General features: G+C 36.6%; 45 protein-coding genes, 7 tRNA genes and 3 other annotated features (1 of these 55 cut by a window edge). Of the genes, 11 read left to right on the top strand and 41 right to left on the bottom strand.

Going from position 1 to position 57,671, the window contains the following annotated elements:
- Nucleotides 1-1,418: 1,418 nt before the first annotated feature.
- Nucleotides 1,419-1,636, bottom strand: a binding site (T-box leader).
- 164 nt (nt 1,637-1,800) lie between these two features.
- Nucleotides 1,801-1,977 (top strand): hypothetical protein, encoded by a 177-nt coding sequence (locus AC6I0I_RS03110; protein ID WP_161831579.1) that lies wholly within the window; start codon nt 1,801-1,803, stop codon nt 1,975-1,977.
- A 498-nt stretch (nt 1,978-2,475) separates the two neighbouring features.
- Here the strand turns inward: AC6I0I_RS03110 and AC6I0I_RS03105 are convergent, their stop codons facing one another.
- The 14 genes from AC6I0I_RS03105 to polA all read right to left on the bottom strand — a co-directional run bounded on the left by AC6I0I_RS03105 (nt 2,476) and on the right by polA (nt 19,639).
- Nucleotides 2,476-3,453, bottom strand: coding sequence for a protein kinase family protein (locus AC6I0I_RS03105; RefSeq protein WP_161831578.1), 978 nt, complete (start codon nt 3,451-3,453; stop codon nt 2,476-2,478).
- Nucleotides 3,437-4,681, bottom strand: coding sequence for a hypothetical protein (locus AC6I0I_RS03100; protein WP_262953461.1), 1,245 nt, complete (start codon nt 4,679-4,681; stop codon nt 3,437-3,439). Before AC6I0I_RS03100 ends, AC6I0I_RS03105 begins: the two co-directional genes overlap by 17 nt.
- A gap of 234 nt (nt 4,682-4,915) precedes the next feature.
- Nucleotides 4,916-5,275 carry a 50S ribosomal protein L20 gene (rplT, locus tag AC6I0I_RS03095; RefSeq protein ID WP_055243298.1) on the bottom strand — a complete coding sequence of 120 codons (360 nt, stop codon included), beginning with the start codon at nt 5,273-5,275 and terminating at the stop codon, nt 4,916-4,918.
- A gap of 43 nt (nt 5,276-5,318) precedes the next feature.
- A complete protein-coding gene (gene rpmI, locus AC6I0I_RS03090) occupies nt 5,319-5,516 on the bottom strand; it encodes a 50S ribosomal protein L35 (RefSeq protein WP_161831576.1) in 198 nt (65 codons plus the stop codon).
- Nucleotides 5,517-5,540: 24 nt separating this feature from the next.
- Nucleotides 5,541-6,077 carry a translation initiation factor IF-3 gene (infC, locus tag AC6I0I_RS03085; protein ID WP_262950841.1) on the bottom strand — a complete coding sequence of 179 codons (537 nt, stop codon included), beginning with the start codon at nt 6,075-6,077 and terminating at the stop codon, nt 5,541-5,543.
- Between the two features lie 25 nt (nt 6,078-6,102).
- Nucleotides 6,103-6,243 (bottom strand) — a sequence feature (ribosomal protein L20 leader region).
- Nucleotides 6,244-6,297: 54 nt separating this feature from the next.
- Nucleotides 6,298-7,284 (bottom strand): hypothetical protein, encoded by a 987-nt coding sequence (locus AC6I0I_RS03080; RefSeq protein WP_161831575.1) that lies wholly within the window; start codon nt 7,282-7,284, stop codon nt 6,298-6,300.
- A 339-nt stretch (nt 7,285-7,623) separates the two neighbouring features.
- A complete protein-coding gene (locus AC6I0I_RS03075) occupies nt 7,624-8,811 on the bottom strand; it encodes a hypothetical protein (protein ID WP_161831574.1) in 1,188 nt (395 codons plus the stop codon).
- 18 nt (nt 8,812-8,829) lie between these two features.
- Nucleotides 8,830-9,642 (bottom strand): YiiX/YebB-like N1pC/P60 family cysteine hydrolase, encoded by an 813-nt coding sequence (locus tag AC6I0I_RS03070; RefSeq protein ID WP_262950837.1) that lies wholly within the window; start codon nt 9,640-9,642, stop codon nt 8,830-8,832.
- A 237-nt stretch (nt 9,643-9,879) separates the two neighbouring features.
- Nucleotides 9,880-11,817, bottom strand: a complete 1,938-nt coding sequence (gene thrS, locus AC6I0I_RS03065; protein WP_262950836.1) for a threonine--tRNA ligase — start codon at nt 11,815-11,817, stop codon at nt 9,880-9,882.
- 79 nt (nt 11,818-11,896) lie between these two features.
- Nucleotides 11,897-12,108 (bottom strand) — a binding site (T-box leader).
- 75 nt (nt 12,109-12,183) lie between these two features.
- Nucleotides 12,184-13,092 carry a primosomal protein DnaI gene (dnaI, locus tag AC6I0I_RS03060; RefSeq protein WP_262950835.1) on the bottom strand — a complete coding sequence of 303 codons (909 nt, stop codon included), beginning with the start codon at nt 13,090-13,092 and terminating at the stop codon, nt 12,184-12,186.
- A gap of 5 nt (nt 13,093-13,097) precedes the next feature.
- The gene (locus AC6I0I_RS03055) at nt 13,098-14,468 is read right to left on the bottom strand and encodes a replication initiation and membrane attachment family protein (RefSeq protein WP_262953462.1); all 1,371 of its coding nucleotides are present in this window, start codon (nt 14,466-14,468) and stop codon (nt 13,098-13,100) included.
- 461 nt (nt 14,469-14,929) lie between these two features.
- A complete protein-coding gene (coaE, locus tag AC6I0I_RS03050; protein WP_262950831.1) occupies nt 14,930-15,541 on the bottom strand; it encodes a dephospho-CoA kinase in 612 nt (203 codons plus the stop codon).
- 356 nt (nt 15,542-15,897) lie between these two features.
- Nucleotides 15,898-16,761: a DNA-formamidopyrimidine glycosylase gene (gene mutM, locus AC6I0I_RS03045; RefSeq protein WP_262953463.1), complete on the bottom strand. Its 864-nt coding sequence runs from the start codon at nt 16,759-16,761 to the stop codon at nt 15,898-15,900.
- A gap of 241 nt (nt 16,762-17,002) precedes the next feature.
- Nucleotides 17,003-19,639, bottom strand: coding sequence for a DNA polymerase I (gene polA / locus AC6I0I_RS03040; RefSeq protein WP_262953464.1), 2,637 nt, complete (start codon nt 19,637-19,639; stop codon nt 17,003-17,005).
- A 474-nt stretch (nt 19,640-20,113) separates the two neighbouring features.
- Between polA and AC6I0I_RS03035 the strand changes: the two genes are divergently transcribed.
- Both AC6I0I_RS03035 and AC6I0I_RS03030 read left to right on the top strand, forming a co-directional pair.
- A complete protein-coding gene (locus tag AC6I0I_RS03035) occupies nt 20,114-20,914 on the top strand; it encodes a metallophosphoesterase (protein WP_262953466.1) in 801 nt (266 codons plus the stop codon).
- Nucleotides 20,915-20,985: 71 nt separating this feature from the next.
- Entirely contained in the window at nt 20,986-21,375 is a 390-nt protein-coding gene (locus AC6I0I_RS03030) for a hypothetical protein (protein ID WP_161831564.1), read from the top strand.
- Nucleotides 21,376-21,415: 40 nt separating this feature from the next.
- Here AC6I0I_RS03030 and aspT read toward each other — a convergent pair whose 3' ends face one another.
- The 9 genes from aspT to AC6I0I_RS02985 form a co-directional block, all read right to left on the bottom strand.
- On the bottom strand, nt 21,416-23,098 hold the full coding sequence (gene aspT, locus AC6I0I_RS03025) for an aspartate-alanine antiporter (protein ID WP_161831563.1): 1,683 nt from the start codon (nt 23,096-23,098) through the stop codon (nt 21,416-21,418).
- A 271-nt stretch (nt 23,099-23,369) separates the two neighbouring features.
- Complete coding sequence (locus AC6I0I_RS03020) at nt 23,370-24,053, bottom strand: hypothetical protein (protein ID WP_161831562.1); 684 nt, start codon at nt 24,051-24,053, stop codon at nt 23,370-23,372.
- A 15-nt stretch (nt 24,054-24,068) separates the two neighbouring features.
- Nucleotides 24,069-24,929, bottom strand: coding sequence for a polysaccharide deacetylase family protein (locus AC6I0I_RS03015; RefSeq protein ID WP_262950824.1), 861 nt, complete (start codon nt 24,927-24,929; stop codon nt 24,069-24,071).
- A gap of 140 nt (nt 24,930-25,069) precedes the next feature.
- Complete coding sequence (locus tag AC6I0I_RS03010; protein ID WP_161831560.1) at nt 25,070-25,834, bottom strand: polysaccharide deacetylase family protein; 765 nt, start codon at nt 25,832-25,834, stop codon at nt 25,070-25,072.
- Nucleotides 25,835-25,945: 111 nt separating this feature from the next.
- The gene (gene ptsP, locus AC6I0I_RS03005; protein WP_161831559.1) at nt 25,946-27,655 is read right to left on the bottom strand and encodes a phosphoenolpyruvate--protein phosphotransferase; all 1,710 of its coding nucleotides are present in this window, start codon (nt 27,653-27,655) and stop codon (nt 25,946-25,948) included.
- Nucleotides 27,656-27,833: 178 nt separating this feature from the next.
- A complete protein-coding gene (locus AC6I0I_RS03000) occupies nt 27,834-28,097 on the bottom strand; it encodes a phosphocarrier protein HPr (RefSeq protein ID WP_161831558.1) in 264 nt (87 codons plus the stop codon).
- Nucleotides 28,098-28,184: 87 nt separating this feature from the next.
- Nucleotides 28,185-28,694, bottom strand: coding sequence for a PTS sugar transporter subunit IIA (locus AC6I0I_RS02995; protein ID WP_161831557.1), 510 nt, complete (start codon nt 28,692-28,694; stop codon nt 28,185-28,187).
- Nucleotides 28,695-28,942: 248 nt separating this feature from the next.
- Complete coding sequence (locus tag AC6I0I_RS02990; protein WP_161831556.1) at nt 28,943-29,908, bottom strand: polyprenyl synthetase family protein; 966 nt, start codon at nt 29,906-29,908, stop codon at nt 28,943-28,945.
- A gap of 119 nt (nt 29,909-30,027) precedes the next feature.
- Nucleotides 30,028-32,013 (bottom strand): NAD(P)/FAD-dependent oxidoreductase, encoded by a 1,986-nt coding sequence (locus tag AC6I0I_RS02985; protein ID WP_161831555.1) that lies wholly within the window; start codon nt 32,011-32,013, stop codon nt 30,028-30,030.
- Nucleotides 32,014-32,362: 349 nt separating this feature from the next.
- Between AC6I0I_RS02985 and AC6I0I_RS02980 the strand changes: the two genes are divergently transcribed.
- The 3 genes from AC6I0I_RS02980 (at nt 32,363) to AC6I0I_RS02970 (ending at nt 35,214) form a co-directional block, all read left to right on the top strand.
- On the top strand, nt 32,363-33,208 hold the full coding sequence (locus AC6I0I_RS02980) for an FMN-binding protein (protein ID WP_161831554.1): 846 nt from the start codon (nt 32,363-32,365) through the stop codon (nt 33,206-33,208).
- 369 nt (nt 33,209-33,577) lie between these two features.
- On the top strand, nt 33,578-34,612 hold the full coding sequence (locus AC6I0I_RS02975; protein ID WP_161831553.1) for an FAD:protein FMN transferase: 1,035 nt from the start codon (nt 33,578-33,580) through the stop codon (nt 34,610-34,612).
- A gap of 134 nt (nt 34,613-34,746) precedes the next feature.
- Nucleotides 34,747-35,214: a hypothetical protein gene (locus AC6I0I_RS02970; RefSeq protein WP_161831552.1), complete on the top strand. Its 468-nt coding sequence runs from the start codon at nt 34,747-34,749 to the stop codon at nt 35,212-35,214.
- Nucleotides 35,215-35,321: 107 nt separating this feature from the next.
- On the opposite strand, the gene pyk is transcribed toward AC6I0I_RS02970, so the two are convergent.
- The 9 genes from pyk to asnB all read right to left on the bottom strand — a co-directional run bounded on the left by pyk (nt 35,322) and on the right by asnB (nt 47,872).
- On the bottom strand, nt 35,322-36,755 hold the full coding sequence (gene pyk, locus AC6I0I_RS02965; RefSeq protein WP_161831551.1) for a pyruvate kinase: 1,434 nt from the start codon (nt 36,753-36,755) through the stop codon (nt 35,322-35,324).
- 64 nt (nt 36,756-36,819) lie between these two features.
- Complete coding sequence (pfkA, locus tag AC6I0I_RS02960) at nt 36,820-37,779, bottom strand: 6-phosphofructokinase (RefSeq protein ID WP_161831550.1); 960 nt, start codon at nt 37,777-37,779, stop codon at nt 36,820-36,822.
- 112 nt (nt 37,780-37,891) lie between these two features.
- Nucleotides 37,892-40,933, bottom strand: a complete 3,042-nt coding sequence (gene dnaE / locus AC6I0I_RS02955) for a DNA polymerase III subunit alpha (RefSeq protein ID WP_262953467.1) — start codon at nt 40,931-40,933, stop codon at nt 37,892-37,894.
- Nucleotides 40,934-41,055: 122 nt separating this feature from the next.
- Nucleotides 41,056-42,012, bottom strand: a complete 957-nt coding sequence (locus AC6I0I_RS02950) for a DHH family phosphoesterase (protein ID WP_161831548.1) — start codon at nt 42,010-42,012, stop codon at nt 41,056-41,058.
- A gap of 106 nt (nt 42,013-42,118) precedes the next feature.
- Nucleotides 42,119-43,306: an acetate/propionate family kinase gene (locus tag AC6I0I_RS02945; RefSeq protein ID WP_161831547.1), complete on the bottom strand. Its 1,188-nt coding sequence runs from the start codon at nt 43,304-43,306 to the stop codon at nt 42,119-42,121.
- Between the two features lie 16 nt (nt 43,307-43,322).
- Complete coding sequence (locus AC6I0I_RS02940; RefSeq protein WP_161831546.1) at nt 43,323-44,309, bottom strand: class I SAM-dependent methyltransferase; 987 nt, start codon at nt 44,307-44,309, stop codon at nt 43,323-43,325.
- Between the two features lie 437 nt (nt 44,310-44,746).
- Nucleotides 44,747-45,163, bottom strand: a complete 417-nt coding sequence (ytfJ, locus tag AC6I0I_RS02935; RefSeq protein ID WP_161831545.1) for a GerW family sporulation protein — start codon at nt 45,161-45,163, stop codon at nt 44,747-44,749.
- 4 nt (nt 45,164-45,167) lie between these two features.
- Nucleotides 45,168-45,941 (bottom strand): DUF2953 domain-containing protein, encoded by a 774-nt coding sequence (locus AC6I0I_RS02930; RefSeq protein ID WP_161831544.1) that lies wholly within the window; start codon nt 45,939-45,941, stop codon nt 45,168-45,170.
- Nucleotides 45,942-46,063: 122 nt separating this feature from the next.
- Complete coding sequence (gene asnB, locus AC6I0I_RS02925; protein ID WP_161831543.1) at nt 46,064-47,872, bottom strand: asparagine synthase (glutamine-hydrolyzing); 1,809 nt, start codon at nt 47,870-47,872, stop codon at nt 46,064-46,066.
- Nucleotides 47,873-48,104: 232 nt separating this feature from the next.
- Here asnB and yidD point away from each other — a divergent pair, with 232 nt between their 5' ends.
- The 4 genes from yidD to AC6I0I_RS02905 all read left to right on the top strand — a co-directional run bounded on the left by yidD (nt 48,105) and on the right by AC6I0I_RS02905 (nt 52,937).
- Nucleotides 48,105-48,332, top strand: a complete 228-nt coding sequence (gene yidD / locus AC6I0I_RS02920) for a membrane protein insertion efficiency factor YidD (protein WP_262950819.1) — start codon at nt 48,105-48,107, stop codon at nt 48,330-48,332.
- Between the two features lie 95 nt (nt 48,333-48,427).
- On the top strand, nt 48,428-49,069 hold the full coding sequence (locus tag AC6I0I_RS02915) for a trimeric intracellular cation channel family protein (protein WP_161831541.1): 642 nt from the start codon (nt 48,428-48,430) through the stop codon (nt 49,067-49,069).
- Between the two features lie 87 nt (nt 49,070-49,156).
- Nucleotides 49,157-51,055 (top strand): ABC-F family ATP-binding cassette domain-containing protein, encoded by a 1,899-nt coding sequence (locus AC6I0I_RS02910; RefSeq protein WP_262950840.1) that lies wholly within the window; start codon nt 49,157-49,159, stop codon nt 51,053-51,055.
- A 589-nt stretch (nt 51,056-51,644) separates the two neighbouring features.
- The gene (locus AC6I0I_RS02905; protein WP_338507311.1) at nt 51,645-52,937 is read left to right on the top strand and encodes an ISL3 family transposase; all 1,293 of its coding nucleotides are present in this window, start codon (nt 51,645-51,647) and stop codon (nt 52,935-52,937) included.
- 135 nt (nt 52,938-53,072) lie between these two features.
- On the opposite strand, the gene AC6I0I_RS02900 is transcribed toward AC6I0I_RS02905, so the two are convergent.
- Complete coding sequence (locus AC6I0I_RS02900) at nt 53,073-54,017, bottom strand: IS30 family transposase (protein ID WP_338617385.1); 945 nt, start codon at nt 54,015-54,017, stop codon at nt 53,073-53,075.
- Between the two features lie 156 nt (nt 54,018-54,173).
- Nucleotides 54,174-55,469: a M18 family aminopeptidase gene (locus AC6I0I_RS02895; RefSeq protein ID WP_161832939.1), complete on the bottom strand. Its 1,296-nt coding sequence runs from the start codon at nt 55,467-55,469 to the stop codon at nt 54,174-54,176.
- 208 nt (nt 55,470-55,677) lie between these two features.
- On the opposite strand from AC6I0I_RS02895, the gene AC6I0I_RS02890 reads away from it, so the two are divergent.
- On the top strand, nt 55,678-56,970 hold the full coding sequence (locus AC6I0I_RS02890) for an ISL3 family transposase (RefSeq protein WP_497993655.1): 1,293 nt from the start codon (nt 55,678-55,680) through the stop codon (nt 56,968-56,970).
- A gap of 115 nt (nt 56,971-57,085) precedes the next feature.
- Here the strand turns inward: AC6I0I_RS02890 and AC6I0I_RS02885 are convergent.
- The 7 genes from AC6I0I_RS02885 to AC6I0I_RS02855 all read right to left on the bottom strand — a co-directional run.
- A tRNA-Asp gene (locus AC6I0I_RS02885) sits at nt 57,086-57,161 on the bottom strand.
- 3 nt (nt 57,162-57,164) lie between these two features.
- Nucleotides 57,165-57,240 (bottom strand) — tRNA-Met (locus AC6I0I_RS02880).
- Nucleotides 57,241-57,251: 11 nt separating this feature from the next.
- A tRNA-Phe gene (locus AC6I0I_RS02875) sits at nt 57,252-57,327 on the bottom strand.
- 8 nt (nt 57,328-57,335) lie between these two features.
- Nucleotides 57,336-57,424, bottom strand: a tRNA-Leu gene (locus AC6I0I_RS02870).
- 37 nt (nt 57,425-57,461) lie between these two features.
- Nucleotides 57,462-57,537, bottom strand: a tRNA-Lys gene (locus AC6I0I_RS02865).
- Between the two features lie 5 nt (nt 57,538-57,542).
- Nucleotides 57,543-57,618 (bottom strand) — tRNA-Val (locus AC6I0I_RS02860).
- A gap of 4 nt (nt 57,619-57,622) precedes the next feature.
- Nucleotides 57,623-57,671 (bottom strand) — tRNA-Phe (locus tag AC6I0I_RS02855); it runs 27 nt beyond the window's last position.

Genomic DNA, 57,671 nt, shown 5'->3' with positions numbered 1-57,671 from the left:
CGTAAGATTCTTAAATCTCATGAAAATAAGCCTTTTTGTCTATCTCGTGTTTCTTTCTTGATAGGAATACGCTAGTATCCGTTCAAGAGTTAATCGGTCCTTTAAAAAACAATCATTAAAACCACTATGACGATTACCTAAATGATTTAAAAATATTTCGTCCCTCTTAAATTAATGATTCATTCCACCTGGATTTTGGACTTATCAATTAAAAAATATTCACCTTCACATAAAGGTCAAAACTGATTCAAGCGATTATTCTTTTTAATACGTTTATTTCGATTAACTTTTTTCACTCACCTAATTATTTTTAAAAAGAGACCATCTGCCCACAAGATATTCGATTAAAGTTGGGACATAGAATTAATTAACTAGTCATTATAATCCATTTGATTCAAAAGGAACCGTTTGCTAGGGTTCATCCTGCCATTTTAAAGACATTTTCTCATCAAAATAACGATAATACTCATTTTATAGACAAAAAAGATCTATAGATTTTATTTGAACCACCTGGATTTTGGAAAAATAAAATCTTATTGAAGTAAATCTCTATCGTTTTTCTTCATTTAGCAGGGAAGAATTTACTACTTAAACGTTGATAAGTACCACCTGGATTTTGGACCTCTACATTTTGATAAATAAATCCTGACTCTTTTCTAAATGAACTATCATTCATCATGAATGAATCATTATAAAACCACCTGGATTTTGGATTTATAAACATACGATGAAAAATTAACTTCCAAACTTCTTCGTTAAAAATATTTCTCTTATCGATATGGATTTAAGGTTTAAAGTGAAGAAAACCACCTGGATTTTAGCTTTCATGTTACACTTCATCACCCTAACACCTTTTCCTTTAATCCGTTCGATTATGATGAACCAGACTTAAAATTCTTTAATAGGTTAAATAGGTTCGATTTTATAAATACCACCTGGATTTTGGACTTATACTAGCTCCTATTTAACACGTCTTCATTTAATCCTCTTTTTAAGCAGTTTCTCCTTCAAAAAAAGTGAGAATATAAGCACCACCTGGATTTTGGCTCTCATATTTTATCTTTGTAACTCGTATTTAAAAGGTCTCTCACTGAATGTCAGACTCCTTTATTTATCAGCGCCTTTTTTAAATAAAAGGAAAACGATTGCTCTTTTAAATAATTGGAATCATCACTCTTCGTTTTAAAGAAAGTTTTTTATTTTGTTAAAATCTTAATCGTCATAAGTCATCAATAAATTCTTTAGTACTCTTTCAAAAACCAACCTTAGAACCTTACTCCGTGATTTTTAGAAGAACATGGTGGGAGAATCTATCCTTTTCCTTATTTATGATGAATTAAGCTTTATACCGATATCGTAGCAATTCAAGGACGTTATCTGTTATTATCAAGCCGCAAAAAAAAGCACTCCGCCCTATAACTAAGGACGAAATGCTACTATTCCGCGGTACCACCTTGTTTGCAGGTTCAAAAACCTACCTCTCTAAACTTTAACGCAGTAAACGAAATTTCCTACTTTTATTTCAGAAACTCAACTCACAGGCTACTTCAAAGTGATCACATAAGGTTCTTTCAGCTATGAAACCTCTCTCTAGAATGTGAAGGAAACTTTTACTCCTCCTGATCATCGTTTTTTATATCACATTATATACACTGATATTCTACTATAATCCGCCTCCTTATTCAAGAGTTAGTCAAAAATTTTATAACCTTCTACACGAAAAATATTTATTTTCTTTTGTGAAAACGAATTGATACTCCGTTTCCTGTCCGCATAGACTATAGCATAGGGGGTGAAAATATGGGACGCTATCAGCGGGGTGGAGGGTTTAGAGCTTATTTGCAATCCCTTCGCTCAATTATTTCTGTTTTATTTTTCTATCAACTTTATTTAATCATTTTTTCATTTTCCCAATTTGATTTTGTAATGCTCATGATTCTTGGAGGATTACTCGGACTTTTGTGGTGGATTTGCTAATTCAGCCTAACATAAAAGTAGGCCATGACTCCAGGTCTGTAGCCTTTTTAAAAAGCAATCGTTTCGCCTCATTGAACGATTGCTTTTTGCGTTCTAACTATCGTTTCACTAGAATCAATTGATTCGATAACGTTCTAATTCTCCCTTTCTCCTTCTATCCTTTAAGCAACAGCCCTTCAAACAATGGTAGCTAAACTGTCATCGCTAACTCCATTCGATTAATGACCGTTAAATAAGGATTCCTTATCACGACAACGGAACATTTAAACGATCAAATCCACTGTCATACGAATGAAAAGTCCCCTCCTTTTCATCCATACAAAAAAAGTAATTGGAAGAACATTCAATTCCAATTACTTTTTTCATAGCTAATATACAAACAGAATAACCCTTTGCCTTTGATAAACTTTCCCTCACACGAATCATCAGCGGTTACTCAGCCGAAAATTTTTATAAAGCAACCACCTATCCCCATTTTTCATAACAGAGGAGATTCATTTATGATGACTTCGTTCCGGTTGTTGAACTCGGCGGCGGTGCATTAAATTGGTCATACACCTGCAAAGCCATTAAGTGGGGGGCGATACACTCATTTAATAACGCAATATTAATGAGCGAATGATCCTGTAAATTTTGATTTAATTCCTCTAGGTCAATACAAAGTGATCGAAAAAAGAAATAGTGTCGCAGCGCTTGAACCTTCTCATTTTTTACGTAATCTAAAATAATGGAATGCAACCCTGGAACTTGATGATAATTTTCTAAAAACAAACACATGTCGACAGAGGAAATAGAAAACATACTCTTTTCAAAGTTAATTAAATAGGACGACTTTTCAGTTACTAATAAATTAGCAACATTTACATCCCCATGAATTAAACTAATCGGCATTTTTTTATCTTTCTTGATTAAATCATAAAATTTCTTTAACTCATCATGAGCATGATGCAACATCGTATACAACATGGGATAGACCATCATAAAATACCACTCAAAAGGAGAGCGATCCTGCCTCAACTCAAAAGCCTCCATATTTTTTTGCAACGCATCATAACTATCTTGTAACCTCTTATAATCTTTATTATAAATACGTTGCAGCTCATCATCACGCACATCGACTTCTAACGCTGTTTCAGCGTGTAGTTTCCCAAGTAATTCAATGTAATAGTGAATCTGTTGCTCAAGCGGAAGTGGGATAGTCTGAACATAGTCCGTGAGGTAAAAAAAATGATCGCGCCAAGGGACGCAGTGCTTATTATCCCTTGTGCGATAAATAGGTAATATATTATGTGACAACGATTTATACGCAAAAAGTTGCTTCATAATAAACTCATCATTCCCACTAGCGACTTTTAACAAATACTCGTGATTAGTCGCTCTAATTTTCATAGATTTTTGCGTAATCGGTGTTATCGATTCAATTACTAAATTATAATGGGCCTGAACAAATTCCTTTATCTCATCGTAATTTGCCATAGTTAATCATCACACGATCTCCACAGCGTAATGGTGTAGCCAACTCATCCTTATTATAAATTTCTTTTTCTGACACCCCATACTTTGTGCAAATATTTGTGATCGTTGTTTCCTCTTCTTGAACAAAAATGATTTTTAAAATGCTTTCCCCATCTGAAAATTGATTAGCAATTGAATCTTCATTTGAAACAACTGAAACTGACGTATTAGGGGCTAATTCTTCCATCTTTTCTGCCACTTCAAGCAACTCTGCTTCTTCTACTGGTTGTGTTGCTTCTACAACTGTTTCCACAACGTCTTCTACTGAATCATTTGTAATTGGATGTTCCCCTTCTAATGAGTATAACATATCAAAAATTTCTGATTTCTGTTGAGGTTTCACTGTGACTTCTGCAGCGTTCTCTTTCTTGATTGGAAATGGTAACACTTCATCTGTCTCTTCAACCTCTACCTCTTGGTGAACCACTGGAATTTCTGGAACAGCCTTATGATGCTCTTTTTCTACCTTAACTTCTTCCCCGACCACTGGTTCTACAACCGTTACTTCAGTCTCTTTCGTTGGTTCTACTACATTTTCCACGGTTGAATCAGAAACAGTAGCTGTTTGCTTCTCAATCACTTTTTTAATCTTATCAGTTAAAGCTTCTTTACGCTCTTCAGCTAACATTGGATCAATAGCCTCGTGCATCGGTTGATGATCGAATACAACCTCGTCAAAATCGATATAATCCGAATCATCTTCTACTACTTCGATTTCGTTCACTTCCCCAACTGCAGGTTCTACTTCCACAACTTCACAAACCTCAGACTTAGCAACTTCGGCACCTTTATTAAACATCACAGGGGCCTGTGTTTGAGAGTCCTCTTCATGGTGATCCTCATCTACTAATTTCACCACATCACCTAAGTCATATCCTTCTAATGTTAAATTTAAAGATAAGGCTAAACTATTATCACCTTTTACATCATAATCAAAATTCGTAATATCGGCATTAATATCCCCTTTTTTACCGCTATTAGGTAAAGTAATATCAAGTGGAATATGCTCAGTAAATGTTTTTTGTGTTCCTTCTGTTGTTAAGTACTCTCCATCAATCGATACATCGCCGCGTAAAGATAAATAATCTCCTTCATCGTGCGCCTTTGTGTTTAGCACAATATTAAGCGATACGATATCTGCTATGTTGTTGATCGGTAATGTACAATCCCAATTAAATGAATAACTCATGTTAGACCCTCCTAATTTGATATTTCAATTCATTATATTCTTCAAATTCTAAAATATGTGAAATCGAGATCAAAAATGATTCAACATTTCAATTGAAAAACTTCCAAATTAATACGGATAAACATGAGCTCTCGTTTAAAACACCCCACATATCTATCTAACTAACCCATTTAAATCATAAAAAAAAGCATCCCTAAAGGATGCTTATTCTCTTAAAAAATATGAAACAATAAATTATTTATTCATTGCTTCTTTAGCTGTATTAGCTAAAGTTGCGAATGCAGCAGCATCAGAAACAGCTAAGTCTGCTAACATTTTACGGTTAACTTCAATTCCAGCTAATTTTAATCCGTGCATTAATTTGCTGTATGATAATCCGTTCATACGAGCAGCCGCATTGATACGAGTGATCCATAATTTACGGAAATCACGTTTTTTCTGACGACGGTCACGGTAAGCGTATTGTAATGATTTCATTACTTGCTCATTTGCTGTTTTGTATAATGTATGTTTAGATCCGAAATAACCTTTTGCTAATTTTAAAACGCGTTTACGACGTTTGCGTGATACAACTCCACCTTTTACACGTGGCATAATGAGTTCCTCCTTTGTTGTTACGAAAAATGTTTAGTGATTATTATAAGCTATATAACATATCTTTAATACGTTTGTAATCGCTATTAGATACAACAGCTGATTTAGCTAAGTGTTTCTTTTGTTTTGTTGTTTTGTTATGAGCTAAATGGCTTGTATAAGCGTGAGAACGTTTTAATTTTCCTGATCCTGTACGTTTAAAGCGTTTAGCAGCTCCACGATGAGATTTCATTTTTGGCATGGTAGAGTTCCTCCTTTATCTTTTCTACTTTTTCTTTGGTGCTAAAACGAGAAACATTGAGCGTCCGTCAAGTTTAGGATTTGATTCTAAATCCGCAATCTCAGCGCACCCCTCAGCAAAGCGAGTTAAAACGTTACGTCCAAATTCCGTGTGTGCGATTTCTCGTCCTTTAAAACGTACACTTACTTTAACTTTATCACCTTTTGCAAGGAATTTTTGTGCATTTTTCAACTTTGTATTAAAGTCGTGTTGCTCAATGTTAGGACTTAAACGAACTTCTTTTAAACTCACAGTCGTTTGGTTTTTACGAGCCTCACGAGCGTGACGTTGTTGTTCGTAACGGTATTTACCATAATCCATAATACGACAAACAATTGGGTTAGCTTGTGGTGCAACACATACTAAATCTAAGTTTTTCTCAGAAGCAGCACGTAATGCATCTTTACGTTGCATTAATCCTAATTGCTCACGATTCGGACCAATCACTAACATTTCCTTTGCACGGATATCTTCATTGATTAAGCTCTCGTTTTTTACATTTTTCTTGCTAATGATGAGCACCTCCAATTTTATAGAACATTCATGGAAAAAAAGAAAAACGCAAGCACTATAACCTAAGATAAAGCGCCCACGTTTAAATCACAATCACGTAACATCGTAACGATGTGACCTTGAACCTATCAACTGAAGCTGATCAGGTGAGAAGTGGGTACTTCTTCTTTCCACATGATATTCACATTTATTAATTTTAACACCTCAATTAGTTTATGTCAACTAGGTATTAAATATTCTTCAATTTTTTTAGATTATCATCATTTAACAATGGACTTTGCATTAATAGCTGTAAAGCTTCATCATTAATGATTTGATCCTCGATTAGTTTACCATACGTTCCGTTACAAAGCAACTCTTTATAATAAGAATTAAAAATTTCCAATGTTAACACATCTTCGTCAATATACCTCTTCATTTGTCTTAAATGTTTACTCATACTTATTTTATCAATAGTTTCATAATCAAAAAACTTTAAATACGCAGTTGGTGTTGCAAATAACGGTGTTATCATTTCAAAGGAAGACTGAATCTTCACTCGCTTCGCAGGTTCTTGATCGATGTATTCCTTTAAATATTCAAAATCGACCTCATTATTAGCATATAACAACTCCATCTCATCCCCAAACAAACGCATTCCCTTTTGAACTTTATAATACGGTTCAGAAAGATCATCGACAAATGCCCCAATTACCGGATTAATGTGCAACAAAAGTTGGCTTACTGAATATTTTCCGACAACCCCAAACAAAGGAAAGGATAAAATAAAAAGAATGACTAAAAGATATGTATACGCATGTAAGGCACTTAAACATCCACTTAAAAGATGGTCCACCTTACGATCAAACTTAATTTGCGGACATAAATAGTTTTCCCATTCATAGTTCACTGAAAAAACATAGAGTAAACTTTTAAATACGGCAAATAGCAAAATAAATAAAATCATAAAAATAATAAACGGAAGCACGTATTGCTCATAAGGTTGAAGAACGTAACTAAAACTTTCCGGAATCCATGAAGAAAAATCAAAGGTTGAAAAAAAGCGATTCATCAGCATCGTGGTAATTCCAAAAGAAAGGACGCCAGCTAAAATCATCGATGCTAATTGCATTAACAAGTGAAGCAAATTCAAACGATACGAACGCTTATAATAGGTTGATACGATTAAATAAAAAACAGCAATGATTGCTAGATCTAAGATTAAACTTTTTATCACTTCTGTTACCCCCATCATGTAAGACTCTCTCAAACTATTCCTTACATTTTAAGCCATCACCCTTATATTTATGCCCATGAACGTTCCACTTTTTCAGCTAACAAAATCTCTTTCAACGACAAAAAAAACACTTAAACGCCATTAAGCCTTTAAGTGTTTTTTTATTTCATTACAGGGATTATCCCCTATCATCTTAATGATTATCCCTTCTAAATATCAATCGAAACCGATAAGATACGTTTTTTCATCACAATCTTCAAAGATAGCAAAAAGGCAAGATTCGTTCATCTTGCCCTTTTGGGTAATCTCTTAATCGTTTTAGTTTCTTTTTCACCTGCGCTATTTGTCAGAATCCTTTTTAATTAAATCCATCGAAATATCAACGAGTGTTGGCGTCCTACTATCCAAGCTTTCAAGGGTCGTCGTCCCTAGTTTACTAAAGTTGGCATCATAAACATCTAATTCTATGTTTTCTCCTTCGTAAAGACGATTTTCTAATAAGATGATTTGATTTTGAAAGTCAAATCCAGCCATCCGTTTATCCCCGTACAAAAACACTTCATAATTCGCATTCTCGATATCATTTAAGTCTATTTTTAATAGTAAATTATCCTCTTGATACAATCCCTTTTGATAGTCTGAGGCTTCCGACGATTTATTACAAAGAACCTCCAAAAACAATTCATCGTCACTAAGACTAAATCTAGAAGCCGGAACACATTGCTCGCGTTCTTTCGAGTCTGTTTCAGGATAGCTTACTTTCTTTTGAATAGTCAGATTCTCATCAACTTCCAAAATCATAAACGAGCCATTTTCCTCGTCAGTCCCAAATATAAACAACTTATTATTAGCGTGATAGAACTCAATAGGACCATCATTTATTCCGAGATTATCTCTAATATCGCAAGAATAAAGTAAATTAAATGATAAATCATAGACTAAAATTTTCTCCTCAATTATTAGATTGTCATCCTCATCTAATTCGGGAGAAGCTGTGTTAGCGTATAGAAAAATTTTATTATTAAACATGACACCATTTCTTATAGCCAGTTCACTTTCAAACTCCTTACAAACCCACTCATCTGCCAAATAGCACGCCCCAGAATTATATAACCCTTCCTCGGCGAATCCTCCATTCACGGTTAAAAAAAGCTGTTGAGAGAATGGATTAATCACATCATAAATTTTATTTAAGGTCGGTAGCGTTGTAATTTCTTTTGTGTCATAATCATAGAATGACGGCGTTTTGGCAATATAGCCATCAAAATACACTTGCTGACCGAGTTGTTTCAGGTAAGAATACTCAATTCCTGTTTCCACTGGAAACTCCTCATAGTTTTTTACCCTTCCTTGATCGTCCGTTGTCACTAAGACGGAGTTGTTATACGGATCTTGACTTACAATATATTTCGCACTAAACTCAGTGGCCGAATCCGATGGACCCCCCTGCTTCATCTGATGAAAGACATAGGAAGCAAGTACAATAAAAATAAGTAAGCCACCCAATTGTAACACTCTTTTTCTCATATTAATCCCCTTTTTTCATTATTTTACCTTCTGATAGAAAAATACATTATCATCCCATAAAATCTGATACGGAGTGACACCTACAATACCTGATGGAATCGGAAAGCTTGTTTTAGCATTCCCTACATTATAACCAGCCGCCAACCACGCCTTGTATACTAATTTTGAACAGTACCAAGCATTTGTGCTAGATAGTGTAGTTTTAATTGCATATGGTTTTCCTATTTGTTGCCTTGCATAATTCACAGCTGTTTTATACTTCGCTTGAGTTGCCCCGCCCACGTATAACTCATCCGTGTTATATTTTGCCCAAAACGACTTATATCTATTTTTACTAGCCACCCCGAAGTCTGGGTGCGCTTCGATCACATAATTGGTTGTAAAATCAGCAATACCCGCATGACCATGGTTCCACTCTACATATACCCCTCCTGTCTTAGGCCATCTCCACGAAAAGGTCTTATCCATACTAATTAAGATATCACCATAATTAGTCCAGTCTGCCCTAGCTGTATAATTTACACTATTAGGGACTAAGCTATCCTTTTTCATTTCTGTAATAGCATCAATCTCCTCTCTATTTAAATCCGCTATAACTTCTAAGACATTTCTAGTAGCATCTTGCCTTTCATCCTCGGGTAACTTATCAATAATAGGTTGATTCAAATCCCTAATTTGTTGTGAATAGGTTTTTAAATCACTTGAACGCATAAGAAAATCTTCAGGCATTATTACCTCATAGTCTGATTTTGCAAAAACACCCTCTGCATTTGCTAATGACATACTTGTAGCCATAAATAGGCCAATAATAACTTTGCTAGTTACTTTCATATAAACTCTCATCTCCTTAATAGTTATTAAATTAATCCCCTATAAAATTTCAGATCAATTCCTCTACAATTTTACAAAAAAACTTTTTTCTGTCAATATACCACAAAAAAATACATTTATGGAATTTATGCTTTTAATAATATTTATGACAAATAATCCCTTTCTCTTTCAACGACAAAAAAACACTTAAACGCCATTAAGCCTTTAAGTGTTTTTTTATTTCATCACATGGATCAATTATTCAGGTAGATAATTTTTACGTTCTGCAATTTCATCTACTAAGAAATGGATAAATTCTTTTAATGGTAATGTTGTTGTTTTTTGTTCTCCAAAGCGGCGGAATGTCACTTCTTTATTCGCAACCTCTTTATCTCCTAAAACAATAGACATTGGAACCTTTTTAGTTTGTGATTCACGGATTTTATATCCCATTTTTTCTTCACGATCGTCTAATTCGAAGCGAACTTTATATTTACGTAACTCTTTCGCTACTTCTTGCGCATACTCTAAATGATATTGGTTATTTACTGGAATCACAGTGACTTGTGTTGGTGCTAACCATAATGGGAATGCCCCTTTATAAGTTTCAATTAAGTAGGCCATAAAACGTTCATATGTTCCGATTAATCCACGGTGCATAACGACAGGACGCACTTTTTCTCCTGTTTCAGAAACGTATGTTAAATCAAAACGTTCTGGTAATAAGAAGTCTAACTGAATAGTTGACATAGTGATATCATGTCCTAATGCTGTTTTAATTTGAATATCTAATTTAGGACCGTAGAAGGCTGCTTCTCCTTCCGCTTCAATAAACGGAATATTATTTTCAACTAATGTTTCACGTAACATTGATTCTGCTGTTTCCCACATTTGATCATCATCAAAATACTTTTCTTTATTTTGAGGGTCACGAAGTGACAGACGATAATAGTTAATTTCCACTCCGAAATCTTTGATTACTCGGTGAATTAACTCTAAGCAGCGTGAGAACTCTTCCTTAATTTGATCGGGACGAACAAATAAGTGAGAATCTGTTAATGTCATCGCACGAACACGTTCAAGACCTGTTAACGCACCTGAAGCTTCAAAACGGTGTTGAATAACTTGCTCAGCATAGCGAATTGGTAAATCACGATATGAACGTAATTTTGTTTTATAAACCATCATATGATGCGGACAAGACATTGGACGTAACACAAGTTCTTCATTATCCATCTCCATTGGAACAAACATATCTTCTTTATAGTGTGACCAGTGTCCTGATGTACGATATAGATCAACTGATCCAAGAACCGGTGTCGCTACGTGTTGATATCCGTATTCTTCCTCTAAATCGATAATGTAACGTTCAATTTGTTGGCGAACTTTCATTCCGTTTGGTAACCAAATAGGTAATCCCTGTCCAACTAATGGACTGAATGTAAATAATTCTAATTCACGTCCGATTTTTTTATGATCGCGCTCTTTACGCTCTTCTAAAATACGTAAATGTTCAGCTAATTGATCTTTTGTATTCGCAGCTGCCCCATAAATACGTGTTAACATTTTATTATCGCTGTCTCCACGCCAATAAGCACCAGCCACATTTAATAATTTAAAGAATTTAATATCTTTTGTATTTGCAACGTGAACCCCACTACATAAGTCAGTGAAATCACCTTCTGAATAAGTAGTAATCACTTCGTTAGCTGGAATAGCGTCAATTAATTCTAATTTATATTCATCGTTTGCAAATAACGCTTTTGCTTCCTCACGGCTTAATTCATGACGAACGATGGGTAAGGCTTCAGAAGAAATTTTGTGCATCATCTTTTCAATAGCCGCTAAATCCGCCTCTGTGATTTTTGCTTCTGTATCAATATCATAGTAGAACCCATCTTCAATCGCTGGACCTACCCCAAATTTTGCATCTGGATATAAACGTTTAACAGCTGCCGCCATTAAATGCGCCGCTGAATGGTTGATAATTTCCCATGCTTCCGGACGATCATTTGTAATTAATTCAATTTTGGCATCTGTTTCAATCGGACGAGTGAAGTCATATAAATGTCCGTTCACCTTTGCAGCCACGCATCGTTTGCGTAATCCTGGTGAAATAGATTGTGCAATCGCCTCAGCAGTTACTCCTTTATCAAATTGTTTTACATTTCCATCAGGGAAAGTAATGTTAATCATAATATTTCCTCCTTTTTGTATCTTTTGATAACGGGAGCGATTATTTTGACAATAAAAAAAATCGCTCCTAATCTTTACAAGTAGGAACGATTAAAATCGCGGTACCATCCTAATTCCGATAAGTTAATTCTTATCAGCAACTTAATTTCGCTTTAACGCAGCAAACGGGAATCTTTTTCAAGTCCAGTTCAAAGGGAGTAATTTAATAAGCGTTCTTAGTAACCTTTCAGCTAATAGTCACTTCTCTAAAAAGACGTTTTTATTAAACCGTATCCTTTTCAAAACCTTTAATATTTATTTATATTATATCACTGAGTCATATTATAATGCATGATTTTTTTAAAATCAAGAAAAAATCTGATGATTTCATCGTTTTTGTCGATAGTTTGTTCCTGCAATTTTAACGGGGACGGTTAAGGCCTTAATTCGTTCTAACACACGTGCTCCTTTAATCTCTTCGACTTCACCTTTTTGCGTATATGAATAGTGATGCTGCAATTGTTGGTAGTCTAGATTAGAACTAAAGAAGGTTGGTAGCCCCTGATGCATGCGATAATTCAAAATGCGTCCAAGGACTTCATCCCTCATCCAACTCGTCATTGACTCACTTCCAATATCATCAAGCATGAGAATCTCAATCTCTTTGAGTTGCTCAATCTTATCGTAAGCACCATTCGTTTCACTATTAAAGCCTGATTTAATTTCAGCAATAAGTTCCGGAAAGTAAACGAGCCCACAAACAATTCCTCGTTGCGATAAAATATTAGCTATTGCACTTAACATATACGTTTTTCCTGTCCCAAACGGTCCATATAAATAAAGACCTCTTCCCTTTTTGGTCGACATATATTCGTTAATAAATAACGTCGCTTTTTCATAAAATTCCACCCGTTCAGGGTCCATAATAAATCTTTCGAAATTAGCGTTTAAAATGTCTGATGGCATATGAAAACTTTTAATATTTTCTAAATGACGTTGATTTAAAGCATATTGGCACGGCGTATATGACACCTTTAACTGTTTATGGACCGGCTTTAACATCGGATAATGCCCCTTTACCGGTTGGCAACAGTGATCAATCCCTTTACATCCCTGACACTTCTCTTTATTTCTTAAAAACTCATCTAAATCAGAAATATAACTCGAAATTAATGAAAGTTCAATTTCATCGCCATACTGGCTTAACGCTTCTTTAATCGATGGATCATCAATAATTTCACGATAGGCCTCCTGAGCATTTTTAGGTTTTGCCATTAACTCCCCAATCCGTTGCATCTTGCTCACCCTTTCTTATTTAAAAGTTGATTTTGTAATTCTTTCATACGTTCAATTTTTTGAAGGTCATCATCTGACAATGATTTTTTGTCTTCCTGAGTGGCCCCCTGCTCTTTTAACCAATCTGGAACTTGCTCTTTTCTAACGACACGCGTTGGTTTTGCATAAACTTTATTCGCGGCCGGAACAGTTTTTTCAAGTTCCCTTTTATGTTTCGCCTTCAACGTTGCCTTAACTTGAGCAATCGCCTTTTCCGTCGTGTCAATTTCCTTACGTTGCCACTCACCTGCAATTTTTTCCACGAGTTGTTTTGGCAAACGACCATCTGAAATATTTAGCACATAGTCAATTAAAACATTGACGACCCCGGCAGCCATCTGTTGATCAACGACTAACCATTCAACTAATTGGCGGTCCGCTGGAACGGGTTCCTTCTGATGTTGCTTAAAGCGTAAAAATTCTAGTGGATGTTGAGAAAGAACAAGCAAGAGTTGCTTTTCCTTAGACAATTGCTCTTGTTCCGGGGTGTGTGATAAATTTTCGGGATTCACTTGAGGAACCTCTACAACTTCTACAGGTTTCCCCTTATTTAAAAACTGAAAATACTGTTTAGCCTGTTTTCTAAAAAGCTCTAAGTTAACAAAGCCATCTGTATCTAAAGCATCAAAAATAAGTCTTGCCAACTCGTGCTCATCTAATTTATATAAAAATGCAATTCGATTAATTTGATCGAGTAACTTTTGAGAAACCATTGTCTCATCCATCCCAAATTGGTGCAACAAAGAAAATAACAGCTCTTTATCAAAGGATAATTCTAGCGTGACCCCTTTTTTATCCGTTTGATTGGTAGGGAGCGGACTCGCCTGTAGCATAGCTGACGAACGCATTAAAATAGTTGTATCAAATACCTCGTTAAATGGCTTAGAGATATTTTCTCCTTCTATTTCAGGCACTTCTTCGGCAAAGAGCCGTTTTAATTGTTGATACTCAGGATGCCCCACCTTTAAGTTAAGAAAAACATTAATGATCCCGTCATTAAAAAATTCCTTCGCTTGCATCGGCTTCCTTACAGAATAAGCGAGCGTCCCATCTCCTTTATGACAATACACCTGGATCAGTCCGACCGCTTCTAATTTATGCCTAAACTCAATTAAATCATCCATCGAAATATTTAACATCTGTAATAAAAAATGGTGGGCATACTCCTCCCCTTGTCCTCGTGTAGCTAACGTATTTAAAGTTAAATAAAAACTAGTTGCCACAGGACCGATGAGGGGTTGGTAAAGTAAAATTAAAATTTGTAACTCTTCCGTCGTTACCCGCTGTATCCCATACAATTTAAACTTCGTATTTGGTTTAACACCTTGTGTTGACACCGCAAACACTCCTTCTATCTAAACAGAAATATCTTCTTAATTTCCCCCCCTCACCTCAAATAATAGCACCTCTTTTTAGGCCAACAAAAAAAGGGGTGCTTGCGCTAAGGGGGCTTCTCATCATACATCAGGAAAACCATCACTAACTAGGGCGTTTAATACGTTCGATCTAAGAATGTGATAGCGACTAAAAGTGGTCGCGCGAAAAAATTTGACTTTCAAAAACGCCACCGAGTGTGACCTCTTTAAAACAACGAAATCGCGCATCAGCACGTTAAATTTTCCAACCGAAAAAGCCACGAACCTCTCTTCAACTAGCGCCATCAAACACCCAAATTAACCGCACCATCCTTTTTGTGAGGGGCTCCCACTTCATCATTATTTCTCCATTCTATCTCTCACTTTAATCCATCACGACTCACAACCATCCAAAAATTAAGGCAAGTGGGCACGCCCACCTCTTAAAACACCTGACAAGCCCGTTCCCATAACACTTCAAATAAATGATCAAATTGTTCTCTAAGTTGTCCCATGGTTCCATTATTAATCAACACGTAATCAGCACGTGCTCTTTTCTCATCTAAAGACATCTGAGAATTCATTTTAGCTAACGCATACTCCCGATCAATTTGATCCCGCTTCATCAATCGTTGAAGTTGAACATCAGGCGAAACATAAACAACAACCGTACGGTCTACTAACGCTTCAAAACGACTTTCAAAAAGCAAAGGGATATCTAATACAACAAGTCCCTCGCCCACTTTTTTTAACCGCTCAATCTCTTCTTCTAATTTTGCTTGGACAAGCGGATGAATCATCGCATTTAAACGCTCCTTCGCCTCCTGATCATAAAAAATTATTTTTCCTAAAACGTCTCGTACAAGTTCTCCGTTTTCGTTTACAATAGACGCCCCGAACTCCTCCGCTAATTTTAAGACAAGCGGACTATTCGGACGTTGTAAATTTTTCACTATTTGGTCAGCGTCCAATACAACGATTCCTTTTTGTAAAAACCATGAAGATATTGTACTTTTTCCCGACGAGATTCCTCCCGTTAATCCAACGACTAACATTAATTACTACTGCTACTTAAAACATCGACAAAAAATAGATCGCAAAAAAGTTTCACTCGTTTAGCGCGTCTAATGAGAGCAATTTAACCTGACTGCTTCCATTCCATCAGACACCCGCGCTTCCTCCTCATCTCTTTAACGTTTTACCATAAACATTAATCTTATTTAATAAAAGTTGTAACGCCCTTGTTCACGTCGTCGGGTTGACGATGAGTGAGTCCCTTATAAAACCTTATCACCTCTCGCGATTAGTTCACTACATTTTGTCTCGTAGCAGTCCCTCCTCTCTTTTTAAAAGTTCCTAGTGGCTTAGGCCTCCCACTTAAATAGCTACCACTTCTTTTTAACGATACCCATTAATCCGTTGATGAACCCCGTTCGTTTTCCTTTATATTCAAACGCTGACAGTTCGGACAAAGATAAGTTCCCCGACCACCAACTTTGATTTTCTCAATTTCACTTTGACAGGTTGGACAAGCCTCACCTTGCCGTTGATGAACGAGTAATTCGTTTTGAAAAGAGCCAAGCACCCCATGAGAGGAACTAAATGTCCGAATCGTCGTCCCGCCTAATTCAATGGCACGCGCCAAAACCTGCACCGTATATTTTACCACATTCTCCAAATCTCTGTCCTCTAAATCCGAACTTGGTGTTAAAGGATGTAATCGCGCACGGTAAAGCACTTCATCAACGTAAATATTACCTAATCCACAGACGACGCTTTGATCAAGAAGCAAACTTTTGATAGGTTTCTTTTTATTTTTTAACTTTTCTTTTAAGTAATGAGGGGTAAACTGCAAAGAAAAAGGCTCTACTCCTAACACTTTAAATGGAGGGGTTTCCTCTAAATTGATGGACCGATCGTACAAGTGATATGTTCCAAATTTTCGCGTATCCTGATAAAGCAATCGTTTGCCTCCATCCAACGTCATGACTACATGGACATGTGGATTCAACTCAAAATCTGGCTGAACAACAAAATACTTTCCTTCCATTCTAAGGTGTGAAAGCAACACATAATCATCCAAATAAAAAACAAGATATTTTCCACGCCTTTTAATCTCTTGAATGGTTTGACCCGTTAACTTGTTTTTAAATTCTTCTACCTCCATATTTTTAACCATCGGCTCATATTTCACTTCAACTCCCTGTATTTGTCTCCCTTTTACTTGTTGACAAAGGGCATTCTTTACATTTTCAACCTCAGGTAATTCTGGCATGTGTTCCACCTTCTTTCTTAACAACCCCTTTAGCTGTTCAATCATGTGCTACCCGGCAAGGAGCACCTGCATTGAATGGGCCCCTATCGGGCATAACTTCCATTTTTATTCGTCATGGGATGCAGACGTGACTGCTTCGCATGTTTAAACTCCAATAACCCCTTATCTTTCCTCTCCTTATTTCCAAGGAAAATATGTTAACTTCTAAAAAGGGCACTCGCCTCTCGTGCCCCTTTCATCATTATTTTGCATCATACCAGGTTGGACCATACGAATAATCGGCTTTTAATGGAACCTTTAATTCAACAACGTCCTCCATCGTTTTTGTCACTAACTCAATCATCAAGTCTAATTCATTCTCAGGAACTTCAAATATTAACTCATCGTGTACCTGTAATAATAAACGTGACTGTACCTTTTTTTCCTGCATCATACGGTACACGTCGATCATTGCCTTTTTGATAATATCCGCTGCTGTCCCTTGAATCGGTGCATTCATCGCTGTTCTTTCTCCAAATTGTCGAATCGCATAGTTTTTTTGCGTTAGCTCTGGAATATAGCGTCGACGATTAAACAACGTCGAAACATAGCCATTATATTTAGCTTCCTTGACAATATCCTCCATATACTGGTGAATGCCCGAATACGTTTCTAAATAATGATCAATATATTTTTTTGCCTCTTTTTGAGTGATATTTAAATTTTCAGATAAACCGAAAGCACTCATTCCATAAATAATTCCAAAGTTAATGGCTTTTGCAGAACGTCTTAAATCTGATGTCATCTCTTCCTCTGACACTTTAAAAACATCCATTGCCGTTTTCTTATGAATGTCATCCCCTTGTTTAAAGGCCTCAATTAATGACTCTGTATTTGAAATATGAGCCAAAATACGAAGCTCGATTTGTGAGTAATCGGCCCCTAAAATCAACCAACCTTCTTGACTTGGGACAAACGCTTTTCGAATCATTCTTCCCTCTTCTAAACGAATAGGGATATTTTGCAAATTAGGTTCAATCGATGACAATCGACCTGTTTGGGTTAACGCTTGATTAAAAATGGTGTGAACCTTCCCATCGTCATAACACGCCTTTTTTAAACCTTCAATATACGTAGAATATAATTTACTCAATGTTCGATACTCCATGATTAAATGAATAATCGGATGTTCATCACGCAATTTTTCTAGAACATCGGCATTCGTTGAGTAACCCGTCTTCGTTTTTTTAATCACCGGCAATGATAACTTTTCAAATAGTACCTCTCCTAGTTGTTTAGGGGAATTAATATTAAACGACATTCCTGTCTGTTCAAAGATAGACGATTCGAGCGCTACAAGGCGAGACTTCAACGTTTCTCCCATCTCCTCCAAACCATTTAAATCAAGTGCCATTCCGTTAAACTCCATCGTTGCTAAAACATCGGCCAATGGCATTTCCATCTCTTCAAATAGTTCTAGTTGCCCCTGTTCACGCAGTTGCTCAAGAATTTGATCTTTTAGCTTAAAGACTGCCGTTGCAATATCGATCGCGTAACGCGCAACCTTTTCTGGTGCGGCAACGGCACGCTTAGCCCCTTTCCCGTAAACCTCTTCATCGTATGATACCTCATCGTAATCATAATGCATAACAACCTTTTTAAATTCTCGACTACCATTCGTTGGGTTAAGAATATACGTCGCTAATAATAAATCAAAATCAACCCCTTCTAATGGTAAGCCTTCCCACATGAGTGCAACACGCGAGCGTTTCACGTCAAAAATAGACTTCTTATACGTCGAACAACTTAAAAATGAAAGGAACGCCTCACTCTTTTTCGCAAGTTCAAATGGAACATAATAAGCCTCTTCTTGATTAACAACTGCTATTCCTAAAATCGTGCCTCGATGATAATTTTCCTCGAAGACCTCTACGTGAATAGCACTATCTTGATAAGTTAACTGATCTAACTCTTGTTCACTTTGAATGATTCGAATAGGGAGCTGTGGTTTTGATTCTTTTGACTCCTCCATTTTTATCTTCTTCAAAAAGGCATTAAACTCCATTTCCTTAAAGAAGGCCATCAATTCTTCGACATGGGGTCCCTCGTAACGTAAATCATCAAAGGTTAGTGGAAGCGGGACTTCCTTATGAATAGTCGCCATTCGTTTACATAATAAGGCCTGTTCAACGTTTGCCTCTACCTTTTCTCGCATTTTACCTTTTAACTCATCTGTATGTGCCACTAGATTTTCAACCGTGGTAAATTGTTTTAATAATTTAATCGCGGTCTTCTCACCCACTCCAGGAATTCCTGGTAAATTATCCGAAGGGTCCCCCATCAACCCTTTTAAATCTACAATTTGCTGAGGAGAAACTTCATATTTTGCAAAAACTGCGGCCTCATCAAACGACTCAATGTCTGTCACACCTTTACGTGTAATATGAACAATCGTTTTCTCGTCGACCATTTGCAGTAAATCTTTATCCCCCGTAATAATATGCACCTTGTCAAAATTATCACCTTTCGCCTGCGTTGATAAGGTTCCAATAATATCATCGGCTTCATAAGTTGCTAACTCTAACCGCTTAACCCCTAAAAGGTCTAAATATTTTTTAATCAAATTAATTTGTGAACGCATCTCATCTGGCATCGGTTTGCGTCCATCTTTATAACTTTCTAAAAATTCATGTCTAAATGTCGTCTTACCAGCATCAAAGGCGACCAACATATGCGTATGGTTATAATCATCTAACACCTTATTCATCATATTTACAAATCCGTATAAAGCGTTTGTAAATATTCCTGTACTTGTTTTCATGAGGTTCCCGCTATATGCCGTCGCATAATAGGCGCGATACATCAAACTATTTCCATCGATTAAAACTAACGTATTCATTGCATCAATCCTTATCCATAGCATATTTTTATGCCTTACTTACTATACTGTACTATTATTTTAGCACATCAAAGCAGTTTAAAACATATTTTTACAAGGATGGTGTCAAGATGAAACAAAATATGAATTCAATCACTTCACAACTCTTTTTATTTTTTAACATTACACTCCTCTTTACTTTTCCATTAACCCAACAATCTCCTTTAATCGTGCGACTTTTCTCAGGACACACCCTGCTTTTAACTCAATTGATTCCTGCGTTCAGTTACCTTCTAATTCTAGGCGTTAGCTTCGGAGTAGAGAAAACGGAGTATCTTAACGTCATCCGAATGTTATGTACCCTATTTTTCATTTATCACCTCGTTCAATTGTTCTGCTAACGACGAACATTCATCTATTTCTATAAAAAAACGACAACCTTTATATGATATAATAGCTTATATAAACAGTTATTTTGGTAAAGGATGAAATATGATGAAAAAAATCCAGGTCTATCTACTCACCATCACAGTCATTGTGATTTCACTCTTCGTGTATTTTATGTTAAATTTCAGGCAAGGCATCCATATCGAAGAGACCATGATTACCCACTCAACCATTCCGGCACGTTTTAGTGGGACGCGTTTAATTCAATTGAGTGACACTAAAATCAAAACAAAAAAAGACCTTTCACTTTTAAAAAAGACCGTCGAAGAAATAAATAAACTCGGCGCAGATATCGTCGTCTTCACGGGGGACTTATTCGAAAAGGGAGCCATCTCCTCTGACCTATCTAAACAGGTAGAAAAAACTTTATCTGAGCTCAATCCCTCGCTTGCAAAGGTTGCCGTTTTAGGCGATACCGATTTAAAACAAAAAAAAGAAATTACAAAAATTTTAACGGGATCGTCATTTAAAATCCTTCGCAATGAATCCATTGAACTTTATAACGGAAGTAGCGAGGGCATCCAATTAATTGGGATTGACTCTTTGTCAACGACACCCGATTTAACACATATTCTTGAAAAGGAGTCCTCTTCAGAAATGTTCCAAATTCTCCTTCTTCATGAACCCACACTTGCAGCTAAGGTCACTGACTATCCAATTAATCTCCAACTTTCAGGTCACTGCCAAGGAAATTCAACTAAAAATGGTTGCACACAGTTTTATAACGGAACTTATCCTTTTGCAGATCAACTCATTTTAAATGTTAATCCGGGTCTTAAAGAAAGAAAAGGTATTTTTTCTTTCTTCTCCCGACCAACGATTCATTCTTTTTTACTCATTCAATCTTAATAGTGGGGCAAACAACTCTTTCGTTGCATATGATAACGTAGGACTGCAAGATAAAGGAGGAGTTTAAATTGATGCCAGTAAATTATCATAACGGGGTTCCAGTCCAAGTCCCTTATCGATCAACAGCACCACTTACTCAACAAGTCCCTAATCTCTCAATGATGCCTGAAGTAGGACAGGATGAGCGATGGGGATTCTTACCTTTTGTTGGAGGGTTAGCGTTAGGCGGATTACTATTTAACGGATGGGGAGGACGCCCTTGTTGTGGAGGCGGTGGATATTCTTATCCTGCGTACCAACCAGTTTACTACCAACAACCGGTTTATTATCAACAACCCGTTGTCTATCCTGCCTACCAACAACAGCAACAACAAGCGCAAAATGGATACTATGGACCTTACAATCCCGTGATGCCAAGTGAAACGACGATACTAGAAAGTAATAAATACTATTTATCATAAAAAAAACAGCTCAATTAAGAGCTGTTTTTTTGTTTTCCTCCTAAGAGAAAAACATGATAATTAAAGATCCCCAAACAGTTAACAAAATATTTCCGATTGCATAAGGAATCGTATAACCTAATACGGGGGCATTACTATTGGCCTTTTCACATAATCCCCCTAATGCTGCCGTAGTCGTTAAGGCACCTGCCGTCGCCCCTAAAATGACGGGTGGAGAAAATTTAAACACATATTTTCCTAATAAAATACCAAATAATGAGGATACAGCTGTCACAATAAGTCCCGCTAAAAAGAAAATCAATCCCGAACTTTGTAACCCTTCAATAAATCCTGGTCCAGAGTTAATTCCAACAACCGCGACGAAAACAGCCAATCCTACGTTGCTTAAAAACCATGTGGCAGCCGGTGGAATTTGTCCCATCGTCGGCTTCCGTGAATGAAGATAACCACAAAGTAACCCCATGATTAATACACCACCACTTGTTGAAAGCGTAATCCCAATCTTACCAATCATTAACGCCGGTATTCCAATCAGACCACCTAAAACAATCCCAAGTCCCATAAAAGTTACATCGGTTTCATCTGTCTTTACAACTTTTTTCCCAACAAACGGAAGAACTGATTCTACACAACTCGTCGGCCCTTCTAAGCAGAGGACATCCTGTTTACCAACAACTGTTCCTTGATGGTAATGAATGAACTCCCCGTGGCGTTTAAGTTTTGAGACTAATACACCCTTCTGCAAGGCCTCTTTTTGAATTTCCTTCATCGTTTTTCCACATGAATCTGATTGACCTATATAAACCTCTACAGTGTCAGATTTCAGCTCTTCTAAGCGATGATCAAAAATTTCTTTTCCTAAGCCTCTCCATTCAACCTGTGCGGCATCCTTCCCTTTAAAGGCAATCGCCAAGCAATCATTTGCTGCTAAAACCATCTCTTTAGCCGGAAAAATAAACGAGTGATGACGTTTTGGGTTCATGACATACAAACTGACATCAATTTCGTCATCCAATGGCCATTCAAGATCAGCGACAGTCTTTCCAACCCATTTTTCGTCGACTTCATAAAGACGATAAGATACCTCACCCGTTTGCACGCCATCGCCTACTGACTTCTCTTCCATTTTAGCTTGTTGGTCAAGCTCTAAACACGCCTTCTCCAAATCAATTTTTAAAATTTTAGGACCAAATGTCGTGAGAATAAACGTACATCCGATGGTTCCAAAAATATAAGTAACAGCATACCCTACAGGAACAAAATCCATCATCATTTTTTGATTAGAAACATCTAATCTTGAAAGGGCATCTTGAGCCACACCAATCACCGAGGATTGTGTTAACGCCCCTGCTAAGAGTCCCGAGGCCTGTCCAGCATTAAAATTCATTAACTTTCCAATCGTAATCGTAAAGATAAATCCAAAAAGGCAAACCATGCAGGCGAAAAGAACTTGAGAAAATCCTTCCTTCTTTAAGCTTTTAAAAAACTGTGGGCCCGCATTATAACCTAGCGCAAATAAAAACAGTAAGAAGAAAATAGACTTGACCGTATTATCTACCGTAATCCCCAATTGACCTACTAATACACCAGTCATTAAAACTCCTGGAACCGTTCCAACTTTAAATGAACCAAAACGAATTTTTCCAACCTGATAGCCAAAAGCTAACGTTAAAAACAGTGTTAATTCCGGATATGTCCTCAATACCTCGATTAACCATAACATATTAGTCACCCCATCACACATTTTTTAAGATTACAATTCCTATAGCAGATTAAATTCAAAAATACGATTTCGTTATTTTTAAGAACCTCTTTGCGATGAACCAAGTAACCTTCTAGACATTCATTTTTATTATAAATGGTATTAACATAAAATTAAAGAATATTTATCCAAATTTCTAGCCTATCTTTTATATTTCTACATCATGCTATAAAATTCACCCTTATCCCCATTAAAAAGGTTACCCCGTATAAACAGGGTAACCTTTTTAGCTCTATTTTTTAAAGATGTAATCAAAAACTCCTTTATTAGCAATCGCTTCATAATATTCTGCCTTTACGCTATAATACGCTTCAACATTTTGAACATATTCATGATGTGTAGTAGCTAATTGTGAAAACAATTGATTAAGTTGTTGAAAGTATCGAACCGTCTCACTGACTTTAGAATGATAAAACATTTCTTGAAGTGATTCTAACTTATTCATTAACTCGTCAATTTCTCCATTTAGTAACGTTAAACTTTCTATCCGCTTTTGTTGATTTTCTGATAATTGTTTTCCTAACGTCGAAAGGGGCTTAGATAACTTTGATGAAACGGAGTTGATATGATTAAATTTCACCTTAACTAGCCTTTCATTCATCGCATCAATAACGTCATCTCTATATGCCTTTAATTCGGCGTACTGCGCATTAAACGTGGAAAATAACTCATCCATATCTTCCTCTCCATCGTATGTACGGCCAATTTCAATAATCTGTGACGTTGTCTTATTTAGTTCATTTAATATCTCCTCTATCGTTTGGGGGGATTTTTTTTCAAGAGAGATTATTTCTTCATCTATGCGTTGATAAAATTGTAACACCTCAATTTCAGGGAATTTATAGGTCATTGCAAAGTAGATTCCCATCGCAACGATTCCCCCTAAGGCTATCCAAAATAAACTAACTTTCTTCATCCAATCACTCTCCCCCTATATTTCATCGCTACCTACTAAATTTTTAACGATATGATAATCTGGATTGTAGGGTAAAAATTCATACCCTAGCTCCATATAATACTCAATCACTTTCGGTAACACCTCTACCGTTATATCTTTTTCATGAAATAAAACAATTGTATTTTTAGGATAATTCCAAAGGTTCATGCAATATTCAATATTTTTCATAATCCCTGTGACGGTAGCTCCTGACTCCCAGTCTAGTGAGTCCACATCCCAATCCCAACATTTTATTTTTGCCTCCTTTAACGCCTCGATATGACCGGCATTAAACGTTCCACCACTCCCATATGGGGCACGGCACAGTTGACTCATAAAACCGCCCGTCACTTCCTTAATAAGCTGCTGTTCCTCTAATAGCTCCCCGACGAAATTTTCCCCACCTTTTTCTTTATCATATAAGTAGGAATAATTATGGGACATTGAATGCATTCCAATGTAATGACCGGTATCTGCCATTCTCTTCAAAACCTCATTTGATTTACTATAGCCCTCAATCGCTGAACCTAACACAAAAAAAGTTCCTTTAACGTCATATTGATCAAGAACATCCAATATTTTATCGGCGTTCTTGCTCGGTCCATCGTCAAATGTTAAATAAACAAACTTCGCTTCCTTGTTATGCCAACTCTCAATAGGCGGTATATCCTCAAATGTCAACTCCCCTTTGTTCTGCGTCAGAATACTTAAGTGATGAACCTGATAAAAAAGATTAAAGAATAACCCTCCGACCAACATGATAAATCCTATTAAAATAATAGTAATGTAACCCCTCGGATTCGTCCGTCCCCTTTTCAATCGGTTCTTACCCAACTCATACGTTTGCCTTGCCACTCCATTCCCTCCATTCATTCAATTTCTTTATCTCTATACTACTCTTTCCCCTGCCTGATTTCAATAAATTACTTTATTTTTCAAAAATAAACAATTTATCATCGTTTAGCTTTCCTTTTTTATCTCCATAATAGTGTTATCTAGTTGAGTCCACAATCAAATTCATCTCCCTCACAATATGGCATAAAGACATATCCTAACTCTCTATAATAATTGAAGACCTGTGGTAAAGTTTCTAAAGTTAATTTCTTTTCGTGAAATAGTAAAACAACTTCATCAGGGTAATGTGCCATCTCTAAATCTTTCACGACTTGATCCATAATTTCACTCGAACTTGACTTAGCCCAGTCTAACGAGTCAACATTCCAATCCACGCAGTTAAGTCCAGCATCTTTTATAGCCTGGTAGTGTGCCTTCGTAAAATGACCTCTACCTCCGTAAGGTGGGCGACAAAGATTACTTTCAAATCCGGTTAATTCCTTAACCTTTCCTCTTACTTCTAACATTTCATTAACAAAGTTATGAGCCGCATCTGGTGAATTATATAATTTATCTAAATCGTGAGTCATACTATGTAATCCTATATAATGACCATGATCTAAAATTTCATTCAAAATTTCCCCCGAATGAGGGATATTATTAATACTTTCACCGATGACAAAAAATACGGCAGGAACCTGTTCTCTTTCTAATAAATCTAATATTTCTTTTGTATACTTAGACGGACCATCATCAAATGTTAAATATGCAACTTTATCAGGTTTAGGTTCATGATAAATAAAATGGTCAATGCGATCCTCAACAGTAGCCGATTTAACGGTAGGACAACAAACCGATAATAAACAACTTAAGAAAGAGAAAAACAAAAAAAGATGCAGTTTATTATTAGTCAATAGCTTTCTCATTATATCAACTCTTTTCATTAAACTTCTTTTTTAGTATGGACGAGTTCTATTTAAATTATATCCTTATTCCAATAAAAAAAGTGTGAAGAGAAAATCTTCACACTTAATTAATTATTTTTGGATATTTTCAACTAATTCGATAACTTCTTCTACTGTTGATTTGTTTAACGCTTCAGCAGCTAATTCTGCCATTTCAGCTTTTGATAATTTACTGATTAATGAACGAGCAGGTAAGATAGAAGTTGCAGACATTGAGAACTCATCTAATCCTAATCCTAATAATAATGGAATAGCAGTTTGATCTCCGGCCATTTCACCGCACATTCCAGTCCATTTACCTTCCTTATGCGCTGCATCAATAACCATTTTTACTAAGCGTAAAATACTTGGGTTATATGGTTGGTATAAGTATGATACTTTTTCGTTCATACGGTCAGCTGCCATTGTGTATTGAATTAAATCGTTTGTTCCGATTGAGAAGAAGTCTACTTCTTTTGCGAATTGATCAGCTAATACAGCTGCAGATGGAATTTCAACCATCATTCCCACTTCAATCTCATCAGAAACTGTTACACCTTCTGAAACTAATTTCGCTTTTTCTTCTAATAATAAAGCTTTAGCTGCACGGAATTCATTTAATGTTGCAATCATTGGGAACATGATACGTAATTTACCGTAAGCACTTGCACGTAATAAAGCACGTAATTGTGTACGGAATAAATCTGTATCATCTAAACATAAACGAACCGCACGGTAACCTAAGAATGGGTTCATTTCTTTTGGTAAGTGTAAGTAAGGTAATTCTTTATCTCCACCGATATCTAACGTACGAACAACAACAGGTTTTTCTCCCATCGCTTCTAATACTGCTTTATAAGCTTCAAATTGTTCTTCTTCAGTTGGGAAGTTGTCACGTCCCATATATAAGAATTCTGTACGGTATAATCCAACAGCTTCTCCACCGTTACCTAAAACACCTTCTACATCGTTTGGTGTTCCGATATTCGCTGCTAACTCTACGTGTTGTCCATCTTTAGAAACCGTTTTCTCATTTTTTAACTTCGCCCATTCAGCTTTTTGAGCTTCGTATGCTTTCGCTACTTCTTCATAATGAGAAACTTGATCAGCAGATGGATTAATAATAACGTTTCCTTCTAATCCGTCTAAGATAATCATATCTCCATCTTTAACGTCTTCTAAGATTGTTTTCGTTCCAACTACAGCCGGAATTTCTAAAGAGCGAGCCATAATCGCTGAGTGAGACGTGCGTCCTCCGATATTAGTCGCAAATCCTTTTACAAAGTTACGGTCTAATTGAGCTGTATCAGATGGCGTTAAATCTTCCGCAATGATAACAACTTGTTCATCGATTGTACTTGGATCGTTAACTTTAACCCCTAATAAGTGTGCTAAAATACGTTTTTTGATATCTTTGATATCAGCTGCACGTTCACGGAAATATTCATTATCCATGCTTTCAAACATCGTAATAAACATTGTTGAAACTTCATCAAATGCATAAGAAGCGTTTACGCTTTCTGCTTTGATTTTATCCGTCGTTTGACTTAATAATTCAGGATCGTTCGCCATATTGATATGTGCATCAAATACAGCTGCCTCTTCCTCACTTAAATTTTGTGCTGCTTTAACTTTAATTTTTTGTAACTCTTCAGTCGTTTTAACTAATGCTTCTTTGTATAAGTTAATTTCTGCTTCTACATCTGCAATTGTAGATTTAACCACAGTTAATTCTGGTTCAATTAATTTAAATGCCTTCGCAATGGCAATACCATTAGATGCTGCAATACCTTTAATATTCACAATGCTACCCCTTTCATTTTTCAATGATATATACTTAATTATTATATCAGATAAAATTAGTTTCACAATAGCCTTTTCTATGTAAACTGTTACATATGTTATTATGTCGCATTTTCACCTGATAGGAGATAAATAAAAAGTACTGGTTATCCAGTACTTTTTATTCTATTTTAGATAATTATTTACCTAATCCTTGAGTTGTAATTGTTTCTGTTAATGCAGTGATTGCCTCTTCAGCATCTGCACCTTCAGCAGAAATTGTAATTTCAGCTCCTTGTTGGATTCCTAAAGACATAACACCCATGATTGATTTTAAGTTAACTTTTTTGTCACGGTATGTTAATGAGATTTCTGCGCTGTATTTGCTAGCTGTATTTACTAATACTGTAGCAGGACGAGCATGTAATCCAGTTTCATCTGTAATTGTAAAGATTTTTTCCATCAATAATCGCTCCTCTTTTAATTAAATTAGTTTCAACGTTATTGTAACGTGCGACTTTTAAAAAATCAAGTTCTATAACAATGAAATTTATTTGATTTCTAAAATGCTAACTTCACCATGTGTAACAGGTCCAGTTTTCTTTAAGTCAATGACTTTTTCACCTAAGTTAGTGAAAACAACTGGTGTTACTAATGATGGCACTTTAGGACGAACAGCATCAAGATCAACTGATAATAATAATGTATCAGGCGTTACTGTATCTCCCTCAGCAACGTGAGCTGTAAATCCTTCACCTTTTAATGCAACAGTATCCATTCCAAAATGGATTAAGATTTCATGTCCGTCATTAGATTCTAACGCTACGGCATGTTTTGTTGGGAAAACGTTTAATACTTTACCTGAAACAGGTGAATAAACTTTTCCTTCCGTTGGTTCGATAGCAAATCCATCACCCATCATTTTTTGACTGAATACTGGATCTGGTACTTCTGTAATTGATAATAGCTTCCCTGTAATAGGAGCACAAATTCCTTTTTTCGGTTCTTCAGTCTTTGAGTTTGAACTAAATAAATTTTTAATTGAGTCAAAAATTCCCATGGTGCACCTCCTAATATCTTTCATATCTATTATAGCGTTTTTTCTTCACAAATATAGATTTATTTTTAATTTTTCTTATTAAAAGCGCTAACAGGAGGTGATATAGGCGATAATTTTAATATTTTTTTCTTATTTATGTATAAATTCTTCAATTTATGACGTCTATTAGTCGTATGTTGTCCTAAATTTAACTTTATAAAACGCATTCATATTTTTCCAATCTAATCAAAAAAAGACCATTAGCGAACCTAATGATCTCTTTTTAATAACTTTTTCACAATCCACTCTAAATCATCCCTTGCTTGGCAGGATGGAAGTGCCGAAATCTCCTTTAAAGATTTTTTGGTATATTTTTGGGCCAACTCTAATGCCTGATCAATTCCGCCCAATTCATCTACACGTTCAATAATTTTTTGAACGTCCGCATCATCATAATGCCCCTTTGAAAGAAGTTCATTTAAATGTGCATCGTCTGTCTTTAACGCATAAATAAGTGGTAAGGTATAGTATCCCTGCTTGAGGTCATTTCCCAATGTCTTTCCAACCCGTGAAGTATCACCTTTATAATCTAAAATATCGTCAATGATTTGAAATGCATTTCCTAGATGTAATCCAATCTTTCCTAATTTCCGACATAATTTTTCGTCACATCCAGCTTCATAGGCCCCTATAGCAAGACTCGTCGCTAAAAGAGCCGATGTCTTTGCCCCTACGATTTTTAAATATTTCTTTACGGAGTCATGCGTCTTAAATCGACCATCAAATTGTTCAATTTCTCCCACACACACGCGTGAAACGGCCCGAGACAATTCCCTCATATGGTGGAGCTCATAGTTTTTTGCTAAAAGTTCAAAACATTTTGTAAAAATATAATCCCCCGTATAAACCGCATAGTCTTTTCCATATTTTTTTTGTGTTGTCAACGATCCCCTACGGTGAGTCGCATCATCGATAATGTCATCGTGAACAAGTGTCGCTAAATGCAACATCTCAACAACGGCTGCTAGTGGGTAAATAGATTTAAAAGATTTCGCCCCGAATCCGGCACCAATCAAGCATAAACCTGGTCGAACCCTTTTCCCTCCTGATTTAGCTAAATCTTGTAATATTTCATTCATCTTTTCCTGCTTGACCGTCATACTTTGTTCAATTACACCATTTACCTCAAAAAGATGATTCATCATCCTAGGATTATCTTGCCAAAACGAATTCATATGTTATCACCTACATTACTGAAATACTACCCCGGATTAATCCCCTAAAACTTAGTAATAGAAAAACATAGTCAATACCCCCGTATTAACTATGTTTTCCTAATCTCATCTATTCTAAATTAATCGACGTACAAATACCATTTTTTCAATAATGGGATTTTTGGTAACATTTTTCTAATCCATGGCCAAACATAATAATCTAAACCTAAGACCATTCCAGAGTTACCAATTAAAGCAAATCCACCTACAAGGTACCAAAGCATTTCGGTTGGTGCCATTCCAGAAGCCCAAATCATACATCCCATAGCGATAGTCGCAATAGCGGCAACTGGTGTAAATAAACCAATAATCAACATTCCACCGAAGATGATTTCACCGCAAATCATTCCACCTTGTACTAGACTAGCTAATTGAGTAAATTGTGTTCCATCAGGTGTATAGAAAAAGGCATCCATTGACCAATTCACCATATTTTCAACAAACCCTGGAACAGGTAATACCGTAATCCAATTCATAAAATCATGAATAGCATCTGCTAACATCGTAAAAATATCTCCACTATTTGAAACAACGTCACTCACCGTTTGCGAAACTGCTGCTGCCGCTGATGAGGCCCCTTCTGCAATTGCACCTGATGCTGCTGTTACTGTCTCTACTACTTCTGGTACAACTTGACTAACAGCCTCTGATGCACCACCGATTGTATCTGCCTTTGGAGGTGCGGGTAATAAAAAGACATTGTTAAAATCATGAACAATTTTTGGTAATTTAGTTAATCCTTGTTGTAACCACATAAAACCGATAAAAATACGGAGCGGGAATTTCCAGAATACTGGAGCTGAGTTTGATAACAAACCTCCCACCATCGAACGATTATTTTTTGTATGGAAAAATTCATGCATTAAATAAGACCAAATCTTATTGAATCCTAATACTTGAATAAAATAAATGATATTAATTAAATGTTTTGATGCCATTGCAAAAAATCCAGATAAATTAAACCACATTCCTGGCATTCCAACCTGTGCCACCCCATAACGTGATCCGATACAAACCATCGAACCATGGAACGTTGGTTTATATGTTTTATGAGTTCCACCATTAATATCTACTGCGATATTATGAGCAACAACTGGTGCTGAATGCTCCGCGTTTTCCACCATCTGAGGGACAGGGCGTTCTTCACCTTCTGGAATATAGAAAATATTATCTCCAACAACATAAACATCTTCGTAATCTTTCGCCTGTAAGTGCCCGTTTGTTACAATGCGTCCACGACCAGCCTTCTCAACTGATGCCTGATCAACAATATCAGACCCCTCAATACCTGCTGCCCAAATCACGGTATGCGTTTGAATAACTTTCTCACCTTTATTTAAAACCACTTTATCTTCATGAATCTCACTAACCGCTGAATTCATCACTAATTCATTTCCAAGTTTAATTAAACGCTTTTCCGCTTTTTTAATCAACTTATCTGGGTACATCGGTAAAACTTTCGGTGCAAAATCAACAATGTAAAGACTGACTTCATCACGATCAATATGGAATGAACGACATAACTCATCTTTCCATTCCCCTAATTCACCAGCCATTTCAACACCCGTAAATCCTGCTCCAACTGTTACAAATGTCAGTAACTCACGGCGCTTTTGCTTGTCTGCTGTCAATGCCGCTTGTCGGAACATATTTAAAATGTGCTCTCTTAAGTTTACAGCATCTGTGTATGACCAAAGTTGATGAGCATGTTCAGCCCCAGGAATTCCAAAGAATGTCGGCTTACATCCCGTCCCGATAACTAAATAATCATACTCGTATGACTGTTGGTCAGATACTAATACCTTTTGGTCAAAGTCAATTGTTTTAATCTCATCTAATACAACTTCAACGTTACGCCCAGCAAAAATACGCTTTAAATCCATACGAATTGATTCTTCATCAACACGACCTGCAGCAACTTCATGTAGCTCAGTTAACATCGTGTGATAAGATTGCTTATCAATTAACGTAATCTGCACATCTTTGTTCTTTTTAAATTTTTTTGCTAATTTCTTTGCAGTTAAAACGCCTGCATATCCTCCACCAAGAACGACTATTTTTTTCATGAAACTCCTCCTCAAATAACCCTACTTTTTCATGTCTTAAAACATAAAAAAAGCAACCTTCCCACAACCATTAATCATCATATACTTTTAATGCGTGGGAACGTCAATAAAACCACTAACATTACATTTAGTTCATTAATATTTTATCATATTTTTTCACATATTCAATCTTTTTTAAATTCCATCACTTTACCGAATTCGCCTCCTTTTACACCGTTTGTAACCGATATCATCTTTGGCAGATTAACCTATTCGACAATATAAGAAATATTTACTCATGGTAACTTCTATACAAAGTATGTTAAAATAGCAAAAAGTACAACTAATCTAAAGTATGAGGAGGGGTTTGATGAAATACAAAAAAGCGTCCATTTTTATGATCTCAATCCTTTGCTTACTAAGTGCTTGTAATGCAAATGAAGTTTCACAAGAAGAAGAAAAGACAGGTGACGCCGTAGAAGAGGTGATTCCTGTAAATGAAAATCAACATAAATTAAAAGATGGTCAATATTTTGCCGAAGTAGATACGCATACCTCTAATTGGAGAGAAATTGTTGATGTTGAAGTCGTTCACGGAAAAATAAAAAAGATTACTTTCAATGCCGTGAATCAGGAAGCAACCGATTATAAACGCAGTCAAAACGAACAAAAAGAATCTGAATCTGATAACAAAACAGATAACGGATGGGAAGAACAACTTCAATTATTAGAAGATTATCTCCTTAAAAATCAAGATTCTATCCTAACTTTAACCAAGGAAACGATTCAACCGATTGAGGGACTCACCATTGATCCCCTTCCATTTATTGAATTATTGCAACGTGCCTTAAAAACGGATCCCATTCAGACAGGTGCCTATCAGGATGGACGTTATTTTACCACAATTAATGACGAACAAAACAAAACTAAACACACGATTAACCTCTTGGTTCATCACGGATATATTATTGCTGCTCACTGGGATACAACCATTCCAAGTGATTTAAATCTAACAGAGGAAGAACAATCCTATGTCGATCAATGGAATGAACAGGCCAACTTACTTGAGCAACATTTAATCCAATTACAAGATCCAACACAAATTACCTTCAATGAAGAAAATAAAACAGCAGATATTTCAGGTGTAACCATCGAAGTACACCAGTTTATTGAGCTTGCAACAAAAGCATTGGCCGGTGGCCCTTTATTGGATTAAAAAAGGATAAGATTTCATTTTTTGAAATCTTATCCTTTTTTCTATCTCTAAAGGCGTATTCACTAGTTCGAACATTATACGACTTTTACCCTTTCTAACGAGAGATTTCCAAAGAGATATAAAAAATTTATCGCCATCACTTCATGGAATATGATATCCTATCTAAGAGTAACGATAAATTTTGCCCCTATCCTTAACAATCCATTCATTTTACCATTTTACTGAAGCTAGGGACTGTCCCTACTAGCGGTGGAGACATTGCCTCCTCTATAGTGGTGGATACGCGGATAGGGAGGATTGAACATTCGATTTATACGTATAACCAGCTAGTTTAAATCATACATAAATAAATTAAGAAGGGAGCTTTTTATGAAGTCTATTAAATACTATTTACTTGTTTTCCTACTCTTACTCGCAGGATGTACCCAACAAAAGAAAGAACAGTCGTTTGAACCCGTTTCTCAAAATAAATTTTTACTAGGAACGGTCGTTACAGTTACACTATACGATAATCCAAAAGACGAAATATTCGCCGAAATTTTTGAGAAAATTGAAAAAATTGAGCAAGAAATGACCATTAACAATGCTACGACAAGCGAAGTTATGGAAATTAACAAATACGCAGGATCAAAGGAAGTTAAAGTCTCAGAAGATACGTTTAATGTGATCAAAGCTGGTTTAAATTACTCTAGTCTTGCAAATGGAAAATTTGATATTACCGTAGGACCGTTAGTAAAGCTTTGGGAGATCGGATTTGACGATGCACACGTTCCGAATAATGATGAAATTTCTAATGCAGTAAAGCTGATTAACTATAAAGATATTGTATTAAATGAAGAAAATTTAACGGTAAAGCTCATTAATCCGGCCATGATGATTGACTTAGGCGGAATTGCAAAGGGCTATGCCGCCGACGTTGCCACAAAGGTTTTAGAAGACCACGGTAATAAGCACGCCATTATTAACCTTGGAGGAAATGTCTATGCCTATGGAGATAAGATCAACGACATGCCATGGAAAATAGGTATCCAAAATCCATTCTCACCTCGTGGAGAATATTTAGGAATCGCTAGTGTTAAAAATAAGGCGGTGGTCACATCAGGTACATATGAACGTTACTTCGAACAAGACGGAATAATTTATCACCATATCCTAGATCCACAAACAGGCTATCCCGTCTCAAACAATATTGTTTCCGTTACGATTATCGCGAATGACTCTATGATGGCCGATGCTTTATCAACAAGCGCCTTTGCACTTGGAGTCGAATCTGGACTAGCGTTAATCGAATCACTTGATAATGTTGAGGCGCTTTACATTACCGATGATTATAAAATTTATCCTTCTTCTGGATTTCTCAATTATTTCGAACTAACCGATGAAAACTTCACGCTAATGAACTAATCATAAAAATCTCCTAAGGAGATTTTTATTTTGTAATAAAATCCCATTAATTTGGGCGTCTGCCATCTCATTTTTCCATTCAAAAAATATACTATATTGTAATTGAATTACAAGATGGAAAGGAAGTTTTTTTAATGAATGGATATAATAGATGCGGTGGTTATAAAGCTCCTATGTGTGGGATGCCAGTAATACCACAACCAGTACCTGTAAAAATGGAGGCAACTTCTGTTGCAGAAGCGTGTGAAACAACTGTTGTTGCACAACCTGCACAACCAGTTTGCTGTCCAGTAATGCCACAACCAGTACCAGCTCCAATGCCTGCCCCTATGTGCGGACCTGTGCAATTTGAAAGTTGCTGTCGTGTAGTTGAACCAACTGTTTGCTGTACTCCTGAAGTTCATCATCATCACAGAGTAGAACATATTGTCCCTGTAGTTGTCCGTAATGTTCACCATCATCATAATCACCATGATTATGTTATCTGTAAACAAGAAGCAACTGAAGCTCATCAATACGATCACGGACTTCGTAACGAAGACTGGTGTTCTCTTGCAATGCAACAACAAAATCCATGTGGACCTAAAACTCCAATGTGCTAATGAATCATAAATAAAAAGAACGACTTTTTTAGTCGTTCTTTTTTTACTAAATAAGAGCGTAAAAAAAAAGGAGGGAAAAGCCTCCTTTTTTTATGAAATTAACTTAATTATTTTACTTCATGAATTTTCATTAAGTTAGTATTTCCTTCACCAGCTGGTAACCCTGCAGTTACAACTGCGATTTCACCTGCTTCTAATCCAGCGAAATCTTCTGCAACTTTAGCTGCTGTTTCTAATAATTCATCTGTATTTGATGTTTCAGCAACAACAACTGGTTGAACTCCCCAGTATAATGCTAAAGAAGCAGCTGTTTTTTCACATGAAGTTGCAGCAACAACTGGTGCAGATGGACGATATTTAGAGATTGCACGAGCAGTAGCTCCTGATTGTGTACAAGCGATAACCGCTTTAGCACCTAAATCTTCTACAGTATCAGCAACTGCTAATCCCATAGCTGAAGCTACGTTACGTGTAGATGAAGCAATTGCACGAGCGATAAGTTCTTGGTGATCTAAAGCTTGTTCAGTACGACGAGCGATACGAGCCATTGTTTCAACAGCTTCTAATGGATATTGCCCTGCAGCTGATTCTCCTGATAACATGATTGCATCTGATCCGTCGAAAATAGCATTAGCAACGTCTGATACTTCGGCACGTGTAGGACGTGGATTTTTTTGCATTGATTCTAACATTTGAGTTGCAGTAACAACAATTTTTCCTGCAGCATTACATTTAGCAATGATTTCTTTTTGGATTAATGGAACGTCTTCAGCAGGTACTTCTACCCCTAAATCCCCACGAGCAACCATGATTCCGTCAACAACTTCAAGGATTGAATCCATGTTGTCAACACCTTCTTGGTTTTCGATTTTAGCGATGATTTGAGTGTGAGTATTTCCGTGTTGTTTGAAGATTTCACGGATTGCTAATACGTCTTCAGCACGACGAACGAATGAAGCAGCTACATAATCAACTTCCATTTCGCATCCGAAAACAAGGTCAGCATGATCTTTTTCAGAAATGAATGGCATGTTTAATTTAGCACCTGGTACGTTGATTCCGCGACGGTCTTTAATGTATGCAGGGTTTTGAACTGTACATACGATTTCTTGGTTAGCTGTATCTAATTCATTAACAGTTAATGTTACATATCCGTCATCAACTAAGATTGTTCCACCAACTTCAACGTCATTGATTAAACCTGGGTAAGTAATTGAGAATTTTTCAGCTGTTCCTAATACTTCGTTCATAGCAACGCGTACAGTTTGTCCAGCTACTAAATCTACCCCACCGTTTTCAAATAAATGAGTACGGATTTCAGGACCTTTAGTATCTAATAATACAGCAACATGAGTTCCTTTTTCTTTATTGATTTCACGGATTAAGTCCATACGAGCTTTTTGCTCTGCATGATCACCGTGTGAGAAGTTACAACGAACACAGTTCATTCCTGCATCTACTAATTTTGATAACATTTCTTTTGATTCTGATTTAGGACCAATAGTACAAATCATTTTCGTATTTTTGAAAGTATGTTTCATATCCTAGTACGCTCCTTCGTAGAAATAAATTTAATAATATTACAACAATTATTATTTCATTTTATTATGATAATTGTTTTGCTAGACAATACATTGTTTCATCAAAAACGCGTGGTAAGTCAAGTGCTTCTAAAATATCGTAGTGCGCTAATTTGTTATCGCGAATACCAACACAACGACCACCTTGACCTTCGATTAATAAATCAACAGCGTAAGCTCCCATTCGGCTTGCTAAAACACGATCCGCTGCCGTTGGAGCACCACCACGTTGAGTATGTCCAAGAACAGTTGCGCGAGTTTCAACACCCGTACGTTTTTCGATTTCTTTAGCTAATTGGTGAGCATCTGTCATTAATTCAGCTAAAGTGACAATATAATGTTTCTTTTGACGTTTTTTTCCTTCCTCAATTTGAGCAACGATTTCGTCCATGTTAATTCCTTTTTCAGGCACGATTAACTCTTCGGCACCACTAGCAATGGCTCCCCAAACAGTTAAGTCACCGCAGTGACGTCCCATAATTTCAACAACGCTACAACGGGCATGAGATGCTGACGTATCACGTAAACGGTCAATTGCGTCAACAACTGTATTTAATGCCGTATCGAATCCGATTGTGAAATCACTACTTACGATGTCATTATCAATTGTTCCTGGTAAGGCAATACAATTAATTCCCATCTCAGTTAATTTTTTAGCTCCCATATAAGAACCGTCGCCACCGATAACAACTAATGCTTCAATTCCGTGTTTTTTCAATTGCTCTACACCAAGTTCACGAACTTCAATGTTTTTGAACTCAGGAAGACGTGCTGAACCTAAGAATGTTCCACCACGATTAATGATGCCACCAACATCACTATTCGTTAATTGTTTAATATCACCCTTAACTAATCCAGCATATCCATTGTAAATACCGAACACTTCAATATTGTTAGCAATACCTGCTCTTACAACGGCGCGAATGGCTGCATTCATACCTGGTGCATCTCCACCACTAGTAAGCACACCAATTCTTTTTACCATAGTGTTTCACCTCACACTAGAATTTTGTTCATCATCCATTCAATGAAGATTATTCCTCAAATATTATACCAGTTATTTCACAAATTATAAATCTTTTTCCCATCTCTTTTAATTATGAAATCGTTATTATTTTAATAAAGTTAAGATTTTTTTCATTATTTCGTTCACTAATTCGTCCCTGTACAGCGATAACTTTTCCTAAAAGTCTCTTATATTCACTCACGTAAACATCCGAAAAAATTGTCACCGTTAATGAGGTATTTTCATCTGTTATTTCCATAAAGGCCATCAATTTTCCATGACGATCCCTAATCTCTCGAAACTTTTCAACAAATCCAACAAAAGTAGCCTGAGTCTTTCTTATCGAAGAGATTTCGCTTGGATAATACCACCCGTTTTCTTTGGCAACCTTTTGCAATAAATGAATAGGGTGAGAGTTCAAGTAAAATCCAAGTAACTCCTTTTCACGTTTCATAAGGTCAATTTTACTAAAATCTTTCGAAATAATTTGCATTTGAAAATCGGGTTCAAATAACCCACCGTCATATTTAGAAAAATCGAGAATTGCCGTTAAATTGTGATGAAGCGTCGCGCGATTGTATCCAAACTCATCTAATGCCCCCGCGTCAATTAAACTTTCATATGCCCTTTGATTCATAAAAGTTCGCGTTCTAACCACAAAATCATACACTGATTTAAACGCGCCATTTTCACGAATAGAGACGAGTTGTTTGGCTAAATTTAATCCGATGTGTTTGATTGGAAGGAGGCTAAATCTAATACATTTATTTTCAATTTGATACGTGAGTCCACTTCTATTTACTGACGGGGGCAAAATAGTTAAATCTAATTGCTTGGCTTCACGAATATAAATCGCGGTGTGGTGCTCACTTCCAATCACATTTGTTAAAGCGACGCTCATAAAGTAAGCAGGATAATGTGCCTTTAAGTACGCCATTTGATAAGCGATTAAACTATAGGCAACTGCATGGCTACGGTTAAAGCCATAATTTGCAAATTTTAGAATAAGTGAATATAACTTCTTAGCCATTTCAGGTGAGTGTCCCCTTTGAGTGGCCCTTAAAATAAATTGTCTCTCCTCTTTTTCTAAAATCTCTTTATTTTTTTTAGAAACCGCACGACGCAATACATCAGCCTCTCCTAATGTATACCCTGAAACGACGTGGGCGATTTGCATAATTTGTTCTTGATATACAATAATTCCATACGTATCCCGTAAAATTTCTTCCAGGATAGGATCTAAATACTCAATCCTTGCCTCTTTGTGCTTTCTCGCCGCAAACAGAGGAATATTCTCCATCGGACCCGGTCTGAATAAGGCATTACAAGCGATAATATCCTCTAAGCAATTAGGACGTACTTTTTTAAGAACTTGACGCATCCCCTCTGACTCTAATTGAAAAATTCCGGTTGTCTGACCAAGTGTAATCATTTTATACGTTTGTGAATCATTTAAATCCAATGAGGCTAAGTCAAACTGAAAATCAGATTCCTTTCTAATAAGCGTCATCATCTGCTGCAACATATTAAGATTCTTCAACCCTAAAAAGTCCATTTTAAGTAGTCCAATCGCCTCTAAATCCTCAGCCTCGTATTGAGAAACGTAAATTCCTGTTGGTCCCTCCATGATAGCGGTGTGTCTAGTTAAATCCTGATCATGGATAATGACTCCCGCAGCATGAATTGAAGTATGGCGAGGTAATCCCTCGATTTTCATCGCCTCTTGATAAATCATTTCAAGTTTAGGGTATTTTAAGAAAAATTCCTTTAACGGTTGACTTTGCTCATACGTTTCCCTAAGCGTCTGCCCCGAGGAAATGTAGGTAGCTACCTTGTTAATCAATTCAGTTTGTACATCATGGATGCGGGCCAAATCACGCCACGCCGACCGTGACTGAAACGTTCCAAACGTTGCAATTTGAACCACGCATCTTGCTCCGTACTTTTGTTGAACATATTGAATAACTTCATCACGCCGATTATCTTGAAAATCAATATCAATATCGGGCATCGTAATACGTTCAGGGTTTAAAAACCTTTCGAACAACAACTTATATTTAATCGGATCAACATTTGTAATTCCCAAAACATAGGAAACAAGCGACCCCGCAGCTGATCCCCTTCCGGGCCCAACCAAGATTTGATTCATCTTGGCATACCTAATAAAATCCCAAACAATTAAAAAGTAGTCGCAAAATCCCATCTTTCTAATGGTTTCTAACTCATACCTCAATCGATTTTTATGAATTTCTGACACCGATGTTCCGTATCGTTTAAGCAACCCTTTATAGCATAGCGCCTCTAAATAAGTGGCTGCTGTCGTTCCCTCGGGTGTTTTAAACGTTGGCAATAAGGACTGATGGAGCAATATTTCAACCTCACATGCGTTAGCAATCTCGTCTGTATGATCAATCGCCTCTTCGTGATCGACGAATAATTGACGCATCTGTTCCTCCGTCTTAAAGTAACGCTCCACATCACTAATCTGCATTTGCTCCACCGATTGATTCGCCTTAATAGCCCGTAGTAAAGTTAACGTTTTAGCATCTTCTTGATTCAAATAACGCACATCATTAACAGCAACCATCTTTAGCTGCTTCTCCTTGGCGAAAGAGATTAAGCGGCACGAACAATCATACGTCTCTTGGTTAACACGTAACAATCCGATATAAAGATGATTGAACGGTTTAAGATAGCGTTGATAGTACTGATTAAGATTTTCCCATTGATGATCCATCACCATAGAAACAAATACCCCTGTTTCCCCATTCGTAATCGTGATTAAATGATTCGAATAAGGCAATAGTTCTTCAAATTCTATCCCCTCGTCGTTCAAAGCGTATAAAGAAGCTAACGACAGGAGCGCCTCATAACCGGTCTGATTTTTAGCAAGAAATGTCCATTCCTCCGTTCCCATTTCGAGTTTTACTTTAACAGTTAATCCAATTAATGGTTTAATGTTGTTCACTCGACATTCCTGGTAAAACTTAATCGCACTGCGCATGCTACCGTCTTCAGTCAGAGCGAGTGTTTTCAACCCCTGTCTCGTTGCAAGATGGACATAGTCTTTTATCGTTATCGAGCTATTTAACAAAGAATAGGCTGATCGCACCTGTAAATGCGTAAATGCCATTCGAACCTCACCCTTTCCTAAAATAAAACATTTGTTCGTTTTTTATCTTAACACAAAAGAAGACTACTGACAATTGTCTATAGTCTTCCCTAAATTTTCTTTTTTATAACCACTCATAGAGGCTAAACTTCTAATTTATATTTCAAGCAAACTTCCCCTAATTCATCAAGTAATCCCTGACAATCTTCCCATTTACTTAGCATTGCTCCAGATGCCTTAGGATGTCCTCCACCATCAAATTTAGCAGCGACTTCATTAATAATAGGTCCATTCGATCGAATATTTGCACGAATTCGTCCATCCTCATTTTCAAATAAACATACCCAAACTAAGATTCCCTCAATATTAGCAAGCGTATTAACAAGCGCCGATCGTGTCCCCGTTGTTAAATGATAAGACTTTTGGATATCTAGCGGCATTTTAAAGAAGGCAACTCCCGCTTCACTGACCTCAAATTGACTTAAAACATATCCTTGTGCCTGAACAATATTTAATGAACGGCGATATAAATTCTCGTGAATTTTATTTCGATTAATCTCGCAAGAATATAGAAGTTGTGCCGCACTTAATGTATCTATCGTTGTATTATCGTATAAAAAGCGACCGCTATCCGCAATAATCCCCGTATATAAGCATGAGGCAGCCTCTTGTGATAACTGCAAGTGATACGCTTCTCGATTGGCCTGATATAAATTAACAACGATTTCCGAAGTAGAAGAGGCGGCTGTATCTGTATAGTTAATATCGGCGTACTCTTCAACAACTGGATGGTGATCCAATTTAATTAACTTAGCTCCTAATTTATAGCGAGAATCATCAATTCGAGCAGAATTTGCAGTATCCATAATCAATACGAGTGCCCCCTCATAATCCTCATCACATACTTCATCCATTTGCCCCATCCATGCAAGGGAAGGTTCATTAAACCCTACTGTTTTAACTACTTTATCTTTATAATTGCAACGAATTAATTCAGCTAGACCAAGCTGTGAACCTAGGGCGTCTGGGTCAGGGCTCACATGACGATGGATAATAATCTTATCAAATTCAAAAATATGGCTCCAAATTTCTTTTAACATAATTTCACCTCTATTTTAACATGACTAAATTATAACACAATCTATCCAACGATGGACTTTTTATACCCTATTAAAAAATGAGATTCGTCACCGAATCTCATTTTCCTTATTTTACAAATGCATAGGTATCTTCAGCAATCATTAATTCCTCGTTAGTCGGAATCGCAAACACCTTAATCTGAGAATCCGGCGTTGAAATAAGCTGCTCTTCTCCCATTACCTGATTAGCTTCGTCGTCTAATTGAATACCTAAAACTCCTAAGCGATCAACGATTGCCTTACGAACCGGTGTTGAATTTTCACCGATTCCCGCTGTAAAGACTAAGGCGTCGACTCCACCTAAGTAAATGTAGTAAGCACCAATATAATCACAAATACGTTTAACGTATAAATTAAAGGCCGTCATCGCACGCTCATCTTTTTGTGCAACCAGTTTCAAAATATCACGCATATCCGATGACTCTCCTGAAACACCGTATAAACCTGACTCTTTATTTAACGCATTAACCGCTTGATCAACCGTTAAGTTTTCTTTTGCCATTACAAAAGGTAAAACAGCTGGGTCAATATCCCCTGAGCGTGTTCCCATCATAATTCCCGCTAAAGGAGTGAATCCCATTGAGGTATCAACTGAGTGCCCCCCCTTAATAGCGGTTAAAGATCCTCCATTCCCTAAATGAATCGTAATCATTTTAGTTTCTTCTAACGGCTTATTCATTAATTTAGCGCATTGTTTAGCAACATATTGATGTGAAGTCCCATGGAATCCGTATTTACGCACACCATATTTTTTATACCAATCATATTTTACCGGATATAAATAAGCATCTTCTGCCATCGTCTGATGGAAGGCTGTGTCGAAAACAGCAACAGGAACAGCATGAGGTAATTCTTTCATAAATGCTTTAATTCCTAAAACATGAGCAGGGTTATGAAGTGGCGCTAATTCTGATAAAGCATCAATTTCAGCTAACACCTCATCCGTAATGACCACTGATCGATCAAATTTTTCTCCCCCATGAACAACGCGATGACCGACTCCGCTAATTTCATCATAGTTTTTAACAATTTTTAAATCAAGTAAAGCTTCTAATAATAAATGAACTGCCACACTATGATCTTTAATAGGTAAAACTTTTTCAATTTTTTGATCTTCAAATTTAATATTAAATACTCCATCATTAAATCCGATACGTTCAACTAATCCTTTAGTAATGACAGTTTGGGCTGGCATTTCTAACAATTGAAACTTCAATGATGAGCTTCCTGCATTAACAGATAAAATTTTAGTCATATAGGTATCCTCCATCTTATTTATTCATTTTCATCCAATTTTCAATACGAATTAACGTCTGATTGAACGCGTGTGGATCATTAAAACTTGGCAGTTGCGCGACAAGTACCTCGTTAACTGGGCGAACATGTTCCCCATGTTTTTGAATAATAAATAGGCTCTTTCCAACCTCGTCTTTTTTAAACAGCGACATTGGTAATTGTAATAAAGCCTGAATTGTCGCATTTTCCTTAAGTAATTGGTGAAAATCCTGCGAATGTGACTGACTAAACAAATCATTTGGAATCACATAAAAACCATATCCTCCAGGCTTTAAGTAATTTAAATGATTCTCGATTAGTAAATAAGGAAGATAATCCACTCCTTGAGAACTCAACGTTAAATCTAAATTAACTAACTCTTCCTTAGCGAGATGCCCCTCCGGTAAATCACCTATAATTAAATCCAATGGATTCACCAATAATGGTTTTAACGAGCTTTGCTGATAAAACTGAACCTCGTATTCCTGCATATCAGAAAGTGTACACGCAATCTTTAATAAATCACTATCTACATCAACTCCATAAACCATCTGAGGCTCTGCCCCCAAATGATTTAAAACAGCTGTCAGCAAATTCGCCGTACCGACTGTCAAGTCCCCCATATAGGCCTGTTTAATATCCCCCATAAACTTAGAAATTAAATAGCCCAGTATCATTGCAATAGAGTCTGGTGTCATCACCGCATTTGTGACTCTTTCGGACTTAAGCCCCTTTAAAATTGCCAACTGTAATGCCTTTCTAATTTCCTCTTGCGTAAACTCTAACCCCTCTAACTTCGCATAATGCGATTTTAAAATCTCTTTCGACTCTTCATTAAGAGATAAATTAATCTCTTGTGACATGATATTTTGACAACTTTCACACATCGCATGTAAATAATTCATCTTTAACTCTGAGCTAATGATCATCGAGGTTTCATCTACGAGATCAAATAGTTGTTCAATTACTTCGGGTCTAAGCACTAAAAATCACCTCTTCATGATATACAAATTGATTTTACTACAACTTTAAACCGTTGTCACGGCTTTAGCCAAAAAATGTTATAACGTTTAAGTAAAAGAGATAACGCTTTCTACATGACACATAAATCCAATTTATAAGCTCTCCTGTTCCACGTCTATCTTACCAAAAATTTCATAAGTAACCCCTCCTTAACTTCCAAGGTTATCTTTTAATTCGAAGGACATCGACGCTAAGAAAAACTAGTACCTTTTGATCATGCAAAAATATGAGTTAGGAGACATCGAATGGAAGCACTTCTTACTAGGAGTATGCAAGTTAAAACATCTACCTCTTAAGCTAAACTTTTCTATTTAAAATAAAAGAACCTATAGGCCCACACTTTTTTTAAGTGTCTCTCTTATAGGTTCTCATTCAGCCAAAGTCGACGAATGTTTAATCATTTCGCAACAGTCTCATTTTTTTCTGCCGCTTTAGATCCCGATTTATCAAATTCATTCACGATATTATTTATAAACTTAGGGGCTTGATCCAATAATCGCTCATAAAGTGACGTACGTTCCTCAACGTGTTTTAACTCAACCCCAGATTCATTGACGATTAAAAAGGCAATGGGTGTAATCGAAACTCCACCACCACTTCCGCCCCCAAATGGAGAACCATCGGTTGTTGATTTGCGCTCAGTTTCAAATTCGCTACCTCCCGCTCCAAATCCAAAACTTACTTTAGAAACAGGAATAATCGTGTCCCCGTGATCTGTTTTTAAAGGATTTCCAACAATGGTATCGACATCAACCATTTTCTTCAAGCTTTCCATTGAAATTTTCATTAAATTATGTATTGGATGTTCTGCCATAAAATTATTCCTCCTCAATTTTTAGCATCCGTTTAATTGTTAATAATTCTTTAAAGGATAACAAAAGAACAAGTATAATATCGACGATTCGAAACGAGAGTATACATGAAAGGCTAATAAAAAGTGAATTCCCCTTAAATTTACTTTTTACATCAAAGTGATAGTGATCCACTTTCTTAACGTATCTTTCAATAAAGGCATAAAAATTGGCTTGAAATGTCCACAATGCTCCGATGATGCACCCGGTGGTCATGGCATCGTCTAAACTGAAATCAATCATCGACTCTAAGCGATGAATTCTAATTCTATTCGTTAGACGAATAAGAACTTTTCGAGAGAGTTTAAAAATCGTCTTGCCCCGTCTAATCATAGATTTTATCGCTCTCATATCTAATTTGCGTGTCACCTTTTTTTGTTTAATCTTAACTGCCCTTGTCTTTTTCCGACGCTTCTTCCTAGTGCCCCCCATCTCCTTCTTCGGCATCGATGGAGATGGATCAACAATCGGCTCTTTTTTAACTTTAACTGTTTCCTTAAATTCAACCCGGGTCAACTCTTGTTTTGTTTCCTCTTGAACCCTCGCAAACTGGGATTCTACCTTCTCCTTCGTAGAATCCTTTAAAAAATCAGTCATCTCTAAGCGATACTTCAGCCAAAGATAGCGTAACTCAACCCACCCATCCTGCTGATTTAAAAACAATTCAACTTTAATTTTTATAAATGACAAAATAATAATGAGTCCTAATAAGACAAGTAAAAAATAACCGATAAACCGCATGACGTAATCCCCTTAATTTTTTATTTTTCCATAGTATGGATGAAATACCTTTCTTTTATACTTCTAGATGATCTTCTCAAATAAAAAAACATTAGCTCATTTAGCTAACGTTTTTTGTTTTGCTATTCAATAAAATTAATATGATACTCTTTAAACCAAAGATGGAATTGATATAAATAAGCAATCAACTGTGGCTGTGTCATTAACTGTCCGAACCATGGACGTGTAATAATCTCATCACTCGTATTGGCAAGAGCCCATAGTTTTTCCTCATCAAAAATCTCATGTAAAATTGAATCTGGATCATTCAATGCCTCTCTTAATAGCGCTTGGATTAACTCTGTATAATGCGGATTATGGGTTTTAGGATATGGATTTTTTTTACGATACAACACTTCATCCGGCAATACTCCCTCTAAAGCTTTACGTAATAATCCTTTTTCCATTCCACCATGAAATTTCATTTCCCATGGAATATTATATAGATACTCCATTAGACGATGGTCGGCAAATGGAACCCTAACTTCAAGACTCGCTCCCATGCTCATTCGATCTTTGCGATCTAGTAAGGTTGTCATAAACCATTTCGTATTTAAATACGTCAACTGACGTTTTTCATTATTTAATACACTATCTCCTTCTAAAATAGGGGCACTCGCAATCGATTCATTAAATCGTTTCGTTGCATAGCCAACAAGATCTAACTTCTCTTGCCATTCCGGTTTTAAAAGTGTATTACGAATCGCTAAATCACGAAGCCATGGAAACATTCCATTCATCGGTTCACGGTAAAACCAAGGATATCCCCCAAAAATTTCATCGGCGCATTCTCCTGATAAACTCACGGTATAATCCTCTTTAATTTTTTTACAAAACCAGTAAAGCGATGAATCGACATCTGCCATCCCCGGCATATCTCTAAAATAAACAGCATCCTTTAAGGCATCAGCCAAATCCTGATTACTAATGACGCAATAATGATGATGGGTTTGATTTAAATCCGAGATGAGTTTAATAAAATCATTATCTTGAGAGACCGTAAAAGCGGTTTTTTTAAAGTATTTCACGTTATCTTCATAATCAATAGAGAACGTATGTAAATTTTTAATTTCCTGGGCAGCGATAGCTGTAATGGCGGATGAGTCCACCCCTCCTGATAAAAACGTACATAATGGAACATCTGAAACGAGTTGTCGTTTAATAGCATCTAACAAAATATCCCTTGTTTTAGCGACAGTCGTCTCGAAATCATCGACATGTTCAGACGCCGTTAATTCCCAGTACTGCTCTTCCTTTTTACTTCCACTTGAGACGTTCATATAATGTCCTGGCTTCAACTCTTTGATTCCCTTATATAGTCCGTGACCCGGTGTATGAGACGGCCCAACCCCTAACAACTCTCTAAATCCTTCTAGCGTAATTTCATTTTTTTTCGTATACTGTAAAATCTGTTTTTGTTCCGAAGCAAAAATAATTCCATCTGGTAATTCATAATAATACAGCGGTTTAACACCGGCACGATCTCTCGCTACGAACAATCGCTGTTCCTTACTGTCCCAAACTGCAAATGCATAAATTCCGTTTAATTTCTCAACAACTCGCTCTTGAAAGCAAACGTAAGCTTTTAAAAGTACCTCCGTATCCGAATGTCCTTTAAACGTATATCCCGCTTTCAATAACTCCTGACGAATTTCTTCCGTATTATAGAGCTCACCATTATAAACCATTGTATATTGGTGAAAAGACATCGGTTGTTTTCCTTGTTCAATATCAACCACTGATAACCGGCGGTGACCTAAGAAAACATGTTGATCATAAAAGGTTCCCCCTTCGTCAGGTCCCCGATGTAAAACAGCCTGTACACAACTCATATCATAAGGTGTCCTCACCTCATTCAAATGATAATTTACAACCCCAAAAATTCCACACATATCACCATCTCCTTACCTATTCCCTTATGGGGTTAAATGGAAAAAACATTGTACGACATATTCTATGCGAAAGACTCCATATTGAAACATGTTTTTTCTTCTGCTAAAATATTTTTATCAAAAATGCAAAAAATCGACTTCAGGAGAAGTGTCTTATAGGACACCATGCTCCCCCACTTAAGCGATTTAGACGCATATAACCTATTATTTACCCCAAGCGGAGGCGACTAAAATGAAAACTCTACTGATTAAACTCATTCGATTTTATCAAAAATACATTTCCGTTCAAACAGGACCTAACTGCCGCTTTATTCCGACCTGTTCGCAATATGCTATCGAGGCTATCGAATCTCATGGGGCGTTAAAAGGAGGATGGCTAGCAATCCGAAGAATTTTAAGGTGTAACCCCTTTGGAAAAATGGGATATGATCCTGTTCCACAGAAAAAAAAGAAAAAATAATAAAAATTCTTAAAATAATTGGCGTTAATTAAGTGATAATGCGTAAAATATAATAGATTTAAAAGGTATTATTTTGTATAGGGGGATTTCAGATTATGGAACTCATTTCTTTTTTAGAATATATTGGCGTGTTTGTGTTCGCCGCTTCTGGGGCAATCTGTGCCATCGAAAATAGGATGGATTTCTTCGGAATATTAACCTTAGCCGCTGTAACAGCAATGGGCGGTGGTGTCATTCGTGATGTTGTAACGAATATCGGAATTCCTGCATTATTTTCAGACTATATATCAATAGGAATTATCCTTCTTTCAACCACGTTGACTATTATCTTTCGTGGTAAAATAAAATGGAAAACTTCATTTCTTCTTTTAGATGCGATTGGTTTAGCCGTTTTTACCGTTGCTGCGGGCATGAAAGCCATTGAACTACATTATAACTTCTTAACCTTTATCTTTGTTTCCCTTATCACAGCAATAGGGGGTGGCGTCGTTCGTGACATTCTTTCTAAAAGAGTCCCAATTATTTTAAAAAGAGAAATATATGCGGTTGCCTCCCTCATTGGATCTACTGTGTTTTGGATAATAAGTCCTTGGATTGGTATTTATCTGAGCTCCTATCTCTGCCTTACTCTTATCTTTATGATCCGTATTTTTACTTACTATTATCATATTCACTTGCCGTATATTGAAAACGGAAAAATCATCTTTTACTTTAATCAAAAAAAATCCGATGATTGATTCATCGGGTTTTTATTTGCTCTCTTTTTAAAAAAAGGTATAATAGTTTTATCTTTAAGAAATGTTGTGGTGATAAATTTGAATTTAATGACAATTGAAAATATAAGCAAAAGTTACTCAGTAAAAACGTTACTTAAAAACATCTCATTTGGGATTAGTGAAGGCGAGAAAATAGGGATTATTGGGGTTAATGGAACCGGAAAATCAACGCTTCTTAAAATTATTGCGGGTGTCGAGACCCCTGAAACAGGGAAAATTACCAAGGGAAATCGGGTACGAGTAGAATATTTATCACAAAATCCAAACTTTGACGAAGAGGCATCCGTTTTAGAGCAAGTATTCAAGGGAAATTCTAAGGAAATGCAACTTTTACGAGAATATCAAGAGATCCTTGAAACTTTGCAAACTCATTACGATGATAAAATAAATGAAAGACTTTTAAAAGTTCAGGATCAAATTGACCGTTTAAACCTATGGGATTTAGAAAGTGAAGCGAAATCCGTATTAACAAAATTAGGCATTATTAATTTTTCCCAAAAAGTAAAGGAATTATCGGGGGGACAAAAAAAGCGAGTTGCACTCGCATCGGCACTCATTACCCCATGTGAGCTATTGATTTTAGATGAGCCTACCAATCACCTGGATAACGAAACAATATCTAAATTAGAAGATCATTTAAATAGTCGTAAAGGGGCCCTTCTTATGATCACGCACGACCGTTATTTTCTTGATCGGGTTACCAATCGTATTATTGAGCTTGATCACGGAAACCTCTATAGCTATGATGGGAACTATTCTCTATTTCTTGAAAAGAAGATGGAACGTCTTCAACTTGAAGCGGCGATGGAAGATAAGCGACAAAATTTACTTCGAAAAGAGTTAGCCTGGGTTAGACGGGGAGCCCAAGCCCGTTCCACAAAACAAAAAGCACGATTACAGCGTTTTGATGAACTAAAAAATAAAGAGAAACCTACCAATCAAGAAAGCATTGATATTTCAGTCGCATCTACACGATTAGGTCGAAAAATAATGGAATTCAATCATCTCCATAAATCTTTTGATGGCCGTTGTCTGATTGAAGATCTCGATTACACATTAGCAAGAACAGACCGTATCGGAATTGTTGGACCAAATGGAATCGGTAAATCAACACTTATTAACCTTATTCGCGGAAAAATAGCTCCGGATAGTGGAAGCATCGAAATCGGAGAAACAGTTAAAATTGGTTGTTTCGCCCAAGAGAGTGAGGAAATGAACCCTAACCTCCGAGCGATTGATTATATTAAAGAAAAACGTGAATACATTGAAACAGCTGATGGAACACGTATTACCGCTTCACAGATGTGCGAACGATTCCTCTTCGATGGGCACCTCCAATATTCTCAAATTGGAACTCTATCTGGGGGCGAAAGACGTCGTCTCTACCTACTCCGTATTCTAATGGATGCTCCTAACGTACTCCTCCTTGATGAACCTACCAATGATCTTGATATCGATACTTTACGTCGTCTTGAAGATTATCTTGATGATTTTAACGGAATTGTCATAACCGTTTCCCATGACCGTTACTTCCTCGACCGAGTTTGTAATAAAATATTTGCTTATGAAGGCGAGGGGAAAATTACCATCTATACTGGAAATTATAGTGACTACCTTGTCTTCAAAGAAGCAAATCCCTCAAAAAACGAAATCACGAGTGAGAACAAAAATAAGGAAGCAAGTAAATCTAAGCCACGTCGTGAAAAAAAATTAAAATTTACATTCCAAGAACAAAAGGAGTTTGAAACCATTGATGATGAAATTGCTACATTAGAGGAAAAGATAGAGCAATTTAATCAGGAATTAATCAAACATGCCACTGATTATGTGAAACTTCAGGATATTATGGCACAAAAAGAAATAATAGAGGAAGAATTAGCCCATAAATATGAGCGATGGGAATACTTAAATCAATTAGCTGAAGAAATTGAAAATAAAAGTAAGTAAACAAACGAATACCCAATAAAGTACCTTCATCGTAGACAAAAAAATAAAGCGGAACGGTCAATCATGATAGAACCGCTTTATCGTCTATGAGAGAGGTACTTTTTCTTATACTCACCCCCCGTTTGCCCCATTCCAAACCATTAAAACGTCAAAGAATTAAAATTTATTTAAAGGAAGGGGAAAAAGGAAACTACTAATTCTAATGGTTTTGGGCCCCAACATCTTAAATCCATCTATCGAAATTTAATTCATTGAAAAAATGCCTTAGATTCGACTCAATCAAAGCCCACAACTGCTGTTTAAAAAATGGCTCTTCAAGAAGCTTCACAGGGTCAAAGGCTTGTATTAAAAATTCATCACCCTTCCAACATCACATTCCTTCATTCGTTCAACGCAAATGTAAAGAGAGATTTACACCTATCCCGCCATCTCGTACAAGACGTATAAAAAAATGGTTCTATAATATTTGGTGTGGGTGGGATTACTCACACCTTTTTGATTGCCATAAATATTGAGACAAAAAAAGAGACATAGTCCCCAAAATCCTATACAATGTAATCGGCTAAAACAACACGAAAGGATTGGTTTTATGTCTCACACTAATTGTATCTCAACTTTACTTGATTTAAAAGATAAAAATATTACTTTTTCAAAAAATTGTATCCAAGAAACTCAGATTAAGAATGTTCGTTCTAAACTTATTTTGGGAACTCTTTCTTTTCAACCGACTCATTGCTACCACTGTGGTCATTCTTTTGACTCAAATATCATTAAACACGGCTTCAAAACTTCACGTATTAAGCTAGTCAAAATTTCCGGATTTGATGCTTATCTAGACTTAAAAAAACAACGTTATAAATGCCGTCATTGTGACCGAACATTTACCCTAGAAACATCTCTTGTTAACCCTAATTGTTTTATTTCCACTCCCGTAAAACAAGCCATCTTTTTAGAAGCTAGTCATAAGAAATCCGAAACAGATATTGCACGTGAGCTTAACGTTTCTCATTCAACCGTTAACCGCGTCATTCATTCTTCCTATGAAGAACAGCCGCTTCCCTTTAATTCTCTCCCAAAAGTTCTTTGTTTTGACGAGTTTAAGTCGGTTAAATCGGCCGAGGGAGCAATGTCCTTCATTTTTTGTGATGCGTCCAATGGAAAGCTAATTGATATCGTTGAAGACCGTCGCTTAAGTACACTAAGGACTTATTTTATGCGATTTTCTAAAGCAGCTCGTGAAGGTGTAACCCACGTCGTCATTGACATGTACGCCCCTTATATGACACTCATTAAAGAGGTATTCCCTAAGGCTAAGATTGTTTTAGATAAATTTCATATCGTTCAACTAGTCTCTCGTGCTCTTAATAAAACACGCATTCGTTTCATGAATCAAAATAAAGAGTTTTATAATAAATTCAAACATTATTGGCGACTTCTCTTAAAAGCCCAAGAAGATCTTAATGCCACTCATTACTTCTATTCCAACTGCTTCAAAAAGATGATCTCTCAACAAGAAATTATTGACTTTTTATTAGCCCTAGACCCTGAACTAAAGGAGACTTATGATTTCTACCAAACTGTCCAACAGGCTATTAAACTTCGTAACCTTGAAATATTTCATCATGCCATTCAACACCCCTCTGATCTGCTTTCACACGAAATGAAAACAGCTTTAAAAACACTCACTCATTATCAAGACTATGTCAAAAATACAATTGAAACTCCTTATACCAATGGAGTACTCGAAGGAATTAACAACAATATCAAAGTCATTAAGCGAATCGCTTTTGGATATCGTAGTTTCTACCATTTCAAAGCAAGAATTTTGATTATTCATAAATACACTTTTGAACAAAAAAAGAAGAGGAATCAAACCATCTAAAGAATAGCCTAATTCCTCCCGATTATATGTATAGATTTTATTCACCCACACTATTTGACAAAGAACCAAAAAAATACAGTATGAAATCTACACATAACTAGATTCATACCGTATTTTTTTATTTATGAAGAATTGTCAATACAAATGCGACAGTTTCTCATGAAATAGCTCGAATGAAGTTTTCCAACCTAAGCATTTTCGTGGTCGATGATTAATGAGGAGGAGGGCTTCATCAATCTCTTTCTCACTAACTCGTGCTAAGTCCGTCTTCTTCGGAAAGAATTCTCGAAGAAGACCATTGGCATTTTCATTACTTCCTCTTTGCCAAGAGGAATAGGCGTCAGCGAAGTAAACAGGAACCTTTAAATCTGCTTCTACTTTGGAATAACAAGCAAACTCTTTTCCTCGATCAACGGTATAAGTTTTAAAGGTGTCTTTAGGAAAATGTTCATATAACTCACTAATCGCTCGGTACATTTCAGATGCTGAGCGATTTTCGATTTTAACGGTGACATAAAATCGTGTTTGACGTTCAATAAATGTAGCTAAACATCCTTTACTTTTACCACGGCTTGAAACAACTGTATCAAGTTCCCAATGACCAAATGCCTGACGTTTTTTTACCTCTTTCGGACGTTGATGAATTGATGTCCCAATGTTAAATCGTCCGCGTGTTTCTCGTGGTTTTCGGCGTTTTCCCTTTTGCCTTAAACAGCTTAAATCCCCTAACAAAATCGTTCCGTCATAAATCCATCGATAAATAGTTTTGAATGAAATAACACCCTTTAAAACCGTATTAGAAATTTGTTCAGGCGACCAGGTTAACTTTAAATAATGTTGGATGGTTTGAATAACTTCTTCAGATTTGGTCTCTGGACGATGACAAACTAAGCGACGTTGCTCGGCTAATTCATCTGCTAGCTCTGCTTGATACGTCTTTTGAGTATTTCGTTTTAGTTCACGAGCAATGGTTGAATGATGACGATTTAATTGCCCCGCAATTTGTCTCGTTGAATAACCCATTTTTGAAAGAACTTCTATACGTGTACGCTCAAATGTGTTAAGATGTTTATAACTCATAAATAGATCTCCTTGTTAAGAATTTGGTGTGGTAACTTCATTCTATAACAAAGAATTCTATTTATGAGCTTTTTTTATTTGTCGTACTTAATATTACAATCTGTCTTATATAAATGAATTCCTTAAAAGTTGTGAACTCATCGCTCATTTAGAGCCTTATAGACTATAAAAGGTTTTAAATAATTTGATGACGTACTCGTGGTCCTTTACTGCTGCTAATTCACGAATCGAGTGCATCCCTAATAAGGGACTTCCCATATCAATCACCGGAATAGTTAAACTAGAAGATGTAATCGGACCAATTGTTGTACCACCACGAACATCCGAGCGATTATAAAATTTTTGATAAGGGACTTCTGCAACCTGACAAAGTGATTCAAAAATAGCAGCACAGCGACTATCTGTACTATAAGAACCTGACGATGCTATCTTAAGAACGGGTCCCCCTCCAAGTACTGGGCGATTAGTTGGGTCGTGTTTTTCCGGATAATTTGGATGAACCGCATGTGCTAAATCAGCGGAAATCATCACCGAATTTGCAAGTGTCTGATACATTCCCTCCCGATTAAGCCCTAGAGCCATTGTAACGCGCTCAATAATATTTAAAATAAAGGCAGAATTAGCTCCCTGTGCTGTTAAACTTCCAATTTCCTCATTATCAATACAAATCATCATTTTGGTTGCCTTAATTTCGGGACTTTCAATTAAAGCCTTAACACCTGAATACACCATCCACATATCGTCTAACCCACCGCAAGAAATAAATTCTTCCTCAACACCGACTAAACATCCTTTTTCATACTCATACAACGATAATTCAAATCCTAAAATATCTCGGTAATCAACAGATAATTCATCCGCAATTAATTTCACCAGATAGTTATCCTTTTCAAAGTAATCATTGACAAGTCCAAGTAAAGGTAACGTATGTTTCTGCTTGTTTACTTCAAGCCCTTCATTAACTGCTCGATTCATATGAATAGCTAAACTAGGAATAATTAATAAAGGTTTATTTATATTAATTAGCTTAGTGCATGGTGCGAATGGAGTTTCCCCCTTCAACATGACTTTCCCCGCTAATCCAAGTGGCCGATCAAACCATGTATATAAAATTGCGCCACCATAACCTTCAGTATTTAGTTTTAAATACGTTCCTTCCACAACCATTTCTGCATTAGACTTAACCCTAAAACCAGGTGAATCGGTATGCGCACCAATCATACGAATCCCCTCTTTCTTAAGATCACCTGTTCCAATTTCAAAGGCAATTAAAGCAGAATCATTTTTTTTGACAAAGTACTTTCCTTTAGCCTTTAAACTCCAAACATCAGATTCATTTAACTCCATGTACCCTTCAGAGGATAAATACTTCTCTACATTTAATACACTATGAAAAGCAGTTGGGCTTTCATATAAGAACTCAATTAAGTCAGTAGCTGATTGTTTAACCATTTACTATTCCTCCTGTTCAAAATCTAATTATTATCCATCATAACACTTTTTAAATCCAGTCGCAAATAAAAAAGGTTCTATAATATTTGGTGTGGGTGATGCCCACACCTCTTTTATTGGAATTAAAAAATAAGTACAAAAAAAGAGACATAACGTCCCAAATTCTATACAATGTAATCGACCAAAAAAACACGAAAGGATTGGGTTTATGTCTCACACTAATTGTATCTCAACTTTACTTGATTTAAAAGATAAAAATATTACTTTTTCAAAAAATTGTATCCACGAAACTCAGATTAAGAATGTTCGTTCTAAACTTATTTTGGGGACTCTTTCTTTTCAACCGACTCATTGCTACCACTGTGGTCATTCTTTTGACTCAAATATCATTAAACACGGCTTCAAAACTTCACGTATTAAGCTAGTCAAAATTTCCGGATTTGATGCTTATCTAGACTTAAAAAAACAACGTTATAAATGCCGTCATTGTGACCGAACATTTACCCTAGAAACATCTCTTGTTAACCCTAATTGTTTTATTTCCACTCCCGTAAAACAAGCCATCTTTTTAGAAGCTAGTCATAAGAAATCCGAAACAGATATTGCACGTGAGCTTAACGTTTCTCATTCAACCGTTAACCGCGTCATTCATTCTTCCTATGAAGAACAGCCGCTTCCCTTTAATTCTCTCCCAAAAGTTCTTTGTTTTGACGAGTTTAAGTCGGTTAAATCGGCCGAGGGAGCAATGTCCTTCATTTTTTGTGATGCGTCCAATGGAAAGCTAATTGATATCGTTGAAGACCGTCGCTTAAGTACACTAAGGACTTATTTTATGCGATTTTCTAAAGCAGCTCGTGAAGGTGTAACCCACGTCGTCATTGACATGTACGCCCCTTATATGACACTCATTAAAGAGGTATTCCCTAAGGCTAAGATTGTTTTAGATAAATTTCATATCGTTCAACTAGTCTCTCGTGCTCTTAATAAAACACGCATTCGTTTCATGAATCAAAATAAAGAGTTTTATAATAAATTCAAACATTATTGGCGACTTCTCTTAAAAGCCCAAGAAGATCTTAGTGCCACTCATTACTTCTATTCCAACTGCTTCAAAAAGATGATCTCTCAACAAGAAATTATTGACTTTTTATTAGCCCTAGACCCTGAACTAAAGGAGACTTATGATTTCTACCAAACTGTCCAACAGGCTATTAAACTTCGTAACCTTGAAATATTTCATCATGCCATTCAACACCCCTCTGACCTGCTTTCACACGAAATGAAAACAGCTTTAAAAACACTCACTCATTATCAAGATTATGTCAAAAATACTATCGAAACTCCTTATACCAATGGAGTACTCGAAGGAATTAACAATAACATTAAAGTCATTAAACGTATTGCCTTCGGATACCGTAGTTTCTACCATTTCAAAGCAAGAATTTTGATTATTCATAAATACACTTTTGAACAAAAAAAGAAGAGGAACCAAGCCGTCTAAAGAATGGCCTAATTCCTCTTGATTACATGTATAGATTTTATTCACCCACACGATTTGACAAAGAGCCATAAAAAAAGACTGATGAACACTCATCAGTCATAATTATCATTTCAAATGGCGGTCCAGACGGGAATCGAACCCGCGATCTCCTGCGTGACAGGCAGGCATGTTAACCGCTACACCACTGGACCTTTTGGTTGCGGGGACAGGACTTGAACCTGCGACCTTCGGGTTATGAGCCCGACGAGCTACCAACTGCTCCACCCCGCGATGTTATCATATGGTGGCTTGGGACGGAATCGAACCGCCGACACAAGGATTTTCAGTCCTTTGCTCTACCGACTGAGCTACCAAGCCTTTTATTATGGTGCCTAGGGCCGGAATCGAACCGGCACGGGTGTCACCACCCGCAGGATTTTAAGTCCTGTGCGTCTACCAGTTCCGCCACCCAGGCACATCATTATTTCAGGCACGCGCCTTTTTTTCAAAAATGGTGTCCTGCAGAGGACTCGAACCTCTGACCCTCTGATTAAAAGTCAGATGCTCTACCAACTGAGCTAGCAGGACTTTTATGGTGGAGGATGACGGGCTCGAACCGCCGACCCTCTGCTTGTAAGGCAGATGCTCTCCCAGCTGAGCTAATCCTCCATCATGGTGGCTTGGGACGGAATCGAACCGCCGACACAAGGATTTTCAGTCCT

Source organism: Turicibacter sp. St.80E1, from assembly GCF_059728495.1.
This window is presented reverse-complemented; position numbering and strand designations above follow the sequence as displayed.

Coding starts and splice junctions, on each gene's coding strand:
- pfkA (WP_161831550.1), bottom strand. CDS start 37,779: ATGGTAAAAAGAATTGGTGTGCTTACTAGTGGTGGAGATGCACCAGGT.
- ytfJ (WP_161831545.1), bottom strand. CDS start 45,163: ATGGCAGAACATCCAATACATAATTTAATGAAAATTTCAATGGAAAGC.
- AC6I0I_RS02995 (WP_161831557.1), bottom strand. CDS start 28,694: ATGGGAATTTTTGACTCAATTAAAAATTTATTTAGTTCAAACTCAAAG.
- AC6I0I_RS03000 (WP_161831558.1), bottom strand. CDS start 28,097: ATGGAAAAAATCTTTACAATTACAGATGAAACTGGATTACATGCTCGT.
- yidD (WP_262950819.1), top strand. CDS start 48,105: ATGAAAACTCTACTGATTAAACTCATTCGATTTTATCAAAAATACATT.
- AC6I0I_RS03070 (WP_262950837.1), bottom strand. CDS start 9,642: ATGAAAGTAACTAGCAAAGTTATTATTGGCCTATTTATGGCTACAAGT.
- AC6I0I_RS02950 (WP_161831548.1), bottom strand. CDS start 42,012: ATGTTAAAAGAAATTTGGAGCCATATTTTTGAATTTGATAAGATTATT.
- AC6I0I_RS03100 (WP_262953461.1), bottom strand. CDS start 4,681: ATGAGTTATTCATTTAATTGGGATTGTACATTACCGATCAACAACATA.
- polA (WP_262953464.1), bottom strand. CDS start 19,639: ATGAATACGTTAGTTTTAATCGATGGAAATAGTTTGATGTATCGCGCC.
- AC6I0I_RS02945 (WP_161831547.1), bottom strand. CDS start 43,306: ATGACTAAAATTTTATCTGTTAATGCAGGAAGCTCATCATTGAAGTTT.
- AC6I0I_RS03030 (WP_161831564.1), top strand. CDS start 20,986: ATGCCAGTAAATTATCATAACGGGGTTCCAGTCCAAGTCCCTTATCGA.
- AC6I0I_RS02970 (WP_161831552.1), top strand. CDS start 34,747: ATGAATGGATATAATAGATGCGGTGGTTATAAAGCTCCTATGTGTGGG.
- rpmI (WP_161831576.1), bottom strand. CDS start 5,516: ATGCCAAAAATGAAATCTCATCGTGGAGCTGCTAAACGCTTTAAACGT.
- asnB (WP_161831543.1), bottom strand. CDS start 47,872: ATGTGTGGAATTTTTGGGGTTGTAAATTATCATTTGAATGAGGTGAGG.
- AC6I0I_RS02990 (WP_161831556.1), bottom strand. CDS start 29,908: ATGAATTCGTTTTGGCAAGATAATCCTAGGATGATGAATCATCTTTTT.
- aspT (WP_161831563.1), bottom strand. CDS start 23,098: ATGTTATGGTTAATCGAGGTATTGAGGACATATCCGGAATTAACACTG.
- pyk (WP_161831551.1), bottom strand. CDS start 36,755: ATGAAACATACTTTCAAAAATACGAAAATGATTTGTACTATTGGTCCT.
- AC6I0I_RS02890 (WP_497993655.1), top strand. CDS start 55,678: ATGTCTCACACTAATTGTATCTCAACTTTACTTGATTTAAAAGATAAA.
- AC6I0I_RS02975 (WP_161831553.1), top strand. CDS start 33,578: ATGAAGTCTATTAAATACTATTTACTTGTTTTCCTACTCTTACTCGCA.
- rplT (WP_055243298.1), bottom strand. CDS start 5,275: ATGCCACGTGTAAAAGGTGGAGTTGTATCACGCAAACGTCGTAAACGC.
- AC6I0I_RS03035 (WP_262953466.1), top strand. CDS start 20,114: ATGAAAAAAATCCAGGTCTATCTACTCACCATCACAGTCATTGTGATT.
- dnaE (WP_262953467.1), bottom strand. CDS start 40,933: ATGGCATTTACGCATTTACAGGTGCGATCAGCCTATTCTTTGTTAAAT.
- AC6I0I_RS02985 (WP_161831555.1), bottom strand. CDS start 32,013: ATGAAAAAAATAGTCGTTCTTGGTGGAGGATATGCAGGCGTTTTAACT.
- coaE (WP_262950831.1), bottom strand. CDS start 15,541: ATGTTAGTCGTTGGATTAACGGGAGGAATCTCGTCGGGAAAAAGTACA.
- AC6I0I_RS03110 (WP_161831579.1), top strand. CDS start 1,801: ATGGGACGCTATCAGCGGGGTGGAGGGTTTAGAGCTTATTTGCAATCC.
- AC6I0I_RS02930 (WP_161831544.1), bottom strand. CDS start 45,941: ATGCGGTTTATCGGTTATTTTTTACTTGTCTTATTAGGACTCATTATT.
- AC6I0I_RS03020 (WP_161831562.1), bottom strand. CDS start 24,053: ATGAAGAAAGTTAGTTTATTTTGGATAGCCTTAGGGGGAATCGTTGCG.
- AC6I0I_RS02915 (WP_161831541.1), top strand. CDS start 48,428: ATGGAACTCATTTCTTTTTTAGAATATATTGGCGTGTTTGTGTTCGCC.
- AC6I0I_RS02905 (WP_338507311.1), top strand. CDS start 51,645: ATGTCTCACACTAATTGTATCTCAACTTTACTTGATTTAAAAGATAAA.
- mutM (WP_262953463.1), bottom strand. CDS start 16,761: ATGCCAGAATTACCTGAGGTTGAAAATGTAAAGAATGCCCTTTGTCAA.
- AC6I0I_RS03105 (WP_161831578.1), bottom strand. CDS start 3,453: ATGGCAAATTACGATGAGATAAAGGAATTTGTTCAGGCCCATTATAAT.
- thrS (WP_262950836.1), bottom strand. CDS start 11,817: ATGATTAACATTACTTTCCCTGATGGAAATGTAAAACAATTTGATAAA.
- dnaI (WP_262950835.1), bottom strand. CDS start 13,092: ATGCAACGGATTGGGGAGTTAATGGCAAAACCTAAAAATGCTCAGGAG.
- AC6I0I_RS03075 (WP_161831574.1), bottom strand. CDS start 8,811: ATGAGAAAAAGAGTGTTACAATTGGGTGGCTTACTTATTTTTATTGTA.
- AC6I0I_RS03010 (WP_161831560.1), bottom strand. CDS start 25,834: ATGAGAAAGCTATTGACTAATAATAAACTGCATCTTTTTTTGTTTTTC.
- AC6I0I_RS02895 (WP_161832939.1), bottom strand. CDS start 55,469: ATGGTTAAACAATCAGCTACTGACTTAATTGAGTTCTTATATGAAAGC.
- AC6I0I_RS02980 (WP_161831554.1), top strand. CDS start 32,363: ATGAAATACAAAAAAGCGTCCATTTTTATGATCTCAATCCTTTGCTTA.
- AC6I0I_RS02910 (WP_262950840.1), top strand. CDS start 49,157: ATGACAATTGAAAATATAAGCAAAAGTTACTCAGTAAAAACGTTACTT.
- AC6I0I_RS02900 (WP_338617385.1), bottom strand. CDS start 54,017: ATGAGTTATAAACATCTTAACACATTTGAGCGTACACGTATAGAAGTT.